Raw genomic sequence first — 57,671 nt, forward strand, 5'->3', positions numbered from 1 at the left:
AGCAGAAGATGCTGATATTTGGTGAATATCTCAATCAAGATTACAAGAGCAATGTACATAAAAATGGCTTACCAAAAAATCAAAAAGAACTCAAAGACACTACGCAAAACTATATGCTAGAACTTCAAAAAAACACTCAAAAAATTGCTAACTTTTTCCAGCACCCGAGCGTTAAATATGCCAGTTGATTATTGATGTATTTTGATGGGGGAGTAATAAAATACCTAATTCATCAAATTCTTTAGTATTAGGCTCGACATCCATAAGTGCATCAATTCTTTGTAACACTAATGTATAATCTTTTTCTGTTCTTATTGGTGTATTTTCCATTTTATATCTCCTCTACGTTTATAGAGACATACAGTTGTCCTGAGTTGCCATTTTGCCAAATTATTACTAAGTTTCTACTAGTCAAAACATACATTCCAACGACTGTAAATAATTCATATATATTTGTAATTAACAAACGAATAGTGCTATAATTACAAATATATATGAATTAGGATAACACTATGCAAAAAGTATCCATTAATATTTTTGACCAACATGTGGCGGATATGTATCAAAATGATGATCGCATATTTTTAGAACAAGTTAATGATATGTGCCACAAAGTAAGCCCTTTACGATTATCTCCGACCATAAAAGAGATTGATACAACAACATTAGCGCATCTAGAAAAAGTGGCTGGCTTTATCAGTGATTCATTACCTGGTAACTTCGGAAATGAAATCTTAAAGAATTTTTTTCTTCAAAATCGTCGCTCAAATCCAACGGTGAGTGATAAGCTGCTTTTTATAGGCAATCGTGGGCTTGGTGCACTTACGTTTGAACCGTCTGTTATAAACGAAGACCACACGGAACATACACTCACGCTTAAGAGTATGTTTGAACAAGCACGAGAAATTCAACGTGGTGGACATTATCACGCTCTGCAAGATGTCTTTTTGGTAAGTGCACACTCTTTTGTGGGAGGAGCAAGAAGCAAAGCTGTTTGCGCGATAAATCTTGATACAAAAACTGTATTCTTAGGTGATCGTACAAAACCACTAGTAGACGGGTTAACACATGTCATTATTAAATACGATGATTCTGGAAAGAAAAAGTCAGTTTATTCAAAAATTGAATATATCTATTACAGCCTAGCAAAGCAATGTGGGCTTACTATGACAGATAGTTATCTCTTGGAAGCGGATGGAAAGCATCATTTTATAACAAAGCGATTTGATATTGAGCCAAATGCAAAAAGATACCATGTTCATTCGCTTGCCGGACTCTTGCACTTAGATTACAATATCCCACGTGCGATAGGGTATGAGGATCTCTTGAGAGCGGCTGTTCAATTAGGAGCTCATAATAGTTTAAAACAACTCTTTCTACAAATGGCATTCAATTATATGTTTGTGAATCAAGATGATCATAGTCGAAATTTCTCATTTATGTGTGACAAAGATTTTAAATGGCGAGCAACTCCAGCATATGATCTTACTTTTGCGAAAGGCGGTGGACAAACCGTAGAGCATCAATTATCTCTTTACGGTAAACCACTATCTGAAATTGGCCTGGATGAAATTGCAGCTTTGTCGATGGAATTTTCTATTGATATGGAATTTGTTGCTTCATCTTTGGAAGCGATGAAAAAAACGCGAGACATTGAATTACCAAAGCTTTTAAAAGAGTACGACGTAGATACTCCAAAACAAGAACAGATTTTAGATGCCGTAAACAAAAGAACATTCATGGGGGCATTATAATGCAAAGTGACCTACTGAAAAAGTTAAAACACTCACAGCAAAACGCAAAGAAAATCGTAAAAAGAAGATTGACTCCGACAAGTACATTTGCAACACTAACCGATGATGAGATAGCCCAAGTTATAGCGATGCGAGCTAAAGAGTTGAGAGTAAAACAGGATAAAAAACAAAGAGAATTTAGTGCAGAAGCAGAACTCAGCTCACCAACGACGTATGCAAATTTTGAACAAAAAGGGACAATTTCTCTAGCCAATTTTATCAAGGTCATGCGAACATTTGGCCGATTGGAAGAGTTAGAAGCATTATTGAGACCAACCGTTAAAGAACAAATTGAAGATGTCAAAGCGAATATTCTCGTACCTAAGAAACGCGTTAGATAACTCTGCACAAAAGTCATTTTTATCTTAGATTTTTCTAGTATCTTTCGCTCTTTTCACGTTACATGTAAAATGTTTTTTCTTTATTCTACCAAGCATTTTTACAACTCACATCAAAATAAATTTTATTTCTTAGGATTCGTAGTATTTTAAAAGCACCTAGCGGTGGGCTTCTATAATTTTTATTCAATTTTAGCTACTATTGAGTAAGATTTTACACGATACTGGACTCAAATGGTTATGATACCTCATGTGCGTTTTATCATTTTTTGTGTCAAATGTATGGTGGGGATGTCTCTGCTATCGACGCATGCGTCCGCTATTAATGGTGAACATACAAAAGTGACATTGCAACTCTCTTGGTTTCATCAATTCCAATTTGCAGGCTACTACGTTGCAAAGGAAAAAGGGTATTACAAAGAGGTGGGACTTGATGTTGAGATTATTCCTTTCCAATTTAGCGTCAATAGCGTTCATGACGTTGTAGCACAGAAAACAGATTTTGCTATCGGGCGAGAGACTTTGATCGTTGAGAGAGCACTTAATCAAAAAATTGTCGCCCTTTATGCCTTGTTTCAAACTTCGCCTTTGGTCTTTATCACAAAAGAATCGTCTGGCATTACCTCCTTACACCATTTTGCAAGCAAGCGCCTTATGGCAACATTGAACGACTCTTCAGAAGTCTCTTTAAAAGCCATGCTCAACTCCCACCATCTAAAATCTCAAGATTACGCTTTTATCGAACATAGCCATAATATTAACGATTTGATCGATGGAAAAGTCGATATTATGTCCGCGTATCTCTCTAAAGCGCCCTTTGATCTGAAACAACAAGGGATTGCGTACACGATTTTTCATCCCAAAGAGTATGGGTTTGATATGTACAGTGATTTTTTATACACCAGCGAAACGCTCATCAAAAAAACCCCAAAGCTCGTTGAAGCCTTTAAGCAAGCCTCACTCAAAGGATGGCAATACGCCTACTCGCATATTGAAGAGAGTGCCGAGCTTATTTTAGAGAAATACAACACCCAAAAGCTCTCCAAAGAGGCGTTAATCTATGAAGGAGAAGAGCTTAAAAAACTCTCATACTATCAAACTGAAACGCTTGGGAAAATGGATAAAAACAAGCTTCAAAGAATTTATGATCTCTACAATGTTATGGGGTATATTCCCACAAAAATCAAGATTGAAGATTTTGTGCAAGACCGTTTTGGCGAGCTAAGTGACACAGAAAAAGCCTATTTGGAAGCAAAAAAAGAGATCAAAGTCTGTTCCGATCCCAATTGGATGCCATTTGAAAAAATTGAAAATGACAAACTAAAAGGGCTGAGTGTCGATTATCTCAATCTCATCGAACCGATCATAGGTATCCCCTTTACACTGGTTCCAACTGTCAGTTGGGACGACTCTTTACGGTATGCCAAAGAGCGCAAATGCGACATGTTTTCACTCGCCATGAGCACACCAGAGAATGAACGCTTTATGGATTATACTAAACCCTATCTCTCAACGCCCATTGTGATCGCGACCACCAATGATAAATTTTTTATTGCCAAAGTGGAAAAGATCCTTGATAAAAAAATAGGTGTGGTGAAGGGCTATTCGCTCGTGGCATTACTGAAGCGTGAATACCCTACGATTCAGCTTATTGAGGTTAAAAACATTAAAGAGGGGCTTGAAAAAGTAGCCAGAGGCGAACTGTACGGTTATGTTGATAGCTTGATGACCGTGGGGTATATGATTCAAAAAGAGTATCCCACTATGTTGAAAATTGCGGGAAAATTGAATCAAACATGGAGTATGGGCTTTGCCGCACGCAATGATGAGCCTGAACTCGCTCAGATTTTGGAAAAAGCGTTAAGCACCCTCGATGAGAATACACAACAGTCTATTACTGCCAAATGGGTGAATATTCACTATGAAAATGGATTTGATTATGCTCTATTTTGGAAATTAGCCTTTGTGATCCTCCTTCTTTTTATGCTAATGATTTATCGCTACCGAGTCATGCAACGCTACAACACCAAAATTAAAAAACACATCGAAGTGATCGACCAGTACGTACTTTTCATCAGTGCCAATAACGAAGGTATGATCACCAACGTTAGCGAAGCGCTGTGTCAACTCAGTGGCTATACCAAAGAGGAGCTCCTAGGAGAATCGGAAACGATTTTAAACCATCCTGATGTTTCCACCAAACGGTTTGAAACGGTTTTAAGAGCAGTACTGAAAGCCCAAAATTGGGAAGGTGAGCTGAAAAGCATTAAAAAAGATGGTACGATTTATTGGGTTCATGCGCGTGTTTCGCCTATTGTCGCTAAAAATGGAATGATCCAAGGGTATAACAGTTTCAGGGTAGACATTACCGATAAAAAGCGTATTGAAGAGATTTCGCAAACCGACCAACTGACCCAAATTTACAACCGCCTTTCGTTGGATCAACACTATCAAAAAGAGCTTTTACGGGCTTCTCGCACGCCTTCAAATCTCTTCTCTTTGATCTTAATCGACATTGACTATTTTAAAGACATTAACGACTCTTATGGGCACACCATGGGCGATACGATTTTGGTGGAGCTGGCACAATTGATCAAACGGCACATCCGATCCATCGATATTTTTGGACGATGGGGTGGCGAAGAGTTTTTGATTATCTGCCCGAACACCGCTCAAAAAGAGGCATTTCATCTGGCAGAAAAGCTACGCCTTATCATTGAGAAGCACTCTTTTGGAACGCATATCTTTCAAACATGCAGCTTTGGTGTCACCCAATACCAAGAGCAAGACACCAAAGACAGCATGTTTATCCGCGCGGATAAAGCACTGTATGCCGCTAAAACAACCGGACGAAACAAGGTAATGGCACTTTAATCGAGCACGGTTACAATGTCCACTTTGATCGACTTAAACGCTGCGGTTAAAATGAGTTCATCACATCTGTCACCAAAGAGGTTATTGATTTTTGATGTGGCATGATGAAAGGTGCAAAACAATGTTTTGGGTTTGACTTTATCGGTAAACTTGACTGTGAGTGGAGCGCTTTGCCCAAACTCGGTTTTTAATATGACTTTTTCACTGGTAAAATCCATCGCATCGTCTTCATGCACTAACAGTATCGTTTCGTCATAACGTTTATGAAGCTTTTCGCAGCGACTGGTTTGCGAAGCGTTGTTATACTGTGCTAGTGTTCGACCTGTGGTGAGATGATAGCCTGTGAGTCTTTTTTCGTGTATCTCTTGCACCATGCCTCGCAGTTCGTATTGGTGGTAGTGAAACTCACCATAGCCATCTTCCGTTCGGAAGTCGAGTTGATGTAAGATCGGTGTATCTTCGGTGTGGACGGGCCATTGGAGTCCACGAACGCGGTGACGCTCTAAACGGTTGTAGCTTGCCCCTGAAAAACGTCGGTACGCCACTTCTCGCACCTCGTTCCAAATCTGCTTTGAGTCTTCATACGCATATTCTCCGCCCATTTTATTATCGAGCAATTTGATCACTTCCCAATCATCGGGCAAATCAGACGTTACAAGTGGTTGAGAAAGGTGAAGACGGCGCATCGCGTTGACATACACGCCTGTTTTTTCATAAGCGGATTTCACGCCGATGACGATGTCGGCTCGGTTGGCAATTTCGGTCATAAAAAGTTCTTGCACCATGATGAATTCGACGTTATCCAACGCACGATTGACTTTGTTGCTGTTGGGGTGAACATGGGTGAGGTCTTCGCCCATATTAAGTACCGCTTTAATGCGACCTTCCAACATCTCATCGACCAACTGTGGTGTCATCAATCCAATCTCTTTGGGTGTTTGATAATCGGGGTCGTAATACGGAAGCATGCCCATATCACACGCACCTTGGACGTTGTTTTGTCCACGAAGGGGCATCAGTCCTGCACCTTGTTTGCCGATGTTTCCTGTCATGAGGGCTAAATGCGTTATCGCCATCACGGCATACGAGCCATCAACGTGTTCGGTAATGCCTAAACCCCAAAAGATCATGGATCGTTTGAGTGCGTATTCACGCGCTACTTTAGGAATCAGCTTGCTAAGACTTTCATAGCCTTCAATGTGCTCAAAATACTTTGGATTCGCATACGGGTCATTCAAAATCTTCTCTTTAAATGCTTCAAACCCTTTGGTACGATCGACTAGAAAATGTTCATTGTAAAGCTCTTCGGTGATGATAACGTACGCCAACATATTTAAAACAAGCAAATTGGCTTCATGCGGCATGATGCCTTTGTATTTGGCAAAGCGGTGCAGGGTGATTTCGCGCACATCAAAAACGGCTAGATTATCGTGTTTACTTGCCATATCGACGATGCGGTTGGAGATAATCGGATGTGCTTCGGTGGTGTTGGAGCCAAAAACAATCATAAATTCCGCGTTATAGATGTCATTGTACGGATTGGTTGCCGCACCCTCACCGATGGTCGTACGCATACCTTTGAGGCTTGGAGAGTGGCAAATGCGTGCGCAGTTATCGACATGCGGAGAGTTTAGCGTATGACGGGTAAATTTTTGAAGCAGGTACGAACTTTCACACGATGTGCGTGCCCCTCCGATGGAGCAGATGCTTTTTTGCCCGTATCTTGCTTGAATCTCTTGGAGCTTCATCGCCGCCGCCGTTGTCGCACCCTCTAGGGTTGTCTCAAACCATACGTCATCTAAAGGCGTTAGTGTCGAAGCGATGGTTTGGGCTATCCAGGGATTTTTTTCTAAAAAACTTTTTTGAATGCGGGGAATTCTTAGCCTATCGGGGGCATTTAAAAATTCATAGCCGTATTTGCCTTTGACACACAGATTGCCCTCTGAGACCACACCCTCAGGGTGAGCGAAAATGCTTTGAATTTTATTGTCTTTGACATTAGCGGCAATGTCGCATCCCACACCGCAATAGGTACAAACGCTGTCTATGACTTCAACGTGTTCCATGTTTATTCACCTTTGGTATAGAAAAAGTCTCCATGAACAGACTCATTTTTGATCTTTTTAATGGCACTGGCTTTGAGCGCATCGTAACGTGTTGCGTCTATCTTTTGCTCGCTCATCGTGACGCTTTTATCTTTGCCACAAGCTTCCGTGTTGAGCACTTCACACTCTTTTTTGGTCAATCTTTTTTTTAAAAGCAGTGCCAACTCTTCATCGCTTTTGGTAAGAGGGCGTTTCTCTCCCATAACCATTAAAATAATTTTTCGTGCTTCCAATTCGTTTAATTTCATGCCAGCTCCACTGAGTAATTGTGTGTATTATAGCCTAACGAAACTTTTGCTATACTCTAAGCCATGGAAAAACATACACTCAACTCACATTACGATGTCATCATCGTAGGTTCAGGTCCAGCGGGGCTTGGTGCGGCGTTTAAGCTTGCGGAAAATTCAACATATTCCATTTTACTCGTTGAAAAAAAGAAGATAAGCTCAGGCGGACTTCGCAATGACTGTAAGCAAAATTACACCTATCCTGTGGGATTTCCCTATGAGCATTGGAGTAAAGAAGAGGCTGATGCGTTGCTCATCGAGGTTGCGACACATCTTCATCCTAAAATCGAGCCTAAAATCAATCTTGAAAAATACATCAACCGTGCGAAAAAGATAGGCGTTGAGATTCTAAGCATCGACCAAGCCCATGTGGGAACCGACAAATCTTCCGCGCTTATTGGGGACTTGGTTGAGAAACTCAAATCTTTACATGTAAGCATTGCGCTTAAAACTGAAGTGAAAGAGGTGAGCGAAAAACGCAAGCAAATCACCTTAGAAAATGGAGACGTTATCACCTTCAATGCGCTCATTTTAGCCCCAGGCAGAGCCGATTATGATTGGTTGCAAGAACAGATGGACAGGCTTGGCATTGCGTATCATGACAACATCGTGGACATTGGTGTGCGGATTGAAACGAGGGAAGAGAATTATCCCATTGTGCGGGATTACTATGACCCTAAGATTTTGTTTCCCAAAAAAGTGCGTACCTTTTGCACCAACTCAGGGTGTGCGCACATCGTGCGTGAAAAATACAAAGGCTACTACTCGATCAACGGACACTCCCTCTCTCGTGAGAATGAGCGCAATAACTTGGTCAATTTTGCGATGCTCAAAACCATTCGTTTAACCGAGCCTGTGGTGAGTGGTCAGCAGTTTGGAAAGATACTCGGCGAAATGGTGATGCAACTGAGCGGTGGTTCTGTCATCATGCAACGGGTGGGGGATTTTCGTATGGGTGTGCGCTCTAAAGTAGAGACGTTTAACAATGACTTGTACGACTTTGAACCCACGCTTAAAAGTGCCGTAGCAGGCGATTTGTCCTTGTGTATGCCCGCTAAAATCTTGCGAGACATCTGGAAATCTCTCAAGATGCTAGACACCATCATTCCTGGCGTTCTTCACCCTTCCACCATCATCTATTACCCCGAAATCAAAACCTACTCCAATAAACCCGAATTTATCGATAAACACTTTTGTGTGAAAGAAGGCTACTACATCATCGGAGACGGCGCAGGAACAAGCAGAGGCATCACCGCAGCGTGGGCGTCGGGTATTCGTGCGGCTTTGGGTATTTTAAAGGAGAGGGCATGACATCGTTGATTTCACTGGATTTGGGTGGGAAAAATACGGGATTTTTTAGTTTTACAGCTAAAGACGTTTCAATAATAGATACTTTTCAATCAGGAACGATTATCTATGATGAAAGCTTTGTGCTCTCACAAGTCGCACGACGAGGCAAACGACACGGTAAACGTAACAACCTACGCAACACGCTAGTCAAGCGACTTTTTTTGCTTCTTTTACAAAAGCATTATGGGCTTAGTCTTGATTTTTTACCCGACGAAATTTTGGGACTTTTTAATAAACGAGGTTACACTTATGCAAGTTTTGAAATCAAAGAAGATGAAAAAGAAAATCTTGAAAGCGATATTTTAAAAGAGTTTTTGAATGACAAACTCAATTACACTATACAAAATGATGACGAAGTAGAAGAGTTTTTAAATCAGATAGCTTCAAATGAAGAGACGTTCAAGAACTATAAAAAGGATTTTGAAAATTTATTTGGAGCTTCGACGCATCAGCCAAAAAAACAAATTGAACTTATTGATGAGATAAAAAAAGACCTTGAAAAAGAAGATGCCAAAGAACTTTTAGATGGGTTAAAAGTCATAAAAAAAATTATAGACGAATTTCACAAACAACAAAACCAAGGCAATCTCCCACGGGCTAAGTATTTTGAAGAACTTTATCTTGAAATAGAATACAATCTAAAAATCCAAAAATTCTTTACATGTAACCATCTTCACATCAATGACATGCAATATCTCATCGGCAATCTCTCAAACTATCAGCTCAAAGAGCTAAGACGCTACTTTAACGATGAAGCTATGGCAAAAGAAGACTTTTGGTCTTGCGAAAAACTGCATCGCATCACATGGCGATTTATCCAAAGTTGGCACCCAAAAAGTCCTGAAGACAAACAAAGGCAAAAAGAGAATCTTGCAAACCTTAAAACCAAAAGTATTATTGAGTTTTTAACCACCACCAACCCACTGATGACCATTCCGCCGTATGACGATATGAACAACCGTGGAGCGGTCAAATGCCAAACATTGCGACTCAATGAGGAGTATTTGGATAAGCATCTACCACATTGGAGAGCCATAGCACATACGCTTGCAAGTGAGACTCAAAAAGAAAATCTTGAGGGTGTGACCGTAAAAGGCTACAGTGAAGATAGCACGCTTTTACACCGCATTTTGGACACCTCTAGCATCATTGACCCTTATAGACTTAGAAGTGATGAGATAGATAGTTATTGTGATGTATTGACCAAAGACAATGCTTTTGCATTGAAAAAATTTGCAAAAGAGTACTATCAACTTGTCAAAGAAAAAGTACGAACAGGTATTTGGACAAAAGACGATGATATGTTCAAAAAGTGTGACCACAATCCACCACACAAAAACAATCAAATCCACAATTTAGTCGCAGGAATCTTAGGCAAACCCATCGCAAAAGAGCGGTTTGAAGCGTTTGAAAATGAACTTTGGAATGTAAAATTTGGCAACAAAAAACTCTCAAGCTATTGTAAAAACATTGAAGAGTTTAGAAAATCAAACGGCAACCTTTTTAAGCAGATTGTAGAATTGGGTGAAGATAAAGAGGTACAAAAATATCAAAAAGAGTTAAACGAATGGGTACGAAAAATCGGTGAGTTTTTTAACATCGAAACGCCTTATAGAGCACGCTTTAACAACCTTTTTTCCATGGCGCAACTTCATACCATCATCGATACCACACGCAGTGGTTTTAACGCTACATGTAAATGGTGTAGCTGCGAAAATCAATACCGAGCTAGCACAAGAATAGAGATAGATGAGCAAACAGGGGAAATTACTACCAATGCCAACTGCCAACGGCTCCCAGCCGATACACAAAGACCTTTTAGTGGCAAGATTGAGCGGTACATCGACAAACTAGGTTACGAGATAGCCAAAGTCAAAGCCAAAGAGTTGGAGGGCATCAAAGAAGATACGATAGATTTAAAAATCATCTTAGAGCAAAACGCTTTTGCGTATGAAGAGTCTATTCGAAATGCCAAAATCAAAAATGCCAATGCAAAAGCTAAAAAAGCTCTTGAAGAAGCACAAAAAAGAGGGCTTAAAAATATTGAAGACAAAACCAAAAGAATTAAAGATTTTAGCAACAGCATTTGCCCCTATTGTGGGCAAAGTTTAGGCGAAGATGGCGAGATAGACCATATCTTATCACGAAGTTACACCCTTAAAAAGTATGATACCGTTTTCAACAGCGAAGGCAATCTTTTGTATGTTCACCAAAAATGCAATCAAGCAAAACTTGCAAAAACAGATTATTCTTTACAAGATTTAAAAATAGATATTTCTCAAAAATGGATAGAAGAACAAATCGCTACTATCAAAACCTACAAAACTTTTTCAGTTCTTACGCAAGAACAACAAAAAGCTTTTAAATATGCCCTATTTTTAGATAACTCAAATGAAGCTTACCAAAAAGTAATAAGTTGGCTTAGAACCGACCAAAGCTCACGAGTAAACGGTACGCAAAAATATTTGGCTAAAAAAATCCAAGAAAAGCTCAAAGCGATGTTTCCAGCTAAAACATTTAACTTTGAGTTTATCTTAGCCGATGCCAATGATGTGCATGATTTGAGAATTAAAGCGTATCAATTGCCAGAAAAGCCAAAAGACTCTAAACAAGAAACCTACAGTCATACTATAGATGCGGTTATGAGTTTGGTCAGTGTATGGGATAAGGTATTGCCAAAAACAGAAAAACCTACAAAAGAAGATATTTTAAAATTTGCCAATGTCGAAAATTGGAGTGCCCTCAATAATGAATTTTTAACCAAAGGCAAATCAGCAAATCAAAAAATAGAAGAGATGATACAAGCCAATGATTTTGGTCAAAAAAATATGAGGCAAGTTTTTAGTAAGCCCATTTTTAAAGATGAATCAATAGGAGAAAGGTATAAGCCATTTGTTCGCTATCACAATCAATTTTACATAGGCTATCCGATAAGCATAAAAGACGGATACGATATGCAGCATTGTCAAGCAATGATTTCAAAGAACGATATTTCAAGGGTAGAGGAGATTCTTAAAGACACCTCTTTATGCACTCTTTTAAAAGAAAAGAATGGCATTAAACTTTATTCTATTAACAAGCAAAGTATCAATGAACTGTCAAATCAGTTCTTTAATTTAAACTATCAAAACTTAAACGATGCACAGAAGAAAAAATCTGAACTGGCAGAATTTGTCATCAATCATTGTAAATATTATGTCAAAAAAACATCGGTTATCAATGCGCCACAATTTATTGATAAAGATTCGATGAAGCCGTACCCGTTTTATAAAGACTGGCAAAAATTTCACGAAGCTTACAAAAAAGAGCTTGATGCTGAACCAAAAACCAAAAAAGATAACGGGAAATTAGTTTATGATATATCAGGCATAGATGACTTCTGGACTGAATTTTGCAAAAAATATTTTGGTATAAAAACAAAAGACAATCGAAACAAAGCGAGAAAGGTTTTTTCTATTGTGGCGCTTACTTCAGCCCCAGGAACAGTCTTTAGAATCAAACGAAAAACGCCTAAAGGACACATATACCAAGCAACGGCGATTGACAATCAACAAATCAGCGGAGATTATGCAAATGTTCTGTTAGCTGGTAACTCAAAAACACTTGCGTTGGCAGGTCAAAAACCTTCATCTGACTTGAAAAAAGAGTTGAGTGTCAAAGAGTCAAAAGATATTCGAGATATAAAGCTTGAGCCATCAAGATTTTTCAAAGAGGGGTTTGATTGTCGTGGCATTGAAGTTATTGTCAATAAAACAAGTGCGACCATTAAAAATTTCCCACTTACAAAAATTGATAAAAAAATCAAAAAACTTATTTTTAAAACTCTCTTTGAAAAAAAAGATGGTAAACGACAAAAGCAAAAAACATCAATTTCATTGAAAGAAAAAAATACAATGCAAGAGACACTAAAAAAATTATTAAAAGATAGTATAAAAGTTACTATTAGAGATGGTAGCATTTCGGGTATTGAAATTAGCAAAAAAACTGTTAATTTTACTTTGCCGTTCAAAAGTGAAAACTTGGCAAAACTCTTAGATGACTAAACACATCTACATCGACGAATACGGCACATTCTTAGGCAAAACAAGTGCCAGACTTACCATCAGCCAAGGTGGGCAACTCCAAAAAGAGATTGCCCTCAGTCGCATTAAGTCTATCAACATTTTAAAAGGCGGTATCGCACTCTCAAGCGACCTCATAGAAGCGTGTTCGCTTCGTGGGATTAAGCTCTTTTTTCTTGACTTTAAAAACATAGCACATACCTCGCTAAGCTCTACTGCTTCTCACGCCGTGGCAAATGTACGACGTGCGCAGTTTTTGACGATAGAGAGTGATGAAGCAAAAGAGATAGCACGAGCTTTGATACTGGGCAAACTCAAAAACCAACGCACAACACTTCAATACTTTCACAAATACCTCAAAACCACCGACAAAGAGAGCATAAAATTAGCAAACGCTATCGAAAAAATCAAACAAACAAGCCAAAGCCTCAAAACCATTGAGCTGAAAAATCGCCCTGATTGGCTTAGTATCATCATGGGAAAAGAAGGAGCGGTGGCGAGTATTTATTTTGATGCGGTGGGTTCGGAGTTACTTTATGATTTGGATTTTTCTCATCGCATCGGAAGAGGAGCAGACGACATCGTCAATTCTGCGCTTAATTACGGCTATGCCATTTTGACCTCTTTTGTCTGGCAAAGCGTCATCAACGCAGGACTTGAACCCTTTGCAGGCGTCTTACATGTAAACAGACCAGGTAAACCCTCCCTTGTGCTTGACATCATCGAAGAGTACCGTGCGTGGGTGGTCGATAGAAACATCATCAAACTCAAATCCCACCTCAAAGGCAAAAGCTTTCTTGATAGCACCATCAAGAAAAAAATCATCGAAGAGATAAACGCCACCATGAATAAAAAATACCTCTACAACGCCAAAAATCTTTCGCTTCAAAGCATCATGCAACGCCAAGTTTACAGGTTAACAGGAGCATTTATGCAACAAATGCCTTATAAAAGCTATAGCTTTAAGTGGTAAAACATGGCACTGTATTACGAGGTACTGGTGACGTATGACATCGAGGAAAACAAAAACCGCAAAAAACTTTTTGATGAGCTCAAAGATTTGGGCTTAGTTGCCATTCAAAAGTCAGTATTTTGGGGACATCTCAAACACGCCGAGCTTAAAATGCTTCCGCACTTTTTTAAAAAGTATTGTGCCGATGGGGATAAAGCATTTTTTGTCAAAGCCAAACTCTCAAATGAAATCTTAGAAAATAGCTTTGGTTATGACAAAAACGACTTTGAGGAAAAATCCTTTGAATACCTATAAACTCCCCATCCACCTCATCAGACAATACCTCTTTTGCCCTAGAGTTGTGTACTTTTTAGAAGTGCTTTGTATTCCAAAAACAAGCCCCTCGTGGGTCAAAGAGGGTGAAGTTCACCATAAAAAACAAGCCGAACTTTTTAAACGACGCACCCTTGCACGTTTTCAGCTTGAAGAAGCACTTTTTAAAAGCAATGTCACACTCTCTCATGACGCCTGTAACTTTTACGGCATTTGCGATGGACTTCTCATCTCTTCCACACACATCTATCCCGTTGAGATAAAACTGCACGGCTCAAAACCAACCACTGCACAAAAAATGCAACTCATCGCTTATGGCATTTTGGCGGAGAAAATATACAAAAAAAGATTTGAACTAGGCTTTATACTTTATGAAGAAAAAGGTAAAACCATCCCTTTACATGTAAACGAAGAGGAGAAGAAAATACTTACATGTAAAGTCGAAGAGATACGCCATCTGATAGAACAAGGCAAACTTCCTTACAGTAACGCAGATGATGGAAAATGCACACAATGTGAGTTTGAAAATTATTGTAATGATAGGTTTTAAGAAAGAAGCCCGCCATGCCTAAGGCAGTTGGGCGGGTCTATATATCTTTTCGATGATTTCAGTGCATCGAACGATACGTGTTGTAAAGTGTCGTGAGTGAAAGTATAGCATTTTTCTCAAAATATCGCACTTTTTTTGCAAGGAAATAATTTGCGAAAAAAAGAGACAATTTCGATACAAGAAAGCCCCATCAAGTCGATGATTTGTAAGGCTACGACACTTTACAACACCATCGCTTAGCAACTGGAACATGCAATGGGTAGATGTAACACCTGAAGAGGCTATCACGACACTTTACAACACCATCGCTTAGCAACTGGAACGCAATTCTAAACTTAGAGTCAACGTGGAAATTGAACGACACTTTACAACACCATCGCTTAGCAACTGGAACTTATTTGTAGAGGGAAAAGTGCCTCAAAAAACGCTTACGACACTTTACAACACCATCGCTTAGCAACTGGAACTGATTTAAAAGAGCGCATGAACAGTAGTGACAAAAATGCACGACACTTTACAACACCATCGCTTAGCAACTGGAACACATTAACGGTAAACCTAAACACAGGAACATACTTTACGACACTTTACAACACCATCGCTTAGCAACTGGAACCTAATCTCTGTAAACATATTTGCATACCGAAAGATACGACACTTTACAACACCATCGCTTAGCAACTGGAACTGTCTCATAAACATTAATAGGTTCTTCCTCTTTTTTGACGACACTTTACAACACCATCGCTTAGCAACTGGAACTAAAAACTCTTTGACGAGTAAAGGAACTCCAAATATCACGACACTTTACAACACCATCGCTTAGCAACTGGAACAAATTGAACCATTTTAGCTTTAAGCCAGTTTGCAGACAACGACACTTTACAACACCATCGCTTAGCAACTGGAACTTCTTAGATAGCCTTATTATTATTGATGAGTGTCAACGACACTTTACAACACCATCGCTTAGCAACTGGAACGCAACTGTTAGTTATGTCGATTCAAGCGGGCATGACGACACTTTACAACACCATCGCTTAGCAACTGGAACGTTGGTACCGTCAAAATATTTGTATATTGCGTTTTCATACGACACTTTACAACACCATCGCTTAGCAACTGGAACGATGATGCTAAAAAGCTGAACGAAAAACAGTTTAAGCACGACACTTTACAACACCATCGCTTAGCAACTGAAACGCAACATATGATACTTGTCGTGCTGCTGATTTTTCTGAACGACACTTTACAACACCATCGCTTAGCAACTGAAACTAACATGGGATAAAGACCTGACATTTAACTTTAACACGACACTTTACAACACCATCGCTTAGCAACTGAAACCTATCGCTGGACGCAGGAATGGGAAAGGCTGAGAGTGACGACACTTTACAACACCATCGCTTAGCAACTGAAACTGGTCTTGGCTTATTTTTAGGTCTTTGGTAATTACTACGACACTTTACAACACCATCGCTTAGCAACTGAAACTTTAACATTTTTTTGCGCCACAATGCCGATATTGAGACGACACTTTACAACACCATCGCTTAGCAACTGAAACCACATCGTCCTGCCACAGTCGTAGAAGAGGGTTTGAACGACACTTTACAACACCATCGCTTAGCAACTGAAACCCTAAAGGGTCGCACGTTTCAGGTTCAGTAGGACGACACTTTACAACACCATCGCTTAGCAACTGAAACGTATCAGAGCGAATATAAAAAAACGTACCGTTTGAGACGACACTTTACAACACCATCGCTTAGCAACTGAAACTGACAAGATTCACGACAAATACCTCGGTATTGATTTTACGACACTTTACAACACCATCGCTTAGCAACTGAAACAGTAGATCATTCGTAGTATTCAGATCATCATGCAGTACGACACTTTACAACACCATCGCTTAGCAACTGAAACAAGAAGTAGGCGATCTTTGGACTAATTCAGTAACAACGACACTTTACAACACCATCGCTTAGCAACTGAAACTCATAATTGACACAGGTGGACGAGATAGTGAAGAAACGACACTTTACAACACCATCGCTTAGCAACTGAAGCCTATGCTACGAAATAGTGTTTTGAGCTTTGTTGGCTTTTTAGTCATAATGCGTCCACATCCTTAGAACTCTAATGATTTTTTCTTCTTCCAATACTTCGTAAACGAGTCTGTGTTGTTTATTTATTCTTCGTGATATTTTACCTGTTAGATTGTGTGATAGATATTCAAATGCTGGAGGATATTGAAGAGGGTCTTTTTCTATGAGGTGTAAAAGTTCCATAATCTTTGGTTTCAAGCCACTTGATTGATGCTTCTTAGCATCTTTTTTGGCTTGAGGAGAGAAAAGCAGTTGGTACATCATTACCAGTCTAATTTATCGATGGTGACAAAGTTTTGATGGGGTTCGTTAGAAGCATCTATAATACTTTGCTCCATTCCTTCTATACTTCGTAAATACTCATCATCATTTTTAAATTCTGCTTGGTCTAAAATTGTCACTTCATTTTTTGAAAAATGGTTTAAGAGCCAAAAAAACTTTTCACTAACTTTATCGTCAATTTTTAAGGTTATCGTTTGCATCAAAAGCTCCTTTTAAATTGTTACCTTTGTATTATAGCATATCCGCTTCATTTGATTTTACATGTAAAGTACGGTAAAAGGCAACACAACCCATGGCTAAGATAGTTTTTACTATGATTATGGAAAATTCAGGAGAAAACAATGATTATCTACATTCACGGATTTGGCTCGAGTGGAGAAGCGATTAAAGCAAAACTGCTTCGTGCGTATTGCCACGAAAATAAGATTCCCTTCATTGCACCCTCTTTGCCGACGATTCCTGATCTTGCGATTAACACGCTGAGTGAACTGATCGAATCGTATCAAGAGCCAGTCTATCTGATGGGCTCATCTTTGGGTGGGTATTACGCGCTTTATTTGAGTGACAAATACAACCTTAAAGCCGTACTCATTAACCCTGCGGTCAATGCACCCGAAACACTACAGCAAGCCCTTGGGCATGGAGTCAATTACTACGATAATAGCGCGTATGAGTGGAATGCGTCGCATCTGGAGATGTTGGAGAGCTATGAGATTGAAGAGCCCAATCTTGAGAATCTCTTTGTCTTGCTCCAAAAAGGCGATGAGGTCTTAGACTATGAAGAGGCGCTTGATGTTTTAGAAGGTGCGAAAATGATCGTCGAAGAGGGTGGCAATCACAGCTTTGAAGGGCTGGATCGCCACATTAGTACTATTCAACGCTTTTTCGGCGTCGCTTTAAAATTGTAATATTATTGAGCATTTTAACCGCAAAAAGCGTTAAAATCGTTCCGATGATGATGAAAAAATCTACTGTTTCGCCTAAGAAAATGGCGCTCAGTCCAATGGCGGAAAACGGTACCAAAAAGACGAACGAACTCACCTCGGCTGCACCTAATTTTTCAATGCCTAAAAAGAAAATGGTATTGGCAAATGTGGAAGCAGCGAGGGAGATCAACAGGATGTTCATCCAAAAAATGCCATCAAACGTCGAAAAAGGCATCGCGCTGATGTCTACAAACAAAACCCAATCCAACACAACGGACATGATGTACATGTAAAAGGTAAACACTATCGGCGAAATCTTCGTTGATTTGGAGCTGATAATCGTCAGAACCGCCCATAAAAGTGCCGCAAGGAAAAAATAGAGATTTTGAATCAGCAAAATATGAGCAAGATCAAACGTCCAAATATGAAGCATCGTCAAAACACCCACCGCGCCCAAACCAAGGGCAAACAGGTCTTTAGAACTCACCTTTTTAACACCCATCAAAGCAAGTAACACAAAGGTTAAAATAGGAATCATCGTCGTCACCATCGCCCCACCCAAGGAAGCGGTACCAAACTTGGTCCCAAGGTAATAGTATTTGTTGTAAAAGATCAACGCAAGGGCGACTAAAACCACCAATCCAAAGCTTTTGAGGTCAATTTTGAATGAATGTTTCAGCCAAATAATAATGGGAACCATCGTAATCGCCGTGATGCCAAAGCGCAATAAGATCATCTCATACGCACTGATATAATGCCCTAAAACTTTCACATTAACCCACGAACCACCCCATGCGAGCATCGCGATGAAGAGTAAAAAAAAGAAAAGATTTTTCTGTGTCATAGCCAACTCCTTGGCGAAAAGTGTACTCTTTTTGAGATTAGGTGTATAGAATAAAATTGCTTTTTTGAAGCAGTGTTTTGGGTGAATAACCGTAAATTTTGCGAAAAGAGCGGATGAAATGTGACTGATCGCTAAAGCCGGCATGCAATCCTGCAAGGCTTAAGGATTCGCCTTCAAGCATGAGCGTTTTGGCTTTGCAAATGCGCTCCGCGATGATGTATTGGTGTGGGGTAAGACCTGTGTGATGGGTAAAAAGCCTGAGAAAATGGTACTTACTCACCTTAGCCGTGATGGCAAGCGCGTCTAGACTCATGTCGGAAGCAATGTTGTCATGAATGTACTCTAGTACGAGCGACATCGCTTGGGAATCATTACATGTAAACGGATAAGGCGTAGCGTGATGCGCGAAATGCGCGATGAGATAAGAGAGGGCGTCGATGAGTTTGGACTCCACAAGCATCGTCGCTTCGTTGGTGTAAACTGCTTGAAAAAAGAGGAACAACCGAGCATAGAGTTCATTATCTTGGATGATGTGTTTCTCAAAAATAGGCATCTTTTTCTCGCCGTACATCTGCTCATACAAGCTGCTTAAAAGCTCCACATTGGGGTAAAAATTGGTGTACTGCCACGCGTGAGAATCCCCACCGTGAATTTCACCAGGGTTGATGATGCGAGCCGATCGCTCATACGCTTGGGTGATTTTATGCTCATGAAGCGACGTAAACATGCCATGGTGCGTTAGCCCAATCGTGTAAGTGTCGTGAAAATGGCAGGAAAAATTACTGGTCGAATCGGCGATATTTTCAAACGCCGTGTTGTTTAGTAACGTGGAATTCATGGCAAAACTCTGTTTTTAATAGCGTGTAAATTTCACCGCTTGCGCTTTGCCTTCGATGCCACTCACGCGATTCCACGAGGCGCCAAGTTTGGTGTAACGCACAAAAATGAGTGCGTCTGCACCTTTTTTCAAGGCTTCCTCTTTGAGTTTTGTTTCCGCTTCCGCTTGGGTCGGCTCTTCGCCCCATGGGTTCAGTTTGGTAAGCGTCACGCTGACTTCACCAAGGCTAGAATAGGGGCGATCGGTAATGTCAAGATCGTACATCAAAACCGTATTGGGCAGGACAATTTTAACGTCGGTAACCGTAGGTGTGGGAGTTTCAGGCGCTTTTTGGCTCCAAAAATTATAGTTAAAACTCATGCTACAGCCTGAAAAAAATGCGACACTCATCACGATGACCAACCACTGTTTCATCCTTCACTCCTTAAAAATCATACGACAGTCTAGCAAAACTGTGTTAATGTTTTACATGTAAGCTTTTGATCTTCCATAAAATAATCACACGCACTAAAAAAACACCACTCAAAAGACCATAACACAGACTCACTCCAAGAATAAACCACAGCTCAGAAACCACGGGTAATTGACGAGCAAGCATGACTCCTACAGCAAATTTCAACCCAAAAAGAACCATCATCCAACCCAACCAAAGCCAACTCCCTTTGATCGCAAAGGCATTGTGTTCTTCCATATAAACAGCATTGTAAAAAGCTCTTATGCGAATGCCCAGTGCCATCACCATCATCATCCCAAGACTCCATGCAACCACACCCATACTCATGCCAAAAGCTGACACAACGCCATAAATAGAAAAAAGCACCATCACGAGAGGAAGTATCAATGCCCTAACATAGGGAACAATACGATCACGACTCTGCATCCACCCCAACCCTAGCAGGAGCACAAAAAGCAGATAAACCCACATCGGTGTTCGCTCCAAAATTACTATCAACATTCATACTCCTTTTTGTATAACCTATCAGCCATTTTATCCTATAATCATACTCTGATAAGGAGTTACTATGCAAAACGTGATTCTAGCGATTGCCAAACAGGCGATCCAAGACGGCTTTGAGCACACGTCCACGATCGATACAAATGCACTTCTCACACAGTATCCTGAATTTTCCAAACCCAAAGCGACCTTTGTAACGCTCACGCTTGATGGTCAGCTTCGTGGCTGCATCGGCTCGCTCATCGCGCATCGTCCTCTTTTAGACGACCTGATCCACAATGCCAAAGCCGCCGCGTTTGATGACCCACGTTTTTATCCGCTGAGTCTTGAAGAGTTTTTACATGTAAGCATCGAAGTCTCGCTTTTGAGTGAGCCTGAAGTCGTTGAATACCGCGATATTGACGATCTCAAATCCAAAATTACCGCTGGGATGGATGGCATCATTCTTCAAAAAGGAGAGCGAAAAGCGACCTTTTTACCCCAAGTGTGGGAACAACTGCCCACCTTTGAGCTTTTCTTCTCGCATCTGTGCCAAAAAGCAGGGCTAGATGCGAACTGTTTAGAAAATCATCCCGATATTTCGCGCTACAGGGTCCAAAAGGTAAAATAATGGACTATTTTAAAGCGGAAGGTACACGTCTGGTTTGCTTGCTCTGCGCGCACTATTGCCACCTCAAAGAGGGACAAACAGGGCTGTGCGGTGTGAATAAAAACGTAGATGGCACTATCCAAAACCTCGTGTACGGCTACCCTGTAGCATTACATGTAGACCCTGTGGAGAAAAAACCACTCTACCATTTTTTACCCGACACCAGAACCCTTTCACTGGGAACCATCGGCTGTAACTTTACCTGTTCCTTTTGCCAAAACTGGAGCATTTCCCAAGAAAAATCCTTACATGTAAAAGAGTTTATCGCACCCGAACAGATTATCGAGATGGCACTCAAATACGAATGCGCCTCCATCGCCTACACCTACAATGAACCGACCATTTTTTACCCATACGCCCATGACATCGCTCTTTTGGCACATGAGAGAGGTATTAAAAACATCTTCGTGACCAACGGTTTTGAATCCCCTGAGGTGATCAACGATATGAAAGGCATCATTGACGCAGCCAATGTTGATCTCAAATCGTTCAACCACAACTACTACAAAAAAGAGCTTGGCGGTGGGCTTGAAACCGTTTTGGAAAACCTCAAACATTTCAAACGAAACGGCATCTGGGTCGAAGTGACCACGCTGATCGTTCCTACCAAAAATGACTCGGACGCTGAACTAACCTCTATCGCATCGTTTATTGCCAAAGAGCTTGGCGTTGAAACACCGTGGCATATTAGCGCTTTTCATCCTGATTACCACGAGCAAGGGCTTCTTGCAACCTCCATCGAAACACTCAAACGTGCCGAAACCCTTGGCAAAGCCGCAGGACTCAAACACATCTACATTGGAAATGTCGGACTTGAAAACCCGACGAGATGCGTTACATGTAACGCTGTTTTAATCAAGCGCAAACGCTTTGAGGTGATGGAAAACCATCTGATCGATGGCGGATGTTGTCCAAAATGTAAAACCAAACTCGCAGGAGTTTTTGATGAATAAACACCGTAAATCAGCCGTTGCAGGCATGTTTTATCCCGATCATTGTGCTGAGATCAAGCACTTTATCGACCATTTTACCAAAGCGATGCCATCGTTGGAACTGGATGTTACCCCTCGTGCACTCATTGTGCCTCACGCAGGTTACATCTACAGCGGCTACACCGCCAATCTTGCGTACCACTACGTCGCTTCAAAACGTGCCGACATAAAGCGTGTGGTCGTCCTAGGGCCCAGTCATCGCATCTATGTCGCGGGTGCATCCATCGCCTTGTTTGAGAGCTACCACACGCCATGCGGTGACATCGAAATCGACCTCGAATTCAGCCATGCGCTTACAAAACAGTTCGCTTTTCTAAGCTTCAATCCGCTCGCACACGAAGAGCACTCCACCGAAGTACAGATGCCTTTCATTCGCCACTACTTTAAACACGCCAAGGTCGTTGAAATCGTCTATGGTGACATCACGCATGGTGAACTCTCACGCTTGATCGACGACGTGCTAAGCGATGAGAAAACGCTTCTGGTCATCAGCACCGATCTGAGCCATTTTTACACCGAAGAAGAGGCGAACAAACGTGACAATCTCTGCATCGATGCCATCTCGCATCTTGATCTTCACGCCCTCTCACACGGCTGTGAAGCGTGTGGCATAACAGGCGTAAAAGCGATGGTACAAAGCGCACTGATGCACCATTTTCAAGCCCATTTTTTAGACTACCGTACCAGTTATGCACGCAGCAACGATGCCAGTCGTGTGGTGGGTTATGCTTCGTTTGTGATTGGTTAAAACGGATGTGCTATACTTTTGCATTCCCAGGCAAAGGTCATTAATGCAACCCAAAAAAGATTATTTTCATGAAAAATCAAAACAGTATGAAAAAGAAGCGGCACGAACGAACAATGTCAAGAACATTGGTGAAGCTATTTTAGAGAGACTCACGTATGACAAAACAACAACCCATGTGATGGATTTTGGCTCAGGCACAGGGCTTTTGACCGAGCAGATTGCTCCACATGTGCGCAAAATGACGACCATTGATATTTCCCCTTCGATGAATGAAGCGCTTCGTGCCAAAAAAGAGCAATTGGGGTGCGAACTCAACATGCTTGAACTTGACTTGGTCAGCAGCGAACTGGAAGAGCGATATGATGGCATCATCTCTTCGATGACGATTCACCATGTTGAAGATGTGCAGGCTCTTTTTCACAAATTTTACCGCTTGCTCAACAGCGGAGGCACCATCGCCCTGGCAGATTTGGACAAGGAAGATGGCACGTTTCACACCGAAGATATGGGTGTGTTTCACTTTGGCTTTGAGCAAGAGGTGTTTGCGGCTTGGGCTCACAATGCAGGATTTCAAGATGTTACCATTGAGATTGTCAGCGTGGCGAAAAAATCGTATGGAGAATACCCTATCTTTTTACTCACCGCATCCAAGCAGTAAAAAACCCTGTTGTGAAATGCTCCTACATTTCACAACACTATCACCTAACTTTAAATCAAAATTCCTCTTTCAAAGACCTTTTTTTGCGCATACACGCTTTACATGTAAAGCTACATTGACGATAAATTGATCCTATAAAATTCTTAACGTTTCAAAATGTAACTTATTTTTTACACAATATTTTAATTTCTTTATATTTTTTGAACTTACATCCAAAATTGAACTATTTTAAGCGTAATTTAGTAACAGTTAAAAATTTTCCACACTTTTTTTGCTCAATATGAGAGGGAAACGATGCTATTTATTGGTGTCAAAAACCTCATTGAAAGAGGCAATAAGAGGATTTTAGAACCCCTTATTGCGAAAAGTCTACTTCTTAGAGCTCGTCAGCAAGCGTTACATTGTACAAAATGTCGTCCGTTGGGTGACGATACATCGGCATACCTAAGCGTTTTTCATCCAAGATGTGCCCGATAAAGCCGATGGAGCGACCCACAACAAAGAGTGCATTGAGCGTTCCTGTCTCGATGAAGGTGTCGATTTCATCTTCACTGTAGCCCAAAGAGCGCCACATATCGACCATCAAAACACCGATGGTGCCATCGACATTGAGGATGAGGTTGTCTTTTTTAGAGGTGGTGATTTTCTCAACTTCAAGCGCAAATTCCAGTAGCGGTGTCTTTGGAAAATGCGCTCTAGCATACTGCTTTAACCCCGATACCCTCAGGTCAGGATTGCGTACCGACTTCACACGATGCCCAATGCCAGAGATGGTTTTGCCCTCTTTTTTCATGTACTCCAAAAATTCATCTGGGCTCATGCCTCTGTCGTTAGCGTATTTGAAATAGCGTGCCGCATCGTCTATCGCACCGCCAAAACGAGGTCCTATTGTAAGAAGACCACTGACCAACGCACTGATGACATCTTTGCCTGCACGGGCGGTAACTTTGGCATTGTGCGCTCCTGAAACGGCAGGGCCGTGATCGGCAACGGTTTTGATAACGGTTTCAAGATAATCCGTCGCCCATTTGGGGTAGCGTTTTTTGAACCATAGCAGCGCAATCACATCACCAATGCCAAAGCCCGTTTCAGGCGTTGCCACGGAGCTGATAGGATAGCCTGCATAAGTTGCCTCATCGCCTCTGTCATCTGAAATCGTACAGATAAACTCTTTTCCTCGGCGTATTTTAGGGATACTTCGAAGCTCAGGCTCGACGATTTTTTCAATCACGCCTTGTTCGCAAAGCATCGTGTACACCCTAGCGATGGTATGAGGCAAATCATTAAAACTTGCAGGTACATGTAAACCAGCTTCTGCCATCGCTTTATTTTTAGCCCCTGCCGTTTCAGCATCCGCATTGGCGGATGCGCCTGCATGTCCAAACTGAACCCCTGAGCTAAAATACTTCGCAATCGTTCCGATACACCACGCAATCACGGGCTTTTTGATGCGCCCTGATTTGACCGCTTCGATGACTTTGTACTCTTCCAGTCCCCCAACTTCGCCAAGAAGCACCAAGTATTTGACATGAGGATTGTCTTCCATGCGAAGGAGATTGTCGATGAAAACAGAGCCCACAAAACGATCCCCACCAATCGCAATGCCCTCAGCAATGCCATCCGCGTGCATCGCGATAATATTGCCAAGCTCGTTAAAAAGCCCACCTGAGCGCGTGACAAGCCCACACGAACCTGCTCGATGAAGCTTTGAAGCAATGATATTTTCAATCGTTCCGCCGATATTGGCGATTTTAAACGCGCCTGGAGCAATGCCACCCACCGTGGCAGGGCCTATAATCACAACACCTGCATCACGCCCTGCTTGGTTCATCTTTCGAGCAAGCCTCTCAGGAATGCCCTCTGCTGTGACCATAATCATCCTAAACTGCCCTTTGATCCCAATCGCCTCCATACTCACCTCATACGCGGTGCGAAACGAGGCAAAATTAAGCAAAATATCCGCCTGTGGATAAGCATGTGCAGCATCGGCAGTGTTTCTAAAAACAGGTACCATGATCTCATCGGCACCGTAAAAAAACTTTTCAAATTTGTTGTTCGATGTAGGTGCGACAATCGCCGCCACAGAGGGTTTTGAACGATTAATCGTGTAATCATAATCCAGCATTCTTTGAATGGCACTGGTGTTGAGATTCCAAAAAATGGCCTGTGTCTCTTGAGTAAATAAAGCGCTCATTTTTTTCTCCTTAATGTTCAAGTGCCATACGCACGATATCCGTGATATGCGTTTGAGGTCCGTAAACTTCGATATAAAGACCCAAACGATCCGCCGCTTCTTTGATTTCTTTCAAACCTTTTTCATAATTAGGCCCACCACGCCTTACATAGATGCGTGTACCAATCGCTTTCATTTTATCGGCGTACACCTCAAGGGCTTGGATAATGCCTGTAAACGTCTTAGCAACGTCCGTAAAATTGGCAATCGCCCCTCCGATAATCAAAATCTTATCGCGCCCTTTGGGGTCTTTATGACGGGTCATCAAATCCAAAACCGTTTCAGCGTAAAAGCGTGTTTCATCCGTGGTAGGGCCACCTGAATACTCGCCATAGTTTGCCAAATCACTCACATTGCCGCTTAAATCAGCGATGGTGTCAGCATACACCACCGAAGCACCACCACCTGCGACCATCGTCCAGATGCGCCCCATAGGATTGAGAATGGTCAGCTTCAAAGAAGCTCCTGATTTGGCATCTGCTTCCGCGATGGCTTTTTCTTCTACGGATTGGTCTTCCATGCCAAAGGCTGTGGGAAACGCTGCCTCGCACCACGCATCTTTCATCATAAAACCAGCCGTGTCATCAAGACGCGCCACAAGATCTAAGATGTGCATGTCATTGCCAATCATCACAATAGGATTGATTTCAAGATACGCGAAATTCATATCGCGGTAAAAGGTATAAAACTGCTCCGCAAAGGTGATAAAACGCTCTTTATTTTCAGCAGGAATTCCCTCAGGAACATTGGCACGAATCAGATGTGAGATATTGGCTTCATCCATCATAATAGGAATGATGACCTCATTCACCTTCTTTTCCCACCCTTCTTCCACTTCCATGCCACCCTCAGCGGAGAGATACAACACATCGTCCTCACCCACCGTTGTGGCACTAATGTAGTACTCTTGATCTTCACGGTGCGGCGTAAAAGGCTCCACAATAAAACGATTGAGCGTCCCTTTTTGACCCGAGAGAAGAATCGTCTTATAGGAAATCTTCTCATCAATCCAAGCTGCCGCATCTTCAAGCGTCACATCGCCTGCTTTTTTTGTTTTGTACAACACGAGGTTGTTTTTGCCACGTTTGCCAAAGAGCATATCGGGTTTTGCAACCAAAGGCACTTGTTTGAGCCACTCAAAACCATGATCATTGGCTTTTGCACGCAACTCATCACCACTGCTCACTGAGACTGATCTAAATCCATAGTGAAATCCGCTAAAGTATTTTCCCCAATGTTTCGAAAAAATAGCTTTGCCATCGTATTCACAAATTCCTCTTTGTGCCATCTGCTACTTCTCCTATTGTTCATTTTTACATGCTTTTTATTTTTATACGCTTTCGAGGCAAAGCCTAAAAAGCTACGTTGCACTAAGCGCTGAAGCTTGCCTCTTTCGAGGCAGAAACTATTTTTTTACACGCTTTTATTTGGTGTCGAAAAACTTATTGTTATTGAGGACATCTATCAATTCTCGCACTGAGCGTATGGATTCGGCAAAAAGCCTGTCTTGTTCGGCATCCAAACTTGGTGCAAATACCTGTTCTACGCCTCGTGCACCTAACATAACAGGAACGCCGCTGACAACATCTTCGTACGCATATTCGCCCTCAAGCATCACGGCACACGGATAGACCAGTTTTTTATCTTGTAAAATAGACTCAACCATCAGCGACGTTGCTTTTGCAGGAGCGTAATACGCCGAACCTGTTTGCAAATAGCGCACGATTTCCGCACCACCATTTTTTGTTTTGGCGACGATTTCATTGATCTCATTCCAATCCAAAAAATCGGTTAAAGGCAATCCAGCCACCGTCGTAAAGCGAGGCAATGGAACCATCGTATCGCCGTGTCCACCGATAACTTGCGCCCTGACTTGTCCGCCAAATTCAATCTTATGTTTATTAAAAATTGCCTCTTGGATATAGTGTGCCATTCTCGCACTGTCCAAAATACCAGACATCCCCACGACTCTACTTCTATCCCACCCCGTCTCTTTGAGCGCCACGTAGACCATGACATCCAGTGGGTTTGAAACAGGGATGATAATCGCGTTGGGTGAATACATCTTAATATCACGCACAACTTCTTTCATGATTTGAGCATTTTTTATGAGCAAATCATTGCGATTCATACCAGGGAGCCTTGGGCTTCCTGCTGTTACCACGACTAAATCACAGTCAATTAACTGTGCAGGTGTTTCAGCAACTTTGACAGAGGTACTCATTCTAGCAGCTTGAGCGGATTGACTCATATCAAGCGCCATGCCCTTAGCGCGTTCAACTTTGTGATCACACAAAATGACTTCATGCGCCAATCCTCGCATAGCAATTGAGTACCCAACGGTTGAACCTACATTGCCAACACCGACAATGCCAACTCTTTTACTTTTTCCCATGCTATGCCTCCTTGTTTTTTATTTTGACACGCTTTTAGAGCTAAGCTCTAAAAACTACGTTGCACTGGGCGCTAAAGCTTCTTGCCTCTTTCGAGGCAGAAACTACTCTTAACACGTTTGACACGCTTTTAGAGCTAAGCTCTAAAAACTACGCTAACGCTGAGTTCACTTCGGCAGTGAGCCCACGCGCTATGGCGCTTTTATTTAAGTTCTTACAGAACTTTTGTCACGCTTTTAGAGCACAGCTCAAAACGAAGTTTCTGTGAAAAAACTACGCTAACGCTGAGTTTTTCTCGGTGCAATGCCCTTACACTTTTAACTGATGTTATAAGAAGATTTTTAACATCTTTCCAAAGCACGTTGGCAGTATAACATCAAATCATACAAAATTTGTATGTTTTTTATAAATAAAGGGTATATTTGTAACTTATTGAGTTAGTTTGATACAAAATTACACTCTAATAATTCTTTAGTTAACTCTTCATGATAGAATTATGTGCATATTTGAAACATAAAGGCACAAAAATGAAATACGACGTCATTGTGGTTGGCAGTGGTATCTCAGGAATGAGAGCTGCCATTGAGGCAAAAGAGTTAGGTGCCAATGTGGTTCTTATAACAAAATCTTCCCCATCCGCCAATAATTCATTTATGGCAAAGGGTGGCATTAATGCTGCCTTTGGAAATATGGGCGATAACGACAACATTTTTCAGCACATCAACGAGACGCTCAAAAGCTCTGTTGATATAGGCAATGAAGAATCGATTCGTATTTTTTGTGAACAAGCTCCTGCTGCGGTTCGTGAATTGGTGGGCTATGGCGTCAAGTTTAGCCGGCTTGAGAGTGGCAAACTTGCACAGCGTCCTTTTGGTGGTTCCAAGTTTAAACGCACCGTTTATGCCTCCGATGAAACGGGACCTGCCATCATGAAGGCGTTGTACGAGGTGATCAAAGAGTATGAAATCGAGATTATCAAAAATCATATGGCGATTAATCTTATTATGAAAAACAACATTATCTCAGGAATAACCCTGTTTGACGAAGAGAGCCAAAAGGTGGTTGTGTGTGAGGGTAAAAGCATCATTTTGGCGATGGGTGGGTTTGGCTCTTTGTATAAAAACTTCACATCCAATGTCAAAGACGCCACAGGCGATGCCATTGCAATGGGGCTTCGTGCCGGACTTAAGGCGATGAACTTGGAGTTTGTTCAGTTTCACCCAACAGGACTAGAGGGAACCAATTTTTTACTCAGTGAAGCTGCGCGCGCGGAGGGTGGTAAATTGGTCGATGAAAATGGTGACTCTTTTGTGGATGAACTCAATACCAGAGACTTCGTCACGCGAGCCATCTTTAAAGAGATGCAAAAAGGCAAAAAAGTCTATTTGGATTTACGGGATGTGCCTCCTGAGGTTATTGATACAAAGCTTGTCAGCATCAAAAAGAGGGTTTACACCCTTAAAAAACTCGATCCTAGCAAGGACTTGATTCCTGTTACGCCCGTGGCACACTACACGATGGGTGGGATTCAAACCGATGTGATTGGCAAAACCAGTATCAAAGGGCTTTTCATCATCGGAGAAGCAGGCGACAATGGGGTTAATGGCGCTAACAGACTTGGAGGAAATTCACTCAGCCAAGGAGCTGTTTTTGGAAAAATTTCAGCGTATGAGGCCATCAAATTTGCCAACAAGATGAAAAAGTTTAACGGTGTGGATTATTATGACATCACCAATGACATTCATTTGGTTGAACGATTAGACGCCCTTGCCAAACATGTCGATGCCAACGCTCTTCGCAATGAAATAGGGCAGATCATGTTTGAAAAAATCGGCATTATCCGCACAGAAGCTGACCTGCAAAGTGCCTTGAGAAGATTTGAAGAGATCGAAGAGTCTATGGAGACGATGCAAAGCGATAAACCCTCTACCATCAAAAGCATCCTTGAGCTTATGAATGTCTTGATGGTAGCAAAAGCGGTTGCCAGATCTGCACTTCTTCGCGAAGAGAGCAGGGGGTCGCATTTTCGCATTGATTATCCTGAAAAAGATAGAAGATTTAAAACCAATACACTCATTGGATTGGGGGATTTATAGCGTTACATGTAACGCTATTTTTATCGCGTAACGATGAAGTTACGCGATATACACGTCTCGTGTCATGCCTGTACACGCTTGTTTCTATTTTGAAATAAACACATGGCAAGATAGCCCATGAAGAATCTCGTATCTTCGTTATTCTCAAAAGAAAAAGGAGAGTCTATGGGCAAAATAGCTGTTTTTTCAGGCATAGCATTGGTAGCACTTGGATTAGGTGCAAGCGAGGCAAAAGCGGATAATATCACTGTGCAAGTAGGCCCAAGACCGTATTATCTTGTGGACGATATGGATGAGGGGAAACTCAAGGACTCACTCAAGCAGTGCAAAGTGAGCTCGTTTAAACCCTCAGACTTCTCCATCGGTCATCGAGGGGCAAGTATGCAGTTTCCCGAACACACCAAGGAGTCCTACCTAGCAGCGGCTCGTATGGGGGCTGGCATCATCGAGTGCGATGTGACCTTTACCAAAGACTTGCAACTCGTGTGCCGACACTCTCAGTGCGACTTGCACACCACCACCAACATCTTAGACACGCCACTAGCGTCAAAATGTTCTGAGTCTTTTAGCCCAGCCGATGCTGCCACAGGCAAAAAAGCAAGCGCAAAATGTTGTACCAGTGACATCACCTTAGCCGAGTTTAAAACCCTCAAAGGCAAGATGGACGCTGAAAACGAAAAAGCAACCAATCTCAAAGAGTACATGAACGCCACGCCAAGCTGGAGAACTGACCGTTACGCTTCGACGGGCACACTGATGACCCATGCGGAAAGCATTGAGCTCTTTAAAAGTTTGGGTGTTAAAATGACGCCTGAGCTGAAAGCGCCAAGTGTCACAATGCCGTTTAATGGAACCTACACCCAAGAGCAATACGCCCAACAAATGATAGAAGAATACAAAAAAGCAGGTGTCAAACCAAGCTCCGTCTTTGCCCAATCCTTTGAATACGCCGACATTCTCTACTGGATCAAGAAAAACCCCGAATTTGGCAAACAAGCGGTCTTTTTAGATGAAACGTTTGACCTCAAAGATAACTACGCCAAAGACATTGCGGAGCTTGATGGTTTTGTGAAAGATGGCGTTAAAATCGTAGCCCCACCGCTTTTCGCATTGGTCAGCGTCGATGCCAATCAAAAACTCGTCCCATCAGCCTACGCAAAAGCACTCAAAAAACGAGGACTGGGCATCATCACATGGTCACTTGAGCGCTCAGGACTTCTTAAAGACGGTGGCGGTTGGTACTACCAAACTATCAAAGATGTCACCAACAACGACGGCGACACCTACACCCTTTTGGACGTCTTAGCCAAAGATGTCGGCGTCATAGGCGTCTTCTCCGACTGGGCAGCCACAACAACCTACTACGCCAACTGCAAAGGTTTGGTGAAATAAAGCGTTTTTACACTAGGGTTATAGTAATAAAACTATTTTAATATTGCTAACTTCACAATTCTTTTCAACTCATCAATACTAGGAGCACCCTTACGGTGAAGTATTAAATGACAATTAGGGCAAACAGGCATTAAATCTTTTATAGGATCTACTTTATATTCTCCAATCGTTTTATGCAAAGGCACAATATGATGTACATGAATAGCATTTTTACCTATTTCACCATATTTTTTTTCAAAATCAAATTTACATATTTCACAAACATATCCCTTTTTATCTAAGCAAGCTCGCCTTGCTTTTGGATCTCGCTCATATTGGTTTACATATATTGTTTTTTGACCACCTTCGTAAAAATCTTTTTCAATTTCCTCGGGATAAATGTCAATATTTTGTTCAAGAATGCTTTGAATAATTTCTTTTTGTTTTTTGGTTTTAATATATGTTGTTCGTGTACCAAAAACTTCTGAACTAATCCTAACATTAGTGTCTATAATTTGAATATTTGATATTTTATGTCCATAAATATATTTTTTATCTCTTTTTGAATTTTTTATAATTTCACCTTCAAAAATCCCAGTTGCCACAATATAACTATCAAAAGTGAATACTATTTTTTCACCTTTACTCACTTGATGATTCTGCCGTGTATCATAAAAATAATTTTTATCTCTATCAGGTATCGTATTTAAAAAAAACTGTTTTGTTGCGTCAATATCTTCAAAACCTTTCTCTTTTTGCCTTAATCTAAATAATAAATCCATTACCTTTTCCCCTCAATATGCTCAATCAACTCTTCAATCACATCACTATAATCCTGCGCATTTCCACTCGCTTTAGCCGCTAAGATAGCGCCTTCGATGGTTGAAGTCGTAAAAAGAGCCAGTTTGGTTGTGTCGCACGGCTTCATCTCTCCCACCTCAATCGCTTTGTCAAAAATAGCTTTGATATTTGCTCGAAATGCGCCGTAGATGGACTTCATCAAGGTGTTGAACTCCTCGTCGATGTTGGACATCTCTTGGACGACGTTGGCAATGGGGCAGCCTCGTTTGAAGTCTCGCACAGAGGTGTCTTTTAGTTGGGTGTAAAACGCTTCCAACAAGCCACTGGTGTAGGTTTCGACGTAGCTGTATTTTTGCAGATTTTTTTTGAGTATGGTCTCTTCTATTGCGGCGAGTGCCATCTCTTTTTTATTGGCAAAGAAGTGATACATGGAGCCTTTGTGCACGCCTGCTTTAGCTAGGATGTCTGAGAGCGATGCACCTTGATAGCCGTGTGAAAAGACCTCGTCAAATGTTGCTCTTATAAGCTTTTCTCGTGTTGTTTCCATTTTTTTCCTCAATTTATTGATTCAATTATAACATAATTTTACACCACTTGACTAATCGGTCAATTTTGGTTAAACTTCTACTTGACCAAACAGTCAAGGAGGTTTTATGAAACGAGCCCTTATCGTTGTGGATGTTCAAAATGAGTATTTTGAAGGTGGCGCATTGCCCATTAGCTATCCGCCGAACAGTTTTGAGAACATCAAAACCGCCATTGCTGAAGCACAAAAAGTGGGTGAAATGATCGTTTTTGTGCAACACACCAGCCTCAAAGAAAATGCAGGTGCATTTGTGAGAGGAAGCCATCTGTGGGAATTTCACGATGCGATCAAAGCTATAAAGCCTGATCTTTATATCGAAAAAAACCACGCGAGCTCTTTTGTGGGAACGGACTTGAACTATAGGCTTAGAGCTCTTGGTATTGACACGGTTTCGATCATCGGCTACATGACGCAAAACTGTTGTGATGCTACCGCACGCGATGCTTCACAGCTTGGCTATAATGTTGAATTTCTCAGCGATGCCAATGGTACACTGGATTTTGAGAACACTGCAGGAAGCGTGAGTGCGGAAGCATTACACCGTTCTTTTTTAGTCGCTCAGGCGTTTGGATTTAGTCGCGTTCTAACGCTTAATGAATGGATACCATTACTTAAAAAGGATTAATGTATGAAAATCGTTTTTTTAGATGCCCAAACGATGGGAAAAGATATTGACCTAAGCCTCTTTAAATCCTTTGGGGAGTTTCGCACTTACGAGACCACGTCACCCGAAGAGTGTGTTGCGCATATCGCAGATGCCAACATCGTTTTGACCAATAAAGTATTCATCGATGCCGCAACGATGGATGCGTGCCCACAGCTTCAGCTCATTTGCGTCACGGCAACGGGAACGAACAATGTTGACTTGGTGCATGCAAGCCAAAAGGGCATCGTGGTGAAAAACGTGGCAGGCTACTCCACAGCCTCTGTTGCGCAAACGACGATCATGCTAGCCCTTAGTCTCATCGGTCGTTGCGGCTATTACGACGACTTTGTCAAAAAAGGTGGTTGGGTTAATGCGCCAACCTTTACGCATATCGAGCGTCCTTTTTGGGAACTGAAAGGCAAACGATGGGGAATTATCGGACTTGGAACGATTGGTAAAGAGGTGGCGAAGATTGCGACGGCATTTGGATCGGAAGTCGTTTATTTCTCCACCAGTGGCGCCAACAATGATGCGCTCTTTCAACGACTTAGCTTAGAAGAGATGCTTCAAACCTGCTCGGTTATCAGCATCCACGCACCGCTCAATGCCCAAACCAAAGGGCTTATAGACATGAACGCACTCACCCTAATGCAAGAGGGTTCCGTGCTTGTCAATGTCGGACGCGGTGGCATCATCGATGAAGTCGCCCTTGCAAAGATCATCGATGAAAAAGAGCTCTATGTAGGACTCGATGTGCTAGAAACGGAGCCGATGCAAAAAGATCATCCACTTTTACATGTAAAGCATCCAGAGCGTCTCCTTATGACGCCGCATATCGCATGGTCAAGCGTTGAAGCACGTACGGCTCTTATGAACTTGGTTGCCCAAAACATTCAAAATTTTCTAAATCACTAAGGAGATACCATGCCATTAATCACAACTATCAAACCCGAAAACGCCACAGGTGAGCTCGCCGAGCTTTATGGAAAAATCGAAGCCATGCGAGGACGCGTAAGCAATTCAGCGCAAATCTTTAGCGCAAGCCCAGAGCTCATCAAACAGCAAATGGCATTTATCGAATACTACATGGTCAAACAAAAAGCCCTCTCGATGCCGCTTTTAGCAAGCATTCGTATGTTGATTTCTGATAAAAACAGCTGTAGCTATTGTGTCGATTTTAACGCCTCAATCCTCATCAATATGCTAGGCTGGAGTCCCAAAGAGGTCGAAGCGATGCGCGCCAATCCCAATGATGCCAAACTGGATGCCAAAGAAAAAGCGATGCTTCTATTTGTTCTCAAAGCGGTACGTACACCTCACGACGTTGAAGCCAACGATGTTCAAGCGTTGCGCGATCTTGGCTACACCGATGGGGAAATACTGGATGCGACCAATCACGGTGCACGCATGTCCGCCATCGACATTATCTTTGATGCGTTCAAAATCGAGAAAGATTTTTAGTCACTTTTGCCTTAAAAGTAACGGCTAATTCAGGTATAATTCGCCTAATTCTTTTAAGGCACTTTTTTTTATGATTAACAACGAAATTTTTTATCTTTTTGCCATCATCTCCGTTGGCTACATCTTAGGCAATATTAAAATCAGAGGCTTCTCGCTTGATGTGACAGCAATGCTAATTGTAGCGCTCATTGCAGGGCATTATGGTATGGTTATTTCAGACGCATTTCAATACTTTGGCTTGGCGATTTTTATCTACGCTGTGGGGCTGCAATCGGGTCCTGGTTTCTTTGACACGATTAAAAACGAAGGGCTTAAACTCAACCTCATTGCAACAGCGCTTTTACTTCTTCTTTTTGCGATTATTTTTGGATTTGGCTACTTTTACGATCTTCCTAAAACCATCATCGAAGGTATCTTTACAGGAGCACTGACCTCTGTTCCAGCCCTCGCAGCAGCCCTTGAGATCAAACACACGCCCACCACTTCGGTCATCTTTGGTTTGGTGTATCCTTTTGGCATTGTGGCAACGGTCTTGTTAATTCGTATGCTTCCAGTGCTGTTTCGTGTGGACATTGACAAAGAGGTCGAAGCGTATGAAGCAGCACAAAAAACCCGTTTTCCAGATATTTTGACCCACAATTTTCGTATCACCAATGAAAATTTTAGAAACACCGAGATCAAAAAATCAAAAATCGAGAGCATGACTTCTACGGTTATTGAGCGTATGACGTTGGATGGCAAACTTGATCAAACAAGTGATGATGCTTCGCTTAGTTTTGGCGATGTTATCAGGGTCGCAGGAACCGAAGAACAACTGGCAAACTTGAGCATTATTTTAGGGGAGAGGATTGGTGAAGAGCATGAGTTTCAAGACAATATGTCCGTTTTTAGACTTCTAACCACCAACAAAGAGATCGTCGGTAAAAAAATCGGCATGATCAAAGAGCTCAAATCCCTTCGTGCTATCATCACCAAAGTCAGACGTGCGGGTATTGATATTCCTGCGTATCCTGATTTGACGTTACGCCTTGGTGATAAACTCTACGTGGTTGCGCCCGATACTTATACCGAAAAAGTAACCAAACTGATCGGTAATGATCTTTTAAAATACCCTGCTGCGGACTTTTTGCCTATCTCGCTCGGTGTTGTTTTTGGCATTTTACTTGGAAGTATTCCGCTTTATATCCCAGGCGTTGGTGACATCAAACTCAGTTTTGTGGGTGGCATCTTGATTACCGCGCTTATTTTGGGGCGACTTGGACGCGTAGGCCCTATTGTCTGGAACCTTTCACCACACTCAACGACACTGTTAAAAACCCTTGGTCAGCTCATTTTTATCGCCACGCTTGGTACCAACGCAGGCAAATACCTTGTCGAATCACTCGAAAACAATGGGATCTTACCGATCGTCATCGCCCTTGGTGCGTTACTGCTTTCCATGAGCCTGATCGCCTTTACATGTAAAACCATTTTGAAGATGAACTTTATCGATGTTTTGGGCGTTATCTCTGGTGCGATGACATCAACGCCATCTCTAACGATGGCAAACAATATGACCAAAACCGACTACCCCTCCATCGCGTATGCCGCTGTTTACCCACTGGGGTTGGTGCTTGTGATCGTCCTTGCGCAACTGGGTATGAAGATGATGTAAGATGCAGATGAATATCCTGACGCACAACCATTGGCTCAACCATTATGTTTTAAACAAGGAGTTTAGCCTGCTTGCTGGGATTTCATCCAATGCGTATCGTTACTGGAAAAGCGTGGAGGCGGCTAAATTTGATGATGCACGCGTTGTTTTTTTGCGCAAAGAGAGCATCCTTCCAAAATACAAAGAAATTGTCAAACAGTGCACAAATCTCACGGGTATGGTACAGTCTCAAGCCTTTTGCAAATACACAGGACTCGCCCCTTCTCATCTCATAGAACACAACAACTCCTGCATCTACAAAGCTCTAGAGATCATCGATGTCTGCGACGTCAAACTGGTCAATCTCCAAAAATTTTACGATGATTTGGGGCTAAGCTACAACTACCACATCTACATCGAAAAGTGCAAATATTTCGGTCCTTCGCCTTTTGAGAAAAAAATCAATCTCTCCAATGGCATTTGTGTGGGGTATTATTAACATGCAACGCAAAAATCACGCTTCTTCGTTATAATTTTCGTCATATACCTTAAAGGAGAGACAATGTTTGGCAGTAAGCGCATTTCAGAACTAGAGAGTGAAAATCAAACACTCAGAGACGAACTTCAAAAAATCAAAGCATCTCATGAGCAACTCCAAAATGTCAATCAACATATGGAACAAGCAGCAAAAGAAAATTCCAAAGACCAAACCAAAGAGGAGCTTCTGACGATTCTTCTTGCCAGTTACGAAGATGGAATGAATTTTTTGCAAAATACCGTCGAAGAGAGCCTAACCATGCTCAACGAGATCAATACACTCAATGATGCGTCCTTGCAAGAGGGGCAAAATGTTGAAACTCAAACGAAAGAGATCTCTGCATCGCTCGAAAAAGTTCAAGAATTGACTCAAAAATTTACCCACGATGTCGAAAACCTCTCTAGCAGTGTTTCCGCCATCAGCGACATCATCAATCTCATTAAAGATATTTCCGATCAAACCAATCTTCTAGCACTCAATGCTGCCATTGAAGCAGCGCGCGCAGGAGAACATGGACGTGGTTTTGCGGTGGTAGCGGATGAGGTGCGAAAACTGGCGGAACGTACCCAAAAAGCCACACTCGAAGTTGAGTCCAACATCAGCATTTTGAAACAAAACACCAACTCGATGGCAGATACCAGCGAGACATTCCAAAATGAATCTAAAGCTTCAATGAAAATATTGGACGATTTTTATGCCCATATTAACACGATGCTGAAAAATTCGCTCAGCATTACCAACAAATGCGACAACGTCACCAATGAAATCTCCGTCAGCAATGGTAAAATTGACCACATTATGCTCAAACTCAAAGGCTACAATGCAGCCCTCGGTCGCAAAAATGTCGACATTCTAGGGCACACTGCATGTCGTTTTGGAAAATGGTTCTCAGGCATTAGCCAAAGACTCAGCCAAACGATTGTCAACGAAGTGAGTGATCATCACGTGAAAGTGCATGAAGGACTCAAAAAAGCCGTTGATATTTTTAGCAACAATAGCAATTTAAACGAAGGCGTAGCAACCTTCCGTGCGGTTGAAAATGCAAGTAAAGTCGGCTTTGAAAAGCTCATCGAAGCATTTAAAGCGATTCGCAAATCGTAAAAAAAGAGATTAATAGCGTTACATGTAACGCTATTAATCCTCAAATAAGCACAAAATCGTTATACTTCCACTCTTCCGATCATAGAGAGGTGTCCGAGCGGTTGAAGGAGCACGCCTGGAACGCGTGTGTGGGGCAACTCACCGAGGGTTCGAATCCCTTCCTCTCTGCCATAATTTCTCAAAACTCCTTAATGTACCTTTCATTTTATAACTCATACCCACCTTTGATAATAAACTCTTTGAGAAAATTATAGATTTTTTTATTGATATCTTTAGGGGCTATCACACTCCCTTCTGTTTTTTCAAAATAGGCTTTTGCTTTTGTCTTATCCACACTATTTTGCAAACTATCCATACGTCCGTATTCATTGATATTGGCTTCTGTAATCTTAGTATTTAACATTTCTTGGAGTTTTAGTTTATCTAAGCCAAAGAGCTCAACGACTTTTTGAATTTGTGCATTTTTAGCGCTTGCTGTATATTGTGTGATGTAGTCTTTAAAGGATTTATTTGAATCTGCATTGATGTTAATATCGCCATTTTGAACATCATGCAAAAAGATATTGGCATACTTTTGCTCTTCTTGACTCAGCGATGCAAACGATTTATGCAGTTCATTGAGTGTTTTTTCAACGTCTATAGCATCACCGTTATGAAGGGTTTTAAGGTACTTTTCAAACCGTGAGTTCATAAAGTCGGTGTCTATCTTAGCCGTATCTATTTCGGTGATGTACCCTTCAATCTCAAAAGGCACTTCATCCTTTCCACCGTCTCCGCCGCCACTTCCACTGCTTGAAAGCTCTTTATAGCGTTGTACTAAAGCCAGATATTCCTGCTCATCCAAATTGAGCTTCACACGAGCACTCTCTTCAAAGGTGTACTCAAGCTTCTCCCATGTAAAGCCTTGAATTTTAGAAGCTTCAAGCGTGTTGTTAAACTGTTTAAAGAGTTTTACAAAGCTCCCTCTCTCACTAAGGTCATCGGGAAGTTTCTCAAAGTTCAAAATGCCTGCATTCTTAAAAAGCTCAGAAATCTCATCAAAAAGGGCATTGAGCTTTTTAAGATTGCCTTCTAGCTTATCGGCAAAAAGCTCAAACGGTCTATCGCCTGAGTACAACTTAATCGCTTTGTTAATATTTTCTTCCATCGTATGAGGTTTACGATAGTAACGAATCGTACCAAACGGCTTATCCATGCCAAAAAGCCTGTTGGTGCGTGAAAACGCTTGTATGATATTTTCATACTCTAACACTTTATCCAGATACAACGTATTGATCCACTTAGAGTCAAACCCTGTGAGCATCTGATTGACCACGATGAGCAAATCTATCTGCTTGTGCGGTGTTTTTACTAGGGCGTTGTAGGGTTTTTTGTGGGCAAGCCTTAAAGCGATGTCTTTTTTAAATTTAGCAAACGTTTTCAATGAAAAATCTTGCCCATAGCGTGCGTTATAATCTTCGATGATTTCAACCAAACCCTCTTCTTTAAGCACAAAACCTTCTTCATTGTCGATAGTCGGGTCAAACAAAACCGTGATTTTTAGATCAAGCCCTGCTTTTTGGGTTTTATCTTTCAAAAGCCGATAGTAATCTATCGCCTCAGGGATGCTGCTCGTGGCAAAAAGAGCGTGAAATTTAGCGTTTTGACTCAGCGTTATCCAGTTTTCAACGATGTCTTTTACGACTTCATTTTGATGCTCACTTGCTCCGTATTGGGACATAGGCACAAAATCCTCCACCCCTTTGATGTACACTCCTGCACTATCAGTATACCCTGCCATCTTCATCTCATTCATAAATTTAAGATAGATTTTTTTCTTTTTGGGCTCACTGAGTGCGTCTATCTCATCATCGGCTTTGGCTTCTTGTAACGCTACTGCTCTTCTTAAATCTCTGTCTTTGTAGGTTGGCATCTTATACGGGTCAAACCCTAGGACATTTTTATCGATCAGTCCATCGGCGATGCTGTAACGATGCAGTTCATCACCAAAGACGGTTGCGGTGGTGTTCTTTTTCTTTTGGTTTTCATCGTGTATGGGCGTGCCTGTGAAACCAAAAAAGAGTGCATTGGGAAACGTACTTTTGATGATGATGAGCATATCGCCAAAGGTAGAGCGGTGGCACTCATCGACGATGAAGACGATTCGTTTTTGACGCATCTTTGCGATGTCTTTTGCTTTTAGTCCCTCATCTTCGCTGTTGATGTTGCTCATTTTTTGGATGGAAGTGACGATGAGCGTATCGGCGGGTTTATCGCTTTTGAGTTTGGTGACAAGCACACGTGTGTTTTCGGTGGCTTGCACATCTTCGTTCGGGTCGGCAAACGCTCTATACTCTTCGAGCGACTGTGTTCCTAGCTCGATTCTGTCCATCAAAAAGATGACTTTATCGGCATCTTTTGAGTTGGCGATGAGTTGGGCGGACTTGAAGCTTGTGAGGGTTTTGCCTGAGCCTGTGGTGTGCCAGATGTAACCGCCACGCGATTTTTCACTCTTCCAGTCATTTTTGGAAACCGTGTCGCTTATTTTATTGGCGGCATAGTATTGGTAACTGCGCATGACTTTGAGCACACCATCGCCATCATCGGCTACGGTGTAAAAACCGATAAGCTGATGCGCCATAGGGATCGATAAAAGCCCTTTCATGGAGACGATCTCTTTCCAATGGTCAATATGCACATTGTTAAAATCCGCCCAATGAAAATAGTAGTCTTTGTTAAACGCTCCATCGCCCCCAGGGTTTGCAAAGTAGACGCACTCCTCAGGCTGCATCGCTACAAAAACCTGAATCAAGGAAAATATCCCCGTAAAAACGCCCTCATAGGCGTACTTTTCGATTTGTGTGTATGCCGCAGAGACGGGCACACCGCTTTTTTTAAGCTCGATGTGGATGAGTGGCATCCCATTGATAAGCAGCATCACATCGCCACGGCGGTCATTGAGGATTTTGGACGTGGTTTTAAAGAGGGGTTGTTGCACGATCTGGTAGCGGCTTTGCCCTGCGGCTATCTCTTGCCTGTCATAAATCTTGAGGCTGACCTCTTTTCCCAAATGCAGCGCATCGTTTGGGTTGTCTCTGATGATAGAGATGGTCTTACCGTTGATAAAACCGTTGAGTTTAAGCGGTGTTTTAAGCTCGATGATTTTCTCGATGATCTGTTGCATCTCGCTTGAAGTAAGGGGTACTTCATTGAGACGGTCGATGCCTTTGTTGTTGGCAAAAAGGATGTCCGCCCAGTTTTGAAGCAGAGCCTCTTCGGTGGGGTTTTTGAGTACCGTCTCTTCCCACCCTTTTTGCGTGAGCTCTTCTATGAGTGCTTTTTCAAATGCCGCTTCGCTTTCAAATGCCATCGTTTCCCTTTATACAAACATCTTTGCCAATAAGGCTTTTTTCATGGTTTTAAGCTTTTCAAGCTCTTGTTGGTGAAGGTCTATCAGTGTGTCGAGTTTTTGGAAGTAGTTGCCGATTTTGGTTTGTTCGTTTATATCAGATGGAATTTTTATATTTAAGTCCATCATGATATTTGCATTCAACTTTGCACGACCGCCACCCACTAAAAATGGTTCTATATTAATTTTAGATAGTGCAAATTTTAAAAAAACATTATCTGCAATATCCATTTTCGCTTGAAGTACATGCGCATGGTTATTAACCCAAATTTTACCATTAACATATTGCACAGGGTAATTTTTTAAATCATTTGCTCCATCTTCTGCAATAAGAATAAATTCACCATCATGGGTATGTCCTTTTACATAATCTTGTATTCCATTTGCTCCATAATATGGCGTGTTTCCAGCTATCCTATTCACGGCTGATATGGGTACTCTCAAATTATCATACCTATTCACTATTTCATCTAATATTTTTTTTTCCCACTCGCCACTAAAGCCTTTAAAGCGAAGTTTTGGGGTATATTCTCCCTCTTGGGGGAAGAGTTGAGAGAGCATCGCTGTTTTAAACTGCTTGAGCTTTTGGTACTTTTTCTCTTTTTGTTCAATCAGCACATCTAAACGCTGAAAATACTCCCCAATTTTGGTTTGCTCTTCAATATTTGGAATTATGATATTCATATTAGAAAGTTGTTTTCCTGATATTTCTAAAAATGTTGAGCCTGACGAATATTTTAGTGCATATTTTTTTATTAAAAAACCTGCTGAATATATAAAGTATGTATCATATCTATCTCTTAAAATTAAAGATTGAAAGCCTTGATTTGTAGCTCCATCTTTACTTAAAATTGCCATATTTCCAATACCTGCACGACTTGTAAATAATATGGTTTTACCAGAGGGAAGAATTTTTGCTGAGCTTTTCTCTAATCCTAATTGTGTTATTTTTTTAACACTACCATTTGCATAAACTTGATTTCCAATTTCTGTTGGTGAGTACCAATCAATATTTCCACCCCAATATTCTGCAATACTTGTGCTTGGAGTTCCGCCTCCTATGATATCTGCAATATCACCCAACTGCTTTTTTTTCCACTCTCCACTAAACCCCTTAAAACGAATGTGTGGTGTTTTACTTTGAGGCATTGTGACCCTCTAACAGTGCTTTAAAGGCGTGAAGCCCTTGCATATCAAAAGCATCGCCGTCTAACTCGTCTATCATGAGAGAAAGCTCTTTCTCTGTTTTTTGCATCTCATCTTCGATACTCTGGAGCGTTGTTTCGTACTTGTTGGCGAGTTCTTGAAGTGTACTTGTAAGATTGTCGATGACCCCTTTTGGTAGCTTGTAGAGTGCTTCAACAAGGGGGTTTATCCATTTGCGTTCAAGCAGTTCATACACTTGCTTATCGTCTAAGGTTTCGATGGTCTTTTTCGTTTTTAGATGTAAGGCTTCCGTGTCAGCTTTGAGCTGTTTTTTAAGGGCTTTTTCTTCTTCGATGAGCGCATCAACGCTAAGGATTTTGGCTTCGTATGTGTCTTGCTCAAACACAGCTTTTTGCTTCATCTGCGCTTTAAGCTCTTTGGCTTCTTTGGCGACTTCGGCATTGACAAAGCCATCTTTGGACTCTTTGATGGTGTCGGCTTCTTTTTCTTCTTCACTCAAAGATTCTAAGATTTCTTCATACGCTGCTAAAATCTCCGAGAGCCTTAGCTCTTTTGCTTTAAGCGCTTCTAACTCTTCTTTAAGATACGTCTCTTGCACCAATGAAAAAGGCATAATATGCCCAATCCACCCCTCTTGCACCTCTTGTTCTTTGCCATCTTTCTTTTTTAGAACCATGTTGGCATCGACTTGGCGTGTGGCTTCAAAGCCTTCGGTTTGGATGATCTCCAAATCCACAGCGATGCTATGCCAGTTGTCATCGAGCAGTTGATAGGCTTCGTAGCCATCGATGAGCGGAATGTTTTCCAAACGCTTAAAGATAGCATCGCTTAAAATGCTTTGCTCTTTTGGAATCTTAACACTTAAAACCTGCTCCAAAAGCTCTTGTTTTAGAAACTCCCTCAAGTCACCAAACGAAGCATCAAAGGTATTTGTAAAGGTTTTGATGTCGCCATGTTCTGTGATGGTTTTTTGAACGTCATCGGTTTTGATATGCGTGTATGCGCTTTCAACATCATCAAACAACGCATTTTTAAGTGTGCTAAACGCTTCCCAATACGCGCCGAGTTGGTGTATCTCGCTTTGAGGTATGCCTCCAAACATCGTGGCATAGATGTCAAAGCTCTCCTCTTGTGCGGAGCTGTCCACATAGCGTGGGATGTTGAGGTTGTACTCATTGGCGCGTATCTCATTACAGCTGACAACTTTTGAGTAGCCAGAAAGGGTGCTTCTGTTGATGAAGGTATCGGCGATTTTTTTGATGTCTCTGGCTCTGAGTTTATTGTTTTTGCCAACTTTTTCAAACCCTTTGGACGCATCGATGATGAGTACGTCGGTGTTAACTCTTTGTTGTCTTAACACCATGATGATGGTAGGAATGCCTGTACCAAAAAAGATATTGGCAGGCAAGCCGATGATGGTATCGATATGGTTGTACTCGATGAGATTACGGCGTATGCTTCCCTCTTCACCACCACGAAAAAGCACCCCGTGCGGTAAAACGATGGTCATGATGCCATCAGGTTTGAGGTGAAAGAGGTCATGCAGTAAAAACGCATAGTCTGCTTTGGTTTTAGGAGCAAGCCCAAAACGAGCGTACCTCGGGTCAAACTCTTTGTTTTCATTGTCCCACTTTTGGGAGTACGGCGGATTTGAAACGATGGCATCGATGTACAAAGGTGCGTATGTCCCCATCGGGTCGTTTTCATCAAAATACGGCCAGTCATCTTCTAAGGTGTCCGCATTGCGGGTGATGATGTTGCTAGGAAGGATGCCTCTCATGACTAAGTTCATACGGGTAAGGTTATACGTGTTTTGTTTGAGCTCTTGAGCGTAGTATTTGATGTTGTTTTCATTATCCATGTGTTTTGCCACACTGTTACCGATGTTGATAAGCAGTGAGCCTGAGCCACTTGTAGGATCGTAAATCTCTATCTTTTTTCTATCTTTTAGGGCGTGTGCCACGAGTTCTGACATCAAGACAGAGACTTCATGCGGGGTATAAAACTCTCCTGCTTTTTTCCCAGCAGTCGCTGCAAACATACCGATGAGGTACTCATAGATAAAGCCTAGCACATCGTAGTCTTGTTTGGAGTTCATCGGTATGTCTTTGATGAGATACAGCAAAGAGCTAATCGCTTTTGTTTGAGACTGTGCATTTTCACCGAGCTTACTCAGACCTGTTTGCAAGGTGTCAAAAATGCCATCAAAGAGTTTTTTATGCTCTTTGCTAATCAAACGGCTAAATGCAGACAAAGCATCTCTCACATTGGAGACATCAAAATCACGTCCGAGTTTTATCCATGTCGAAAAGAGGTTTTCATATGCAATGAAAAAACCAAGCTTTTCTTTAAAATAGGTCACATTTTCGGCATCTTCTTCCGATAAGCTTTGTAGGTCTTCTGTACTGTAGCCTTCTTGCTTTGCAAATTTTTCTTCTTTGTCACAGAGGTATTTGTAAAAAATAAACCCTAAAATATAATCTTTATACTCATTGGCTTCAATTTTTGAGCGCATTTGGTTGGCGGACTCCCAAATTTTAGCGGCTAATTGTTGTTTGTTCATTACTCTTTCCTCATTCTCATGTCGCTATACGTGGGTTTTTACGTTAGCGCACATTGTACCTAATGTATATTTTGGGTTTTATTATGGAATGTATTATAGGTGTTTGGAGTATCTTCTTAAATTTACTGCATCTCACTCTTTAATTTTCCATACTTATCGCACGCTATAGAAAGTCCTTGTTCACATGCTTTTTGGTAGAGCAAAAGTGCTTTGTTTAAATCTTTTGGAGCGCCTTGTCCGTTGCGGTACATCACTCCTAGGTTATAGCAACTCTTTTCGTACCCCTCGTTGCAGGTTTTTTGGAACAATTCAAACGCTCTTGCATAATTTTGCTGAACGCCATTTCCTTTATAGTACATCAAAGCCGTGTTATAACATCCTCTGGTATGCCCATTTTCACAGGTTTTATAAAAGAGGGTAAAGGCTTTAATGGTGTCTTTGGCAACACCCTCACCGCTCTCGTACATCATACCTAGGTTATAACACGCATCGCTAAAATCACCCTCGCACGCTTTGGTAAAAAGCGCAACGGCTTTGGCATCGTCTTTATAAACACCCAGTCCTGCGTCGTACATATTGGCAAGGTTGTAGCACGCTTCAGCGTTATTGGCTTCACAAGCCGTTTGAAAAAATGCAGCGGCACTACCATAGTCACTCTTCTCATACGCTGCAATGCCGTCCATCAAATCATCCGCATACGACAACGGCGCACAGAGTACTAAAAATGCTAAAAGGTGTAAAATTTTTTTCATATTAACTCCTTATTTGTACTTTCCGTGATAGGTGATTTCATCAAATAATAACTCTTCCACCAGTTCAGGAAACGATCGCATATTTAAGAAAATAGCCATATTTTTAGCGATGAACATTGGGTTATTTGCCGTAGTGATAGAGTGTATAAGCACTTCTTGATCTGCCTTACTGTAATGCTTTATGGCATAGATAAAATCCTTCACACTCTCTTTCGCCACAGGGTCGTTGGAGCGTTTTTGATACGCTGCTTGCAGGGTTTGCAAATCCCATGTCGTTTGAGAGAAGACATCGCGCATACTTTGACTGGAGAGAAACTCTTCAAAAACCTGTTTTATATCAAAGTCCATAATCAGGCTCGGCTTTGAATCGCCGATAAAATAGATATTTTCACGTCGAATCGCACCACCGTAAATGTTATTTTCTTGATACGCATGCGCAATGAAAATGGCTCTTTTACCCAAACGTTTTGTCACAACCTCACTGCTTTTCAACTGTTTCCATGAAAGTGCTTGGTACGCTTTTGGATCTTTGGTATTTTTGAGAATATCCTCTTTGATTGCGTCCTGATAGACTTTTTCAACGCTTGCTTCGCCCACCACTTCGTGATTTTCGGTACCGCTGCAGCCACCAAGGAAGCCTAAAACGATTAAACATGCCATCATAGCTCTTAGCATCACCGGACTCCTTTACATTCGTTTCTACTTTATTCTATAACGGCATAACTTAAACCATTACAATCCCACAAAGTTAAGTCATAAAACGCGTTACATGTAAAACGAAATTTTGACTTTTCTTGAAAAAAAGAGCCTTGTCATGCTATACTTTACGAAATATCGAATTACAAAGAGTATTTCATGATGAATCTCACCAAAATACAGATGTTACCTGCGCGCGAACAAGTCGCTTCGATCCTTCGCTCATCCATTCTCACAGGTGGCATCAGCAAGGGTCAGTCCATCACCCTTGATAGCATCGGTGAACAAGTCGGCATGTCGCGTACTCCCGTGCGTGAAGCGTTTCAAATTCTTGCCAACGAAGGGCTCATCGAACTGCGTCAAAACCGTTGTGCCATCGTCAAAGGCATCTCCGAAGAGGCGATCAAAGACCACTATGAAATGCGCATCTTATTGGAGACCGAAGCATTTAGGCGTGCTTGTACCCATATGAACGACCAAATTCTTGAGGCGATCATACAGATCAACAAACAAGGGAAACGTGCTAAAGAGGCAGGCGATACGCAGGCGTATAATATCGCCAATCAAGCATTTCACATGACCATTTGGGAAGCTGCAGGGAGTGAAAAACTCAAATCCTTTCTCTCTCTTTTATGGAATGGTCTCTCCATGAACCGCCTCGTCACGGCGCAAGAGTACGCGGCTATTTCACTCGCTGAACACGACCAAATGGTCGAAAAACTGATTGAAAAAGATTATGAAGGGGCGTGTCACATTATGCGCGAACACATCATCCGCAGTATGAACAGCACCCTTTCTAATTTTAAATAACCTCAGAGGCGCTTTTAAAAAGCGCCTTCTCTTCTTCCTAACTCTTTGACTTCTTCTGCCTCGACAGAGGCAAGCTTTAGTGCCACAGCGGCTTAGCGTAGGTTTTTGGGCTTTGCCTAAAAACCGTGATCAAAGACCCCCGATCGAAACAATGTTCTTTGACGTCTTAGCAAGCGCCTCTTCTTTTCGAGCGTGAAAGGTCACTTTATTGGCTTCAAAAAGGTTATTTCCCTCTGTATCGATGGAGATAATCAACGGGCCAAACTCTTTGACTTTGAGTATCCAAAAGGCTTCGGGCATCCCAAATTCTGGCCACTCTTTGCCTTCGATTTTTTCCACCTCTTCGGCGGCGATCACAGCGCAACCGCCCGGGAAAACAGCGTGCACGGCAAAGCTCTCTTTGCACCCTTGCGCTGTTTTGGTTCCCATGCCACCTTTACCGATGACCAATTTCACGCCCGTTTTGGCTAAAAACTCTTTTTCATAACGCTCCATGCGCATGCTGGTTGTGGGTCCAATGGAAACCATCTCCCAACCACCTTCGACCTCTTTCACAATCGGTCCTGCATGAAAAATGGCGATGCGATCCATCGGAAGGGAGGGCATGATATTTTCTGCCACGATTCTTCGGTGCCCTTCATCCCGACATGTCACCAATGTACCGCTCAGATAAACGATGTCTCCCACGTGAAGCGATGCAATATCTTCGTCTTGAATCGGCGTTGTTAAAACTTTTTTCATAAGCTCACTCCTGTGTGCGACACCACTTCGTACGCTAAATGTTCATCCAATCGAATAATGCCGTGACGATTTGCCCAACACCCCACCGTGACACCAACCCCTAAAACCGAAGGGTGGTGCGCCATGCCTTCCACGTGGACTGCCATCACACTGTTTTTTCCCGAAATGCCCTGAGGTCCTAACCCAATCGCGTTCAGTCCTTCTTCGATGCTTTTTTCCATCGCAGCAGCTTTAGGATGCGGATGAGAGGTGCCAATGGGTCTGAGCATCGCTTTTTTAGAGAGTTTTGCCGCAGACGTCGAACAGGTTCCAATCCCCACGCCCACTACAAGCGGCGGACAGGCGTTGATACCCCAATCGACAATCGTGTCAAAGACAAATTTCATCGCCCCTTCATAGCCTGCAAGTGGCGGTAAAACGATGCTACGCCCCGGAAGTGAACAGCCACCACCGGCTTGGTACACTTCGATCTCGACGTTGGTACTCTCATCCACGATCTCCCACTCGATGAACGGAACATCCGTTCCTACATTGGTTCCAGTATTTTTTTCATCAAACACTTCAACCGCATTGAGGCGCAGTGGAGCGCTTTTGGTCGCAGCAATCGTCGCTTCTCTTAAAATGCTTCGTAGTTTTCCTAGCAGAGGAAAACGAGAGCCAGAACGGACAAAAAACTGAATGACACCCGTGTCTTGACAGGTCGGGCGATTCAGTTTTTTGGCGCGATCTAAATTATCAAACATCACATCGTAAATGGCTTTTGCCAAAGGCGCTTCCTCTTTGGTTCGAAGTTCTGTGAGCTTTTTCATCACATCATCGGGGAGCTCTTTGGAGACAATATCGATAAATTTCCCTAAAATCGCTATTAGTTTTGTTTCTTGTTCGCCGCTAGACACCCTCTACCTCCTGTTATGAAACGCCGTTTATCTCTTTTTTGTAATATGTGATATTTTATCACTATTAATTGTAGGTGAAGTGGGCTTAAAAGATTCTAAGCAGATGCCTTCTTTAGTTTACATGTCAAACGCATCACTTTTTTACATGTAAACCATCGCATTAACAGAAAATTTAAACTTTTACCTTATAATTTCGTCACACTAGCTTAAAGAGAAATGTATGTCCCACACACTCACCGAGCGTCAGGTTGTCTTAACGCTTGCAAGCCTTTCCGCGATCACACCTTTAGCCATTGATATGTATTTACCTGCATTCCCATCCATCGCAGCCGATCTGCATACGACCATTCCTAACGTCGAAATCAGCCTAAGCCTCTTCTTTTTTGGCATGGCAATGGGGCAACTCTTCGGCGGTCCCATCTCGGATGCGTATGGCAGACGCCCAATGATTGTCATTGGATTGGTGGTCTTTGCACTCAGCAGTTTTTTACTCACACTCACCGATGACATTACCCTGTTTTGGATCCTTAGAGGAATCCAATCGTTTGGTGGCGGCATCGCAACGGTCAATGTCTCTGCCATTGTGCGCGACATGTTTGATGGCAAAGAGAGTGCGCGCATCTTCTCACTCATCGCCATGGTGATGCTTATGGCACCTCTTCTTGCCCCAACCTTAGGCTCCTTAGTCCTCAAATTTTTCAAGTGGGAAGTCATTTTTATGAGTCTCTTTCTCTACACTTTTTTTGTACTGGGTTTTTATCTCATTCGCTTTCCGAAAGTGGAGCAAAAACGCTCCAAAATTACGCCCATTCAAAACTATAAAACCGTTCTTACCCACAAACAAGCGATGATTTTTATCGTCTCGCAAATTTTATGCACCTCTGGAATGTACACCTACATTACCTCTTCTTCGTTTATTTACATGGAGCATTTTCATTTGAGTGCCAGTCAATTTTCGCTCTTTTTTGGTGCAAGTGTCTTGATGATGATGGTGTGCGGACGTCTTAATGCGTGGATCGTTAAGAAAAAAGATCCTCTTATGCTGCTTCGTTTTGGTATTAATGCTCAAGCCATCGTAGGAATTCTTCTGTTTGCGTCCCAAGAGAGTACGTCGGTGTATCCCATCTTTTTATTGATTGGACTTTACATCGGTCTGTTGGGATTTATTTTTTCCAATGCGGTTTCACTCATACTGGAATTTTTTCCAACGATAAGCGCCTCTGCCAATGCTATCATTGGGGTTTTGCAGTACAGTGTGGGCGCATTTATGGGCTTTATAGCAAGCTTCTTGCATGATGGAACCCTCTTTCCCATAACCGGAGTGATGATGGTGGTAAGCCTTTTAGGAACAACACTTTTGATGTTAGGAAGTAGGGGCTATATTCCGCATCATGGTGGACAAAGCTAAGATTTTTTTATCAACCGTTGAGAGGGCTAACTGCTCAATCTCTTTACATGTAAACCAACCATCGACGTTTACATGTAAAGCATCATCTTGAATGATTTCAAGCTCGAGTTTAAAATGGCTGTAAGTGTGAATCACTTTGCCAAGACTTTTGGCATCGCTTGGTTTTTCATCGAGTTGAACAAATCCCCAAAGCCCGTGAAGCAGTCTCTGCGTGCGTTGCATAAGCCCCAACTTTCCCTCTTGAACAACGACCAAGGCAAAGCGCTTTTTCGTTGGCACTTTCGCTTTTTGAACGGCTTTTGGATAATTTTCGGGAGCATTTTTACCTTTACATGTAAACTCAAGCGGACACACCGAACAGTTTGGGTTTTTAGGTGTGCAGATCATTGCACCAATGTCCATCATCGCTTGATTATGCTCGTACGGATGTTTTACATGTAAGAGTTTCCACGCCTTTTCCCAAAGCACTTTGTCATCTTTGACGCTTAGCGCAAAGTAGCGACACACAACACGCTTCACATTGGCATCCAAGATGGGAAGCGCTTGATGGTACGCAAACGAGCAAATGGCGTGCGCCGTGCTTTTACCGATGCCTTTCAGCCCGCCAAGCTCTTCAGGATTTTTGGGCAAAACACCCTTACATGTAAGCGCAGTATGGTGAAGATTTTGAGCTCTGGTGTAGTAGCCTAGTCCTTCCCACATTTTTAAAACATCATCCAGTGAAGCCTCAGCCACACTTTGAAGTGTGGGGAAACGCTCTAAAAAAGGAAAGTAAAATCGCTCCAAAACCGTTTTAACTTGCGTTTGTTGCAGCATGATTTCGCTGAGGTATATTTTGTACGCATCATTCGTTTGGCGCCATGGAAGATCATGACGACCGTTTGTTTGATACCACGCGTAAATCGCCTCTTTTACATTCAAGCTAAACACCAATCAATCGGCTTTTTGCCGTTACTACTAAGGTATGCGTTGCTTTTTGAAAAGGGCTTGGAGCCAAAAAATCCACGGTATGAGGAAAGAGGTGAGGGATGAGGAGCGCGTAAAATGAGGTGCTTTTTACTATCAATCAGACTGGCTTTGGCACCTGCGGGTGAGCCCCAAAGAATAAACACCAAATGCTCTTTTTGAGCGCTTAATGTCTTAATCACGGCATCTGTAAAGTTTTCCCACCCTTGTCCGCGATGCGAATTGGCTTCACTCGCACGCACGGTTAAAACGGTGTTAAGCAAGAAAACTCCTTGCTTCGCCCACGCGCTTAAATTGCCACTTTTGGGAATTGCACAGCCCATGTCATCGCGCAACTCTTTAAAAATATTTTGAAGGGATGGTGGATGTTGGATACCGTCTTGTACCGAAAAAGAGAGCCCGTGCGCTTGATGGGTTCCATGGTATGGGTCTTGCCCTAAAATGACCACTTCAACGCTCTCAAAAGGTGTGTTATCAAACGCCGCAAAGATATTGGCGCCACTGGGATAAACGGTATGGCTTTTTTTCTCTTCTACCAAAAAGCTTTTTAAGCTCTCAAAATAGGGCTTTTGAAACTCTACATGTAAAACATTTTTCCAACTCTCTTCAATTTTTGGATCAACCATTTTTAACCTCATTATCTATATTCTCGTCTTTAAAGCAAAGCTTAAAAGACTGCGCTAGCCGCTGGGGCACTAAAGCTTGCCTCCAAGGAGGCAGAATAATTCTTTTCTTTAAGAATGTTTGGGTAAAATACGCTTCGCCTTCTTCTAGACCTGTGCAATGTCTTTTAAGAGTAACGCTTCAGGGTGGGAACACAGCAGAGCGCTTTTTTGAGGTGTGTGCCGCAGTCATCTGGGAGAGGGTTTTTACACTACGCCCTAAACTCCCAAATACGTTTCAATCTCCAACGCCAATTGATAAAAATCAGCATTGCCCATCATCCCTTTTTCTTTTAACTTCCCACGAATATGCTCTTTGCCTTGAATCAGCTCTTTGGACTTCACGCCATGTGAAATAGAAAGCGTTGCTTCAATAAACGCAGCGATTCTATCACAATTTTTCAACGCTTCGCCATCAATGGCATTGTATTTATCTTCATTATACGCACTTAAATCTTCGACAATTTCAATGCCAGTGTGATTGATTTTATTGAGAAACTCATTTTTTTGATTATCCCCATAAAGCCCCAAAAGATATTTGAAACTCGAAACCAAATTATCGGGCAAAAACGGTAAAATTTCCTCTTCGATCATCTTAATTTCAAACTCACTGATGATGTCATCCAGCCCACTGACGGAGTATTTGACCGGAGAGATGATGTCACGGGTGAGCGCTTCTGGAAAGTCGTGAAACAGGGCGCAAAAGAAGTTATTTTCAAGACGTTTATCGCACGCGTTGATGGAGCGTGAATAGAAATAACCCAAAATGGCGACAATCAGCATATGCCCAAGCACGGAGGTTTCAGGAATTCGAGGCGTTTGCGCCCAGCGTTTTTGAAAACGAAGGCGACCACTGAGATCAACGATTTTAGAGATTTTTTTATTCATCGCCATTTTACGAACCCCAATCAGCTCGTAATAATCTTCAATCTCCTCTTCCACCGCTTCTTTGACACGGTCAATGTTATTGAGAAATTGACTGGTTTGATAGACAATCAAAAACTCCCAACGTGTCGCCATATAGGACGCCGCTTTAAGGATAAAACGCTCTTTTTTATACATCGAGCTATCATTCAGATAGCTCTTAAAACGCTCATAAAAAGCACCCTCTTCGATGTCGCTGAGTGAATCATAGAGTTGAGAGAGTACCCACGTATTGATCTCTTTCTCTTTTTTTTGAAGTGCTTTGCGAAACACATCGGGGCGAATGTCGGTGACGACGACTCGACGCAAAAATTCAAAGATACCTGCTTCAATCATGTGAACCATGTTGATGCTCTCTTTCTCTTCCATTTGCGCTAAAAAATAGGCGATGATAAATTTGTGCGCTTGTTTATCCAGTTCGACCAATTCTACCATACGCGGATAATCGTTCCAGCGTTGAATCGAAGCCGCTCCAAAGAACTGCTCGATGAGTTTTGGACTTAACATGAACTTTCGTTTCGCACCTGTTTGGAGTCAATTTCAATGACCGTATGCACGTTGCCTCGTGGATTAAAATCCGCCACCACTTTGAGCCATTTTGGCTTGAGTTTGGAGTCTAAAAGATCGTAAATTTCATTGGCGCTGTTTTCGTGGCTGATATTTCGGTTCATAAAGCTGTTGATGTAAAGCTTGATCGCTTTGAGTTCCACAACAAATTCGCCTGGAATATAATCAATATAAATCGTTGCAAAATCAGGATAACCGCTGCGTGGACACAAACAGCAAAACTCGGGCAATGTGAGTTTGATCACGTAGTTTTTTGGGTGCTGATTGGGCCAAATTTCCAAATCTTTTTCAACATCAAACTCTTTTATAATTTGTTCACCATATTTCATCTATTTCTCCTATTGATTTGGGCTTTGAGATGCAAAACCCTTGTATAAAATCAGGTCTAATCTCTTTTATTTTTTTGAGATATGCCTCTTTGTCGACGAATTTTACCATACTTTGTATGTGAAGCGTTTGGATGAGTTCCACATAGTGTAAAAGGAGCTGCTGGTATCTGGAATCTTCAATCTTTTTGGTAAATTCGATGTCAAACTTCACCAAATCAATCGGCAAATGCTTCAGGTATTCAAATCCGCAGTTATTGCCCCCAAAATTGCCAAGGGCTATTTTAAATCCAACCTCTTGGTAACTCTCAATAATTTCCCTAAAACGGTGCATATTTTCATAACTTTTTTGCTCGGTTATCTCAAGAATAAAACGGTGTGGATCAATTTTGTGTTGACTAAAAAGGGTTAAAAGATAGCGTTTAAAACTGAGATTTCGAAGCGTCACTGGGGAAATTTCAACGCTAAACAGTACCTCTGTTTGAAGCAACGGTTCTATCTCTTCGACCAAAAGTTCAAACACTTTTTCATCGAATGCCCTCTCATACCCCGTATGGTTGACAATGCGCTGAATTTGCTGTTTGGAGAGCGATCCATAGGTGTGGGATTCCATGCGAATAAGGACTTCTAAAATGCTGATGTGCTCTGTTTGAAGGCTAAGTGAGGGTTGGTATTTGAAAAAAAGTTGATGCTGTTTGATCGCTTCATCAATGATCATCTGAAATTGATTGAGCTTAATATGTGGCGTGGTCTCTTCACTCTTTTTTTGCTCTTCAATGAGCATCAAAAGCCGTTCGATGAGATTGTTTGTATCGCTGTCATACGCGGCACTTAAGAGTGAAAAAGCTACTTTAATTTCGATATTGGAAATGCCCACATTTTGAACACTTTTGGTAAAAATCGTTAGAAGATGGCGAAGTTCTTTATGTGGATGTTTGAGGTAAAGTAAAAAACTATCACTGCTGTAACGCCCAATGGCAACTTTTTTGAAACGGTGTTCTCGTAAAAAAAATTCCAATTTTTGAATAAATTGCCCTAAAACCAAGTCTCCATTGTTGATGCCATACCGCTCATTGATGTCGCTTAAATTGTTTACATGTAAAAAGATAACGGTGGTATTTTCTCTATCGTTAATTTTTTTAATTTTTGCGATAATTTCGGCTCTTGTGAATGTTTTGGTGATCGGGTCAATCAGGGATGTTTGAAACCCATAATAGATAAGATAGACCGTATAATAAACATAAATAGGAATCAATAAAATTAGAAGAATAAAATTGATAGAGGTGTGCGGAAAAAGCTGATACGAGTGAAAAAAAATACCGATGAGAAGCAGGAGAGGAAACACGATTTTAAGTGCGGTAATAAATCGGTTTTCTCTCTCCTTTATCTCAGAATAGAGCATTAAACGTCCAAGTGTTTTACATCTTTGGCATGATCTTGAATGTATTGGCGACGAGGCTCAACTTCATCACCCATAAAGAGGGTAAAGGTGTCACTAGCGGCTTCTGCATCATCGACTTTAACTTGTAACAATCGTCTGTTTTCAGGATTCATCGTAGTTTCCCAAAGCTGTTCAGGGTTCATCTCACCAAGACCTTTGTAACGTTGAATATAAGCGCCTTTTTTAGCATTTTTTTCAATTTCATCAAGCACTTCAACGGGATCACGTCCGTCAAAAACATCAAAATCACGCTCTTGAATTTTGGTATAAATGTAACGAGCCTCTTCATAGAGTGGATTGGTATAGAAAACTTCATCCAAGAGTAACTCTTCAAGTCCATCTTTGGTTTGAATAAACAGATGAATGCTCTCATCGTTGATATAATGGTTCAAAATATTGTACCCAAGGGCTGTGATAAATCGTTCGATTTCGGCAAAGAGTTTATCGATTGGAAGTGTGATCAAATCAGGGTTTTCAATCAAATAACGAATTACTTCAATCATAGAGAAACGTTTTTCAAGCTCTTTTAAAATGCCACGATACGCAGAAATAATTTTAAAGAAATCCACTAAATCAGGTGTTCCAACACCTTCAATCGCAATATTATCGATACCCGATTCAATTAAAAAGGCATTCATTTCAGTGTCATCTTTAAGGTAAATCTCTTTTTTACCTTTTTTGTAACGGTACAAAGGAGGCTGTGCCAAATAGACATACCCATTGTCCACAACAGGACGTAAAAAACGGAATAAAAAGGTTAAAAGAAGCGTTTGAATATGGCTACCATCAACGTCCGCATCGGTCATGATAATCAGCTTATGATAACGAAGCTTCTCTTCATTAAACTCTTCGCCAATGCCACAGCCTAAAGCAGTGATCATATTTTTAATTTCATCCGATTTTAAAATCTTATCTAAACGGCTTTTTTCAACGTTAAGAATTTTACCTTTAAGGGGTAAAATCGCTTGAAAAACACGATCCCTTCCTTGTTTTGCAGAACCGCCCGCACTATCGCCCTCTACAAGGTAAAGTTCGCAAATAGATGGGTCTTTACTTTGACAATCTGCGAGTTTTCCAGGAAGTGTTCCAATGCTCATCGCATCTTTTCTACGCGTTAAATCACGCGCATTTTTAGCCGCTTCACGACCACGTGCCGCTGCAAGCGCTTTATTCATAATCGCTTTAGCTTCAATCGGGTTTTCTTCAAAGTATTTAACCAATTGCTCATACACCAATTTTTGCACAATGGGTTTAACGTAAGAGCTACCCAATTTTCCTTTGGTTTGACCCTCAAATTGAGGTTCAGGCACTTTAACACTGACAATCGCGATCAAACCTTCACGAACATCATCACCTGTGATTTTCACATCTTTTTCACGAATGCCTGCATTTAAAGAGATATAATTGGTAATGGCGCGCGTGAGACCTGCACGAAAACCACTCTCGTGTGTTCCACCATCAATCGTTTTGATGTTGTTAACAAAAGAGAAGAGAATTTCACTGTAGGTTGAGTTGTACATCATCGCAACATCAACTTCAACATCTTCAACACTTGCGGTGTAGTGAACAGCGTCCGCTACTTTTTCTTTTTTATTGAGATCCAAAACAAACTGCTTGATACCGCCTTCAAAATGGTACACTTCAGAGCGTCCATCTCGTTGATCTTTGAGTTCAATCGTAATTTTTGGATTAAGATAGGCAAGTTCTTTAAAACGTGTTTGCAAAATCTCAAATTGAAAATCAACGGTTTCAAAAATAGTAGCGTCTGGCCAAAATTCTATCATCGTTCCCGTGCGATTGGTCGTTTTAACCACATCCAATGGGGTTTGAGGAATACCACACGCAAACTCTTGACG

50 protein-coding genes, 1 tRNA gene, 1 other RNA gene, 1 pseudogene and 1 CRISPR repeat array (1 of these 54 running past the window's edge) are annotated in these 57,671 nt (G+C 41.8%); of the genes and pseudogenes, 26 read left to right on the forward strand and 27 right to left on the reverse strand.

What is annotated here, in order from left to right; genetic code table 11:
- Window positions 1–188, forward strand: a pseudogene (locus JU57_RS09000) (hypothetical protein); the annotation flags it as partial.
- Here the strand turns inward: JU57_RS09000 and JU57_RS14090 are convergent.
- Complete coding sequence (locus JU57_RS14090; protein WP_294876939.1) at window positions 172–330, reverse strand: hypothetical protein; 159 nt, start codon at window positions 328–330, stop codon at window positions 172–174. The pseudogene JU57_RS09000 and the gene JU57_RS14090 sit on opposite strands and share 17 nt — an antisense overlap.
- 182 nt (window positions 331–512) lie before the next feature.
- On the opposite strand from JU57_RS14090, the gene JU57_RS09005 reads away from it, so the two are divergent.
- The 3 genes from JU57_RS09005 (at window position 513) to JU57_RS09015 (ending at window position 5,005) form a co-directional block, all read left to right on the forward strand.
- Window positions 513–1,754, forward strand: a complete 1,242-nt coding sequence (locus JU57_RS09005; protein WP_037959906.1) for a HipA domain-containing protein — start codon at window positions 513–515, stop codon at window positions 1,752–1,754.
- The gene (locus tag JU57_RS09010) at window positions 1,754–2,134 is read left to right on the forward strand and encodes a hypothetical protein (protein ID WP_037959908.1); all 381 of its coding nucleotides are present in this window, start codon (window positions 1,754–1,756) and stop codon (window positions 2,132–2,134) included. The genes JU57_RS09005 and JU57_RS09010 overlap by 1 nt, the downstream gene beginning before the upstream one ends.
- A gap of 288 nt (window positions 2,135–2,422) precedes the next feature.
- A complete protein-coding gene (locus tag JU57_RS09015; RefSeq protein ID WP_294876943.1) occupies window positions 2,423–5,005 on the forward strand; it encodes an ABC transporter substrate-binding protein in 2,583 nt (860 codons plus the stop codon).
- Here JU57_RS09015 and JU57_RS09020 read toward each other — a convergent pair.
- Together JU57_RS09020 and JU57_RS09025 are read right to left on the reverse strand one after the other, a co-directional pair.
- Window positions 5,002–7,071 carry a molybdopterin-dependent oxidoreductase gene (locus tag JU57_RS09020; protein ID WP_037959911.1) on the reverse strand — a complete coding sequence of 690 codons (2,070 nt, stop codon included), beginning with the start codon at window positions 7,069–7,071 and terminating at the stop codon, window positions 5,002–5,004. The two genes, JU57_RS09015 and JU57_RS09020, sit on opposite strands and share 4 nt — an antisense overlap.
- 2 nt (window positions 7,072–7,073) lie before the next feature.
- Complete coding sequence (locus JU57_RS09025) at window positions 7,074–7,358, reverse strand: hypothetical protein (RefSeq protein WP_037959914.1); 285 nt, start codon at window positions 7,356–7,358, stop codon at window positions 7,074–7,076.
- Between the two features lie 63 nt (window positions 7,359–7,421).
- On the opposite strand from JU57_RS09025, the gene JU57_RS09030 reads away from it, so the two are divergent.
- Genes JU57_RS09030 through cas4 form a run of 5 tightly spaced genes read left to right on the forward strand, consistent with a single transcriptional unit; the run spans window position 7,422 to window position 14,643 of the window.
- Complete coding sequence (locus JU57_RS09030; RefSeq protein WP_037959917.1) at window positions 7,422–8,708, forward strand: FAD-dependent oxidoreductase; 1,287 nt, start codon at window positions 7,422–7,424, stop codon at window positions 8,706–8,708.
- The gene (gene cas9, locus JU57_RS09035; protein WP_037959920.1) at window positions 8,705–12,790 is read left to right on the forward strand and encodes a type II-B CRISPR-associated RNA-guided endonuclease Cas9/Csx12; all 4,086 of its coding nucleotides are present in this window, start codon (window positions 8,705–8,707) and stop codon (window positions 12,788–12,790) included. Before JU57_RS09030 ends, cas9 begins: the two co-directional genes overlap by 4 nt.
- Window positions 12,783–13,781 (forward strand): CRISPR-associated endonuclease Cas1, encoded by a 999-nt coding sequence (gene cas1, locus JU57_RS09040; protein WP_037959923.1) that lies wholly within the window; start codon window positions 12,783–12,785, stop codon window positions 13,779–13,781. The genes cas9 and cas1 overlap by 8 nt, the downstream gene beginning before the upstream one ends.
- Window positions 13,782–13,784: 3 nt before the next feature.
- Complete coding sequence (gene cas2, locus JU57_RS09045) at window positions 13,785–14,075, forward strand: CRISPR-associated endonuclease Cas2 (RefSeq protein ID WP_037959926.1); 291 nt, start codon at window positions 13,785–13,787, stop codon at window positions 14,073–14,075.
- Complete coding sequence (cas4, locus tag JU57_RS09050) at window positions 14,062–14,643, forward strand: CRISPR-associated protein Cas4 (RefSeq protein WP_037959929.1); 582 nt, start codon at window positions 14,062–14,064, stop codon at window positions 14,641–14,643. Before cas2 ends, cas4 begins: the two co-directional genes overlap by 14 nt.
- A 213-nt stretch (window positions 14,644–14,856) precedes the next feature.
- A CRISPR array of direct repeats spans window positions 14,857–16,719; the repeat unit is 33 nt; unit sequence ACGACACTTTACAACACCATCGCTTAGCAACTG.
- A gap of 38 nt (window positions 16,720–16,757) precedes the next feature.
- On the opposite strand, the gene JU57_RS09055 is transcribed toward cas4, so the two are convergent.
- The gene (locus tag JU57_RS09055; RefSeq protein WP_037959932.1) at window positions 16,758–17,021 is read right to left on the reverse strand and encodes a Txe/YoeB family addiction module toxin; all 264 of its coding nucleotides are present in this window, start codon (window positions 17,019–17,021) and stop codon (window positions 16,758–16,760) included.
- A complete protein-coding gene (locus JU57_RS09060; protein ID WP_037959934.1) occupies window positions 17,021–17,239 on the reverse strand; it encodes a hypothetical protein in 219 nt (72 codons plus the stop codon). The genes JU57_RS09055 and JU57_RS09060 overlap by 1 nt, the downstream gene beginning before the upstream one ends.
- A gap of 141 nt (window positions 17,240–17,380) precedes the next feature.
- Between JU57_RS09060 and JU57_RS09065 the strand changes: the two genes are divergently transcribed.
- Complete coding sequence (locus tag JU57_RS09065) at window positions 17,381–17,947, forward strand: YqiA/YcfP family alpha/beta fold hydrolase (protein ID WP_037959935.1); 567 nt, start codon at window positions 17,381–17,383, stop codon at window positions 17,945–17,947.
- On the opposite strand, the gene JU57_RS09070 is transcribed toward JU57_RS09065, so the two are convergent.
- From JU57_RS09070 to JU57_RS13780, 4 genes are read right to left on the reverse strand one after another with little or no spacing between them, the layout of a single operon-like run.
- Entirely contained in the window at window positions 17,910–18,809 is a 900-nt protein-coding gene (locus tag JU57_RS09070; RefSeq protein ID WP_037959936.1) for a DMT family transporter, read from the reverse strand. The two genes, JU57_RS09065 and JU57_RS09070, sit on opposite strands and share 38 nt — an antisense overlap.
- A 37-nt stretch (window positions 18,810–18,846) precedes the next feature.
- Window positions 18,847–19,647: an AraC family transcriptional regulator gene (locus tag JU57_RS09075; protein ID WP_037959939.1), complete on the reverse strand. Its 801-nt coding sequence runs from the start codon at window positions 19,645–19,647 to the stop codon at window positions 18,847–18,849.
- Window positions 19,648–19,662: 15 nt separating this feature from the next.
- The gene (locus JU57_RS09080; RefSeq protein WP_037959942.1) at window positions 19,663–20,061 is read right to left on the reverse strand and encodes a hypothetical protein; all 399 of its coding nucleotides are present in this window, start codon (window positions 20,059–20,061) and stop codon (window positions 19,663–19,665) included.
- A gap of 43 nt (window positions 20,062–20,104) precedes the next feature.
- Window positions 20,105–20,602 (reverse strand): DUF6622 family protein, encoded by a 498-nt coding sequence (locus JU57_RS13780; RefSeq protein ID WP_051906760.1) that lies wholly within the window; start codon window positions 20,600–20,602, stop codon window positions 20,105–20,107.
- 67 nt (window positions 20,603–20,669) lie between these two features.
- Between JU57_RS13780 and amrA the strand changes: the two genes are divergently transcribed.
- Genes amrA through JU57_RS09105 form a run of 4 tightly spaced genes read left to right on the forward strand, consistent with a single transcriptional unit; the run spans window position 20,670 to window position 23,649 of the window.
- The gene (gene amrA / locus JU57_RS09090) at window positions 20,670–21,212 is read left to right on the forward strand and encodes an AmmeMemoRadiSam system protein A (RefSeq protein ID WP_037959945.1); all 543 of its coding nucleotides are present in this window, start codon (window positions 20,670–20,672) and stop codon (window positions 21,210–21,212) included.
- Window positions 21,212–22,204, forward strand: a complete 993-nt coding sequence (amrS, locus tag JU57_RS09095; RefSeq protein ID WP_037959948.1) for an AmmeMemoRadiSam system radical SAM enzyme — start codon at window positions 21,212–21,214, stop codon at window positions 22,202–22,204. The genes amrA and amrS overlap by 1 nt, the downstream gene beginning before the upstream one ends.
- Complete coding sequence (amrB, locus tag JU57_RS09100; RefSeq protein ID WP_037959952.1) at window positions 22,197–22,991, forward strand: AmmeMemoRadiSam system protein B; 795 nt, start codon at window positions 22,197–22,199, stop codon at window positions 22,989–22,991. The genes amrS and amrB overlap by 8 nt, the downstream gene beginning before the upstream one ends.
- Before the next feature lie 43 nt (window positions 22,992–23,034).
- Window positions 23,035–23,649: a class I SAM-dependent methyltransferase gene (locus tag JU57_RS09105; protein WP_037959953.1), complete on the forward strand. Its 615-nt coding sequence runs from the start codon at window positions 23,035–23,037 to the stop codon at window positions 23,647–23,649.
- A gap of 376 nt (window positions 23,650–24,025) precedes the next feature.
- Here JU57_RS09105 and JU57_RS09110 read toward each other — a convergent pair whose 3' ends face one another.
- The 3 genes from JU57_RS09110 to JU57_RS09120 form a co-directional block, all read right to left on the reverse strand.
- Complete coding sequence (locus tag JU57_RS09110; RefSeq protein WP_037959956.1) at window positions 24,026–25,843, reverse strand: citrate/2-methylcitrate synthase; 1,818 nt, start codon at window positions 25,841–25,843, stop codon at window positions 24,026–24,028.
- Between the two features lie 10 nt (window positions 25,844–25,853).
- Window positions 25,854–27,170, reverse strand: a complete 1,317-nt coding sequence (locus JU57_RS09115) for an ATP citrate lyase citrate-binding domain-containing protein (RefSeq protein ID WP_037959958.1) — start codon at window positions 27,168–27,170, stop codon at window positions 25,854–25,856.
- 135 nt (window positions 27,171–27,305) lie between these two features.
- Window positions 27,306–28,277: a malate dehydrogenase gene (locus tag JU57_RS09120; protein ID WP_037959961.1), complete on the reverse strand. Its 972-nt coding sequence runs from the start codon at window positions 28,275–28,277 to the stop codon at window positions 27,306–27,308.
- Between the two features lie 525 nt (window positions 28,278–28,802).
- Between JU57_RS09120 and JU57_RS09125 the strand changes: the two genes are divergently transcribed.
- Both JU57_RS09125 and JU57_RS09130 read left to right on the forward strand, forming a co-directional pair.
- Window positions 28,803–30,371: an FAD-binding protein gene (locus tag JU57_RS09125; RefSeq protein WP_037959963.1), complete on the forward strand. Its 1,569-nt coding sequence runs from the start codon at window positions 28,803–28,805 to the stop codon at window positions 30,369–30,371.
- Window positions 30,372–30,536: 165 nt separating this feature from the next.
- Window positions 30,537–31,763 (forward strand): glycerophosphodiester phosphodiesterase family protein, encoded by a 1,227-nt coding sequence (locus tag JU57_RS09130; RefSeq protein ID WP_037959965.1) that lies wholly within the window; start codon window positions 30,537–30,539, stop codon window positions 31,761–31,763.
- Between the two features lie 32 nt (window positions 31,764–31,795).
- Here the strand turns inward: JU57_RS09130 and JU57_RS14095 are convergent, their stop codons facing one another.
- Window positions 31,796–32,524, reverse strand: coding sequence for an HNH endonuclease (locus JU57_RS14095; RefSeq protein WP_294876954.1), 729 nt, complete (start codon window positions 32,522–32,524; stop codon window positions 31,796–31,798).
- Window positions 32,524–33,090: a TetR/AcrR family transcriptional regulator gene (locus JU57_RS09140; protein WP_037959970.1), complete on the reverse strand. Its 567-nt coding sequence runs from the start codon at window positions 33,088–33,090 to the stop codon at window positions 32,524–32,526. The genes JU57_RS14095 and JU57_RS09140 overlap by 1 nt, the downstream gene beginning before the upstream one ends.
- A gap of 106 nt (window positions 33,091–33,196) precedes the next feature.
- Between JU57_RS09140 and JU57_RS09145 the strand changes: the two genes are divergently transcribed.
- The 7 genes from JU57_RS09145 to JU57_RS09175 all read left to right on the forward strand — a co-directional run bounded on the left by JU57_RS09145 (window position 33,197) and on the right by JU57_RS09175 (window position 38,679).
- Window positions 33,197–33,754, forward strand: coding sequence for a cysteine hydrolase family protein (locus tag JU57_RS09145; RefSeq protein WP_037959973.1), 558 nt, complete (start codon window positions 33,197–33,199; stop codon window positions 33,752–33,754).
- A 3-nt stretch (window positions 33,755–33,757) separates the two neighbouring features.
- Complete coding sequence (locus JU57_RS09150) at window positions 33,758–34,690, forward strand: D-2-hydroxyacid dehydrogenase (RefSeq protein ID WP_037959975.1); 933 nt, start codon at window positions 33,758–33,760, stop codon at window positions 34,688–34,690.
- A 9-nt stretch (window positions 34,691–34,699) separates the two neighbouring features.
- Window positions 34,700–35,236, forward strand: coding sequence for a hypothetical protein (locus tag JU57_RS09155; RefSeq protein WP_037959977.1), 537 nt, complete (start codon window positions 34,700–34,702; stop codon window positions 35,234–35,236).
- A 70-nt stretch (window positions 35,237–35,306) separates the two neighbouring features.
- Window positions 35,307–36,890 (forward strand): aspartate:alanine antiporter, encoded by a 1,584-nt coding sequence (locus JU57_RS09160; protein WP_037959980.1) that lies wholly within the window; start codon window positions 35,307–35,309, stop codon window positions 36,888–36,890.
- A gap of 1 nt (window position 36,891) precedes the next feature.
- Window positions 36,892–37,368, forward strand: coding sequence for a hypothetical protein (locus JU57_RS09165; RefSeq protein WP_037959982.1), 477 nt, complete (start codon window positions 36,892–36,894; stop codon window positions 37,366–37,368).
- Window positions 37,369–37,431: 63 nt separating this feature from the next.
- Window positions 37,432–38,508: a methyl-accepting chemotaxis protein gene (locus JU57_RS09170; protein ID WP_037959983.1), complete on the forward strand. Its 1,077-nt coding sequence runs from the start codon at window positions 37,432–37,434 to the stop codon at window positions 38,506–38,508.
- A gap of 83 nt (window positions 38,509–38,591) precedes the next feature.
- Window positions 38,592–38,679: transfer RNA gene (locus tag JU57_RS09175), tRNA-Ser, on the forward strand.
- Window positions 38,680–38,713: 34 nt separating this feature from the next.
- Here the strand turns inward: JU57_RS09175 and JU57_RS09180 are convergent.
- The 5 genes from JU57_RS09180 to JU57_RS09200 all read right to left on the reverse strand — a co-directional run bounded on the left by JU57_RS09180 (window position 38,714) and on the right by JU57_RS09200 (window position 47,056).
- A complete protein-coding gene (locus tag JU57_RS09180) occupies window positions 38,714–41,857 on the reverse strand; it encodes an HsdR family type I site-specific deoxyribonuclease (RefSeq protein ID WP_037959985.1) in 3,144 nt (1,047 codons plus the stop codon).
- Window positions 41,858–41,866: 9 nt separating this feature from the next.
- Complete coding sequence (locus JU57_RS09185) at window positions 41,867–43,045, reverse strand: restriction endonuclease subunit S (protein ID WP_037959987.1); 1,179 nt, start codon at window positions 43,043–43,045, stop codon at window positions 41,867–41,869.
- Window positions 43,032–45,626, reverse strand: a complete 2,595-nt coding sequence (locus tag JU57_RS09190) for a type I restriction-modification system subunit M (protein WP_037959989.1) — start codon at window positions 45,624–45,626, stop codon at window positions 43,032–43,034. Before JU57_RS09190 ends, JU57_RS09185 begins: the two co-directional genes overlap by 14 nt.
- A 122-nt stretch (window positions 45,627–45,748) precedes the next feature.
- Window positions 45,749–46,378, reverse strand: coding sequence for a tetratricopeptide repeat protein (locus tag JU57_RS09195; RefSeq protein ID WP_037959992.1), 630 nt, complete (start codon window positions 46,376–46,378; stop codon window positions 45,749–45,751).
- Window positions 46,379–46,387: 9 nt separating this feature from the next.
- Window positions 46,388–47,056, reverse strand: coding sequence for a hypothetical protein (locus JU57_RS09200; RefSeq protein WP_294876960.1), 669 nt, complete (start codon window positions 47,054–47,056; stop codon window positions 46,388–46,390).
- Window positions 47,057–47,233: 177 nt separating this feature from the next.
- Between JU57_RS09200 and JU57_RS09205 the strand changes: the two genes are divergently transcribed.
- Window positions 47,234–47,884 carry a GntR family transcriptional regulator gene (locus JU57_RS09205; protein WP_037959997.1) on the forward strand — a complete coding sequence of 217 codons (651 nt, stop codon included), beginning with the start codon at window positions 47,234–47,236 and terminating at the stop codon, window positions 47,882–47,884.
- A gap of 129 nt (window positions 47,885–48,013) precedes the next feature.
- Here the strand turns inward: JU57_RS09205 and ttdB are convergent, their stop codons facing one another.
- Window positions 48,014–48,625 (reverse strand): L(+)-tartrate dehydratase subunit beta, encoded by a 612-nt coding sequence (gene ttdB, locus JU57_RS09210; RefSeq protein WP_037960000.1) that lies wholly within the window; start codon window positions 48,623–48,625, stop codon window positions 48,014–48,016.
- Window positions 48,622–49,521, reverse strand: a complete 900-nt coding sequence (gene ttdA / locus JU57_RS09215; protein WP_037960002.1) for a L(+)-tartrate dehydratase subunit alpha — start codon at window positions 49,519–49,521, stop codon at window positions 48,622–48,624. The genes ttdB and ttdA overlap by 4 nt, the downstream gene beginning before the upstream one ends.
- A gap of 220 nt (window positions 49,522–49,741) precedes the next feature.
- Here ttdA and JU57_RS09220 point away from each other — a divergent pair, with 220 nt between their 5' ends.
- Window positions 49,742–50,929: a multidrug effflux MFS transporter gene (locus JU57_RS09220; protein ID WP_037960004.1), complete on the forward strand. Its 1,188-nt coding sequence runs from the start codon at window positions 49,742–49,744 to the stop codon at window positions 50,927–50,929.
- On the opposite strand, the gene mutY is transcribed toward JU57_RS09220, so the two are convergent.
- Complete coding sequence (gene mutY, locus JU57_RS09225; protein ID WP_037960105.1) at window positions 50,885–51,859, reverse strand: A/G-specific adenine glycosylase; 975 nt, start codon at window positions 51,857–51,859, stop codon at window positions 50,885–50,887. The genes JU57_RS09220 and mutY overlap by 45 nt on opposite strands.
- Window positions 51,847–52,521: a uracil-DNA glycosylase gene (locus JU57_RS09230; protein WP_037960005.1), complete on the reverse strand. Its 675-nt coding sequence runs from the start codon at window positions 52,519–52,521 to the stop codon at window positions 51,847–51,849. The genes mutY and JU57_RS09230 overlap by 13 nt, the downstream gene beginning before the upstream one ends.
- Before the next feature lie 141 nt (window positions 52,522–52,662).
- Between JU57_RS09230 and ffs the strand changes: the two genes are divergently transcribed.
- An RNA gene (gene ffs / locus JU57_RS14100) (signal recognition particle sRNA small type) lies at window positions 52,663–52,760 on the forward strand.
- A gap of 16 nt (window positions 52,761–52,776) precedes the next feature.
- Here ffs and JU57_RS09235 read toward each other — a convergent pair.
- The 4 genes in view from JU57_RS09235 to gyrB are tightly spaced (each overlapping or abutting the next) and all read right to left on the reverse strand, a layout consistent with a single transcriptional unit that may run on beyond the window.
- Window positions 52,777–53,988 carry an HD domain-containing protein gene (locus JU57_RS09235; protein WP_037960007.1) on the reverse strand — a complete coding sequence of 404 codons (1,212 nt, stop codon included), beginning with the start codon at window positions 53,986–53,988 and terminating at the stop codon, window positions 52,777–52,779.
- Window positions 53,982–54,377 carry a preQ(1) synthase gene (gene queF, locus JU57_RS09240; RefSeq protein WP_037960010.1) on the reverse strand — a complete coding sequence of 132 codons (396 nt, stop codon included), beginning with the start codon at window positions 54,375–54,377 and terminating at the stop codon, window positions 53,982–53,984. Before queF ends, JU57_RS09235 begins: the two co-directional genes overlap by 7 nt.
- The gene (locus JU57_RS09245; RefSeq protein WP_037960013.1) at window positions 54,364–55,776 is read right to left on the reverse strand and encodes a GGDEF domain-containing protein; all 1,413 of its coding nucleotides are present in this window, start codon (window positions 55,774–55,776) and stop codon (window positions 54,364–54,366) included. The genes queF and JU57_RS09245 overlap by 14 nt, the downstream gene beginning before the upstream one ends.
- Window positions 55,776–57,671, reverse strand: partial view of a DNA topoisomerase (ATP-hydrolyzing) subunit B gene (gyrB, locus tag JU57_RS09250; protein WP_037960016.1) — the 3' portion only. Its footprint extends 417 nt past the window's final position; only the last 1,896 of its 2,313 coding nucleotides appear in the window; its start codon lies off the right edge, out of view — the gene reads right to left on this strand; its stop codon occupies window positions 55,776–55,778. Before gyrB ends, JU57_RS09245 begins: the two co-directional genes overlap by 1 nt.

The sequence above is a fragment of the Sulfurospirillum sp. SCADC genome (assembly GCF_000743525.1).
Lineage (GTDB): Bacteria > Campylobacterota > Campylobacteria > Campylobacterales > Sulfurospirillaceae > Sulfurospirillum.

Bases quoted from the DNA above. Each gene is read 5' to 3' on its own strand.
- JU57_RS09155 (WP_037959977.1), top strand. From the start codon at position 34,700: ATGCCATTAATCACAACTATCAAACCCGAAAACGCCACAGGTGAGCTC.
- JU57_RS09055 (WP_037959932.1), bottom strand. From the start codon at position 17,021: ATGATGTACCAACTGCTTTTCTCTCCTCAAGCCAAAAAAGATGCTAAG.
- JU57_RS09075 (WP_037959939.1), bottom strand. From the start codon at position 19,647: ATGAATTCCACGTTACTAAACAACACGGCGTTTGAAAATATCGCCGAT.
- JU57_RS09120 (WP_037959961.1), bottom strand. From the start codon at position 28,277: ATGGGAAAAAGTAAAAGAGTTGGCATTGTCGGTGTTGGCAATGTAGGT.
- JU57_RS09190 (WP_037959989.1), bottom strand. From the start codon at position 45,626: ATGAACAAACAACAATTAGCCGCTAAAATTTGGGAGTCCGCCAACCAA.
- cas2 (WP_037959926.1), top strand. From the start codon at position 13,785: ATGGCACTGTATTACGAGGTACTGGTGACGTATGACATCGAGGAAAAC.
- JU57_RS09235 (WP_037960007.1), bottom strand. From the start codon at position 53,988: ATGTTAAGTCCAAAACTCATCGAGCAGTTCTTTGGAGCGGCTTCGATT.
- JU57_RS09170 (WP_037959983.1), top strand. From the start codon at position 37,432: ATGTTTGGCAGTAAGCGCATTTCAGAACTAGAGAGTGAAAATCAAACA.
- JU57_RS09130 (WP_037959965.1), top strand. From the start codon at position 30,537: ATGGGCAAAATAGCTGTTTTTTCAGGCATAGCATTGGTAGCACTTGGA.
- amrB (WP_037959952.1), top strand. From the start codon at position 22,197: ATGAATAAACACCGTAAATCAGCCGTTGCAGGCATGTTTTATCCCGAT.
- JU57_RS09065 (WP_037959935.1), top strand. From the start codon at position 17,381: ATGATTATCTACATTCACGGATTTGGCTCGAGTGGAGAAGCGATTAAA.
- JU57_RS09070 (WP_037959936.1), bottom strand. From the start codon at position 18,809: ATGACACAGAAAAATCTTTTCTTTTTTTTACTCTTCATCGCGATGCTC.
- ttdB (WP_037960000.1), bottom strand. From the start codon at position 48,625: ATGAAAAAAGTTTTAACAACGCCGATTCAAGACGAAGATATTGCATCG.
- JU57_RS09080 (WP_037959942.1), bottom strand. From the start codon at position 20,061: ATGAAACAGTGGTTGGTCATCGTGATGAGTGTCGCATTTTTTTCAGGC.
- JU57_RS09220 (WP_037960004.1), top strand. From the start codon at position 49,742: ATGTCCCACACACTCACCGAGCGTCAGGTTGTCTTAACGCTTGCAAGC.
- JU57_RS13780 (WP_051906760.1), bottom strand. From the start codon at position 20,602: ATGTTGATAGTAATTTTGGAGCGAACACCGATGTGGGTTTATCTGCTT.
- JU57_RS09150 (WP_037959975.1), top strand. From the start codon at position 33,758: ATGAAAATCGTTTTTTTAGATGCCCAAACGATGGGAAAAGATATTGAC.
- JU57_RS09245 (WP_037960013.1), bottom strand. From the start codon at position 55,776: ATGCTCTATTCTGAGATAAAGGAGAGAGAAAACCGATTTATTACCGCA.
- amrS (WP_037959948.1), top strand. From the start codon at position 21,212: ATGGACTATTTTAAAGCGGAAGGTACACGTCTGGTTTGCTTGCTCTGC.
- JU57_RS09105 (WP_037959953.1), top strand. From the start codon at position 23,035: ATGCAACCCAAAAAAGATTATTTTCATGAAAAATCAAAACAGTATGAA.
- JU57_RS14090 (WP_294876939.1), bottom strand. From the start codon at position 330: ATGGAAAATACACCAATAAGAACAGAAAAAGATTATACATTAGTGTTA.
- JU57_RS09180 (WP_037959985.1), bottom strand. From the start codon at position 41,857: ATGGCATTTGAAAGCGAAGCGGCATTTGAAAAAGCACTCATAGAAGAG.
- JU57_RS09195 (WP_037959992.1), bottom strand. From the start codon at position 46,378: ATGAAAAAAATTTTACACCTTTTAGCATTTTTAGTACTCTGTGCGCCG.
- JU57_RS09125 (WP_037959963.1), top strand. From the start codon at position 28,803: ATGAAATACGACGTCATTGTGGTTGGCAGTGGTATCTCAGGAATGAGA.
- JU57_RS09020 (WP_037959911.1), bottom strand. From the start codon at position 7,071: ATGGAACACGTTGAAGTCATAGACAGCGTTTGTACCTATTGCGGTGTG.
- JU57_RS09010 (WP_037959908.1), top strand. From the start codon at position 1,754: ATGCAAAGTGACCTACTGAAAAAGTTAAAACACTCACAGCAAAACGCA.
- JU57_RS09015 (WP_294876943.1), top strand. From the start codon at position 2,423: ATGTCTCTGCTATCGACGCATGCGTCCGCTATTAATGGTGAACATACA.
- JU57_RS14095 (WP_294876954.1), bottom strand. From the start codon at position 32,524: ATGGATTTATTATTTAGATTAAGGCAAAAAGAGAAAGGTTTTGAAGAT.
- cas9 (WP_037959920.1), top strand. From the start codon at position 8,705: ATGACATCGTTGATTTCACTGGATTTGGGTGGGAAAAATACGGGATTT.
- queF (WP_037960010.1), bottom strand. From the start codon at position 54,377: ATGAAATATGGTGAACAAATTATAAAAGAGTTTGATGTTGAAAAAGAT.
- JU57_RS09030 (WP_037959917.1), top strand. From the start codon at position 7,422: ATGGAAAAACATACACTCAACTCACATTACGATGTCATCATCGTAGGT.
- JU57_RS09110 (WP_037959956.1), bottom strand. From the start codon at position 25,843: ATGAGCGCTTTATTTACTCAAGAGACACAGGCCATTTTTTGGAATCTC.
- JU57_RS09060 (WP_037959934.1), bottom strand. From the start codon at position 17,239: ATGCAAACGATAACCTTAAAAATTGACGATAAAGTTAGTGAAAAGTTT.
- JU57_RS09140 (WP_037959970.1), bottom strand. From the start codon at position 33,090: ATGGAAACAACACGAGAAAAGCTTATAAGAGCAACATTTGACGAGGTC.
- JU57_RS09230 (WP_037960005.1), bottom strand. From the start codon at position 52,521: ATGGTTGATCCAAAAATTGAAGAGAGTTGGAAAAATGTTTTACATGTA.
- amrA (WP_037959945.1), top strand. From the start codon at position 20,670: ATGCAAAACGTGATTCTAGCGATTGCCAAACAGGCGATCCAAGACGGC.
- JU57_RS09160 (WP_037959980.1), top strand. From the start codon at position 35,307: ATGATTAACAACGAAATTTTTTATCTTTTTGCCATCATCTCCGTTGGC.
- JU57_RS09185 (WP_037959987.1), bottom strand. From the start codon at position 43,045: ATGCCTCAAAGTAAAACACCACACATTCGTTTTAAGGGGTTTAGTGGA.
- JU57_RS09205 (WP_037959997.1), top strand. From the start codon at position 47,234: ATGATGAATCTCACCAAAATACAGATGTTACCTGCGCGCGAACAAGTC.
- JU57_RS09005 (WP_037959906.1), top strand. From the start codon at position 513: ATGCAAAAAGTATCCATTAATATTTTTGACCAACATGTGGCGGATATG.
- JU57_RS09115 (WP_037959958.1), bottom strand. From the start codon at position 27,170: ATGGCACAAAGAGGAATTTGTGAATACGATGGCAAAGCTATTTTTTCG.
- cas1 (WP_037959923.1), top strand. From the start codon at position 12,783: ATGACTAAACACATCTACATCGACGAATACGGCACATTCTTAGGCAAA.
- JU57_RS09165 (WP_037959982.1), top strand. From the start codon at position 36,892: ATGCAGATGAATATCCTGACGCACAACCATTGGCTCAACCATTATGTT.
- JU57_RS09145 (WP_037959973.1), top strand. From the start codon at position 33,197: ATGAAACGAGCCCTTATCGTTGTGGATGTTCAAAATGAGTATTTTGAA.
- JU57_RS09025 (WP_037959914.1), bottom strand. From the start codon at position 7,358: ATGAAATTAAACGAATTGGAAGCACGAAAAATTATTTTAATGGTTATG.